The sequence below is a fragment of the Enterococcus camelliae genome (assembly GCF_042685105.1).
Classification (GTDB): domain Bacteria; phylum Bacillota; class Bacilli; order Lactobacillales; family Enterococcaceae; genus Enterococcus_G; species Enterococcus_G camelliae.
The window spans coordinates 1-40605 of sequence record NZ_JBHUMO010000046.1 but is presented as its reverse complement, the minus strand read 5'-3'; the positions used below and the strand labels follow the sequence as shown (position 1 = coordinate 40605).

Below are 40605 nucleotides of genomic sequence, written 5' to 3'. Positions count from 1 at the left end.
TCTGAAGTAGCCTTGGCAGTAGATGCGCAAAAAGTGCTTGCTGAAAAAGGGCACGATGTCTCTGTGGTATCAATCCCAAGTTTTGATTTATTCGAAGCACAATCGGATGAGTACAAAGAATCGGTATTACCAAAAGCTGTTAAAAAACGAGTAGCGATTGAGGCGGGTGCTTCATTCGGTTGGCAAAAATATACCAAATGTAAAGGGAAAATTATTTCAATTGATCATTTTGGCGCTTCGGCACCTGGAAATATTGTATTAGAAGAGTTTGGCTTTACAGTTGATAATATTGTTCTCATGTATGAAAAATTTTAATATGTTTCATCCAAAAATTGTATTTTTTCCTAATTAGGAATACTGAGCTTAATATTGTAAAAAAATGATGACAATTCAATGCTGAAATTAGCATCCAGATATTATTATTTTTAAATAAATTAATGGCACTTTTTTTATTAAAATATTTCGACTTCAAGAAGTGAGTTTTTCAGTCTAACTTCTTGAGGTCGATATTTTTATGGCTAGATATAATTGCGAATTTAATCTAGAAAATTGTAGAAGAATATCGTGAATGTTTAGAATATCATCCTCTTAATGTATTATAAATGATGACCCATTGGGTTTTCGAAAAAAAATTTACAGTTACAAATAATTCAGGATAATAATCATTCTCGTATTAATAATTTCTCTACTCTCATTTTTTCACATAGTTTGTACTATATTCTTTATGTATTTTTCCTTTTTTTGTTATGAAAACGAATACAATTTAAATAGATATTTTTGTAAACTATACATGTAAATAAATTGAAGGAGGAAGTAACAATGTTAATGGATAAAGAAAGAAATCAAATCGTTGAGTATGGGAAAAAATTAATAACGAGTGGTCTAACTACGGGAACTGGTGGAAATATTAGCATTTATAATCCGGATTTAGATTTAATGGCAATTAGTCCTAGTGGGATTGATTATTTTCAAACAAAACCTGAAGATGTAGTTGTAACAAAATTGACAGGTGAAATCGTTGATAGTGATAGAAAACCATCAAGTGAATTAGATATGCATAGAATTTATTATATGAGAAGACCAGAAATTCGTTCAGTTGTTCATACTCATTCCCCTTTTTCTACAACTTTGGCTACACTAGGTTGGGACTTGCCAGCGTCTAATTATTATATTGCTATTGGAGGAGGAAATACAATTCGTTGTGCGGAATATGCATCCTTTGGGACATGGAAATTGGCTGAGAATTCATTTAAAGCAATGGAAAATAGATTTGCATGTTTTCTTGCTAATCATGGATTATTGACTTGTTCATATGATTTAAAGAATGCTTTCTCTATTGCAGAAGAAACGGAAAGAATGGCTGAAATTTATTGGCGATGCAAGGCGGTTGGAAATCCAGTAATACTAGACGATGAAGAAGTTGACTTCATGCTAGAAAAATTTAAGACATACGGTCAAAAAAAATAAGGTGGCGGTATCTTTGAATATAGATGATTTGATAATCGAAGATTTAATTTGGACAAATACCCAATTTGTTAATGTGGAAGATTTATTTAATAAAAGTTCAATTTTTTTAAATGAAAAAAAATATGTAGTAAAAGAATATGGATTTGAATTAATAAAAAGAGAAAAAAAATACCCAACAGGTTTACATACTAAAACCATAGATGTTGCTATTCCGCATACAGATGCTCAATTTGTGAAAACACCATTTATATTTGTTATTCGAACCGATGGTGTTTGTGAATTTCAACAAATGGGGTCACTTCCTGATAATGAAGACAAGGTATTTCCAAAATTTATATTTATTTTAGGATTTAATAAAAATGAAATGCAATTGCAATTGCTTAGTACACTAATGAAACTATTCAATGATGAACAATTTATGAATAAAATTTTGGATGCTTCAAAAAAAGACTTATACAAATTGTTAAAAGAAAAAATTAAAGAGGAGACGATATTATGAAAACACTAAAAATTATATCTGTTTGTGGATCGGGAACTGTTACTAGCTCCATGATTGCAAATAAAGTGAAAGATTTATTGGAAGATAATGGGTATAAAGCACAAACTGTAGAAGTAAATCCTGGGGGTGTAGATGGACTTATGAGTTCTGGAAATTACGATATTATTGTACATACAAGTCCTCTTACTGGACAATACAATATTCCAACTATTAATGCTGTTGGTTTCTTAACAGGAATGGCCGAGGATGAATTTATTGATGAATTACTGGAAACTGTAAGAAAAATTTCTAATTAGAAAAGTAGAAAAGGAGGATTATTCTATGTTGAATCTGCTTTCAAAAATTATGGATGCTTTTGGAGCTGCAATTATAGTCCCTGTTTTTATATTCGTTATTGCAATATTTCTGAAAGTTAAACCTAAAAGAGCTTTTCAAGCAGCTTTGAATGCTGGAATTGGGTTAACAGGTTTTAATATGCTGATTGGAGCATATACACCAATTGTTACACCAGTTGTGAATAGGATGGTCAATCATACTGGTGTTAATTTAAGGATTTTAGATACTGGATGGCAAGCAACCAGTGTGGTGGCATATTCAACTCAAGTTGGGATGATTTTTTTAGGACTAGGGTTAATTTTGCAACTTATTTTGTTTTTGCTAAAATTTACAAATGTTTTTATGCCTTCTGATTTATGGAATAATTACTCATTCATGCTTTGGGGATCAATGCTTTATATTGTGACAAAAAACATGTTTTTATCTATTGCTCTTATGATTTTAGCAAATTTATATACTTTACTATTTACTGAAGTAGTTGCAAAAAGATGGAGCACATATTATGGATACCCAGGCACAACAATATCTGCACCACATGATGTTACCCAAGTACCATTTGCTATGGTCGTGGATTGGATTTTGAACAAACTTGGTGCGAACAGAGTTAAGTGGAATCCAGAAAATGTTCAAAAAAAATTAGGGTTTATGGGAGAACCTGTAACACTTGGTTTTATTTTGGGTCTACTTCTTGGTTTAGCAGGAAATTTTATGAGATTGAATAAAATGGCGGCTTGGGGTGAAATTGCAACAGTCGGTATTGCAACGGCAGCAATTATGGCTATTTTCCCTAAGATTGCTGGAATATTCGCTTCAGCTTTTACAAGTATTACAGATGCAACGAAGAAATCGGCAAAATCTTCAGGTAAGGATCGAGAATGGTACTTAGCAATTAATGATGCTGCCGGATACGGCGAACCAGCTACGCTATTGACAGGGTTACTACTTATTCCAATTATTTTAGTATTGGCGATTGTGTTACCAGGCAATGAAACCTTGCCTATGGTTGATTTGATAGCTATTCCTTATATTATTCAACCAATCATTGCCATTTCTAAAGGAAATGTGTTTAAATCATTAATTTCTGGAACAATATTACTTTCATTAAATCTATACGTTATTACCGCAGTTGCTCCAATATTTACTGAAGTAGCGAAAAGCGTAGGTGTATCTATTCCTGCTGGGGCTCTATTGATTGCAAGTTTTGTTGTGTTGGGGAACTATTTCCTTGGAGGATTATTCTTGATATTTTTATCACAAAATCCAATTTTTATTGGTATTTCCGTAATTGTATACCTTATTTTATTAGTGGTAATTAAAAGGTATAAAAACCAAATTGTTGACTATCTAGAAAAAACTGGAGAAATTGAATAGAAAATAAATATTAATTCAAAATACGTCAAAATCAAGTTTAATCTAAATATTTGTAAAAATAATTAAGGATACTTTCAAGATAGTGATAGTCATAAGATTATAAAGGGCAAGTATAAATGACCTATGATTACGTCCATATAATTGTGTAAAAGTGAAGCATCAAAAAAGCCATTGATCTCAGTTAGGAGTACAATGTTTTTTGCAGAAAACATACTCGAATAGGACTGATATCAATGACTCAAGTACATTTTACTTTTGAAAGCGAAGAAATTCAAGCAATTATAAACGAAAGCGGTGCGAATGATACCGCAAAAACACTTATGACTATCATGTTTAATCAGCTGATGGAAGAACAACGAAATCAATATATTCAGGCAAATGCCTATGAACGTTCAGAAGAACGGCAATCACAAAGAAATGGTTACTACGATCGTTCGTTTACAACTCGAATTGGTACGTTAGAACTTCATGTTCCACGAACCAGAGACGGTAAGTTTAGTCCTACTATCTTTGAAAGATATCAGCGAAGCGAAAAAGCTTTGATCGCTACCATGATTGAAATGGTCATTTCTGGTGTCTCCACTCGCAAAGTAACTAAAACAGTTGAACTGCTAACGGATGGTGCGACTGTTTCTAAATCATTCGTTTCAAATCTGATGAAACAGTTGGATCCATTTGTTTTTGAGTGGAGAAACCGGAGCCTAGAAGGCTCGGAATATCCATTTTTCATGTGTGATGCCCTGTATATGAAAGTAAGGGAAAATCATCGTATTGTCTCAAAAGGTGTATATATTGGTATCGGCATTGATTCTGATGGACGACGTACGATTCTTGGTTTTGATGTTCAAGACGGCGAATCGGAAGATAATTGGGATACTGTTTTTCAATCGTTCGTTCAACGAGGTTTGTTCGGTGTAAAACTGGTCATTTCTGATGCACACAAAGGGTTAGTTAAGGCTGTTCGCAAGAACTTTTTAGGTGCGAGCTGGCAAAGATGCCAAGCCCACTTTTTGAGAAATATTTTTGATAAGCTGCCAAAGAAAGTTTCTTCTGATGTAAAAGACGAGTTGAAGAGTATCTTTAAAGCCTCTGAACTTGAATTGACACGTGAAAGAAAAGAGCACTTCTTGGAAAAATATGGTTGTGATTCAAAATTAAGTGCTGCTTGCGACATTTTAGAAAACGGCTTTGAAGATGCTATTCAAATTTTGTCTTTTCCTGAAAATATCCGCCGAAGGATTCGTACAACCAATGTGTTGGAACGGTTGAACGAAGAGATTCGCCGGAGAGAACGAGTGATTCGGATTTTTCCAAATATCAATTCCATCACTCGGATAATTGGAACACTTTTGATGGAAAAAGACACTGAGTGGTTGGCTTCTCCACGAAAATATTTAGAATTTAATTCGAATAACATTTAGCACCATGAACCTGTGCGAGTCTCTTCTTTCTGAGGAGAGACATCAAGAGTCGCTGCGCTACTGCTCCTGACCTCTCTCCTCAGAAAGAAAGGCATGGCAGTTAGGTTCATAACGCAAAACATTGTGCTTTTGATGAGGTTGAACTTTTACACAAGATTGTGGACTTGACTTGACCTATGTAGAAAAAAGTTTTTTTACTTTAATTTGGCAAGTAAAACTAAATTAATAAATAAGGAGATTTTATAAATGAAAATAGTAGTCATTGGTGATGCTTTAGTATCTAGTCGAACTCTTATTGAAGCTGTTCAAGTAATGAATTTAGGGGAAGAAGAAAAAGAGATTATCGCATACGAATGGTATTCAGATTTAACTAAGGACGAATTTCAAGAACACATTCTAGATATTGAAAGAAATGGTCCTGATAACGTCATTATACCTAAAGGAATACTATTAGATTTAAAAGATGCTGATTATCTTTTTTGTCATTATGCGCCGGTATCTTCTGAAATGATTCAAGTAGCACCTAAGTTGAAAATGGTAGGAACTTGTCGCGGTGGTTTGGAAAATGTTAATATAAAAATATTAAGAGAAAAATCAATTCCTCTCATCCATGTTATTAGAAATGCAGACCCCGTTGCAGATTTTACTTTAGGATTAATGTTAGCTGAAACAAGAAACATTGCTAGAGCACATTGTGCGATTAAAAATGGAAAATGGGAGAAGTCATTTTCAAATGACTCATATAAGACAATTTTAACAAATCAAACGGTGGGAGTAGTTGGTGCAGGGTACATTGGAAAGCAACTAATTAAGCGATTAAATGGTCTTAATGTACCTGTATTAGTATTTGATCCATTTGTTAACCAAGACAATTTCCGTAGATTAGGATTAGTGGCATCTTTTGTGGATTCGTTAGAACAATTATTTAAAGAGTCAGATATTGTCTCATTACACATGCGAGTTACCCCAGATACAAAACATATTATTAATAAAGACCTGCTTAATCTCATGAAACCAAGCAGTTATTTGATTAATTCCGCTAGAGCAGATTTAATTGTAGAAAGCGATCTATTGGATATTCTTCAAAGAAAAGGTATAGCTGGAGCTGCACTGGATGTTAATTGGACTGAGCCCCTCATGAGTGATAGTCCGTGGTTGAGCTTAACTAATGTGACTTTAACACCACATATTGCTGGAGATACTATTGATGCAATTCCTAAGTCCCCCTTCCTTTTAAAAGATGTTGTCAATGAATATTTGAAAACCGGCTATAGCGATATGATAATTAAATAAATAGGGTATCAGCTTCTTTAAAAATGTGTAATTTATTATTTAAAGAAGCTGATGTTTTACCTGTTTCTATAATTCTGATAAAAAGAAAAAAGGTGATAGGTTTGGACGGAACAACAGTTGAGGAAATTTTTATGGAGATTGCTTATCATCCTGGAATAACTAAAAAAAGAATACAGGAAAAATATGCCTTAGATGATCGAAAAATTGAATATTATTTAAAAAAAGTGAACGAGTTATTACAAAACCTAAACTATCCGCCATTAACTAGAAGGAAAAATCACTTATGGATGTCATTAAATGAAGAAGAAGTTCTGAATCTAATTTCTGAAATCCGTTATAATAAAACGGACGTGATTAATAAAAATCACAGGTTACTTTTGATTCCTTTAATCATATTCTCTAACAGACATATGACCTTTCAAAAGTTAGCTAACAAGCTAAAAGTTAGCAAAAATACGGCTATTAACGATATAAAAAGTTTAAGAAAAGATGTTGATTTTTTTGAATATTCATTTACTAGAAAAGAAGGGTTTATGATTATTGGGAATGAATATGAGATTCGAACAAATATTATGCGTTATTTGTATAAATTGATGAATTATAATTGGACAAGTGAATTAATGAGTCCCATTGTTGGAATTGAGTTGAATACATTATACGTGTACAAAGAATTTATCGTGAAGCTTGAAAAAGAGTTACAAACTCAATTTTCAAGCTATCAAATTGAGTTGCTTAGTCTGTTTATTTCTTGTCTCTTTAAAAGAATTGATAATGGGTTTTATTTAAAATCAGGAACTAAATATAGCAAAATTCAAATTGAATTAGAAGATGATGAGTCTTTTAAAAAAATGTTGGATGCTATATATAAATTCAAACTCTCACCAAAATTATCGACTGAAGATTATAAGTTTTTGGCTATACAGTTTTTAAGTGCAAATGTAATCAAAAGTGAATGGCATACTAACTCAGCACTAGCAAATATGGTGGAAACGGTTATCGACTTATTTGAAGTAAAGTACATTATTCATTTTTCAAAAGAAGAAAGAATAAGGTTAAAAGACATGCTTTACCAACATATACTTCCTGCAATCTATCGTTTGAAATATGGCACTCCATATGAGGACTACGATATTGAGCGAGTGGTAAAAAAATATAGTGATATTTTTCCAATAGTCAAACAATCACTAAAACCTATAGAAGAGCATTTTCAAATCTTTTTTACTGAGATAGAAACAATTTATGTTGGGCTAATTTTTCAGAGCTTTTTGACAAACATTGATTTATCTATAGAGATAAGAAGACCCAAAGCAATGGTTATATGTGAAAATGGTATCTCAGTATCTAATTTGCTTTATGAATCATTGTCTAAAATGTTTCCAATGATTCATTTTATTGGGAATATTTCTGTACGAGAATTTTATGACAATCCTTTGATTTATAGAGATATAAGTGTGATATTTTCAACTTCTATAATTAATACTTCAAAAACCTTATTTATTATTCCACCTTTATTAAGTGAGACAGATAAAAAAGTGCTTCAAACGAAGGTGCAGAATACATTGTTTGATATTATTTCAGAGAGTGAAGTTAACATAGATGATTTAGTAAAAGTAATGAAAAAAAATGGTGATGTCTATGATGAAGTGTCTTTAAGAAGAGACATACGGCTATTATTAAGTGAAACTATTAAAGAGGAGAAGATCAATATTTTACCAAAGTCGAACTTTAATACGCTACTAACAGAGGAAAGAATAAAATTTACAAGGCGAAAATTCGATTTTGATGAAGCAATACGAGCAGTTTCAGAACCACTTTTATATGATAAGTGCATTACGAAAGATTATACTGAAAAAATTATTCATTCGTATAATGAAGACTATCCTTATTTTGTTATAGCCCCAGGTGTGGCAATACCTCACGCAAGCTTTAATGATGGGGTAAAAAGAATCGGATTAAGTATGCTGATGTTAGAATATCCCGTTCCTTTCTCTAGTCAATTGGAGGTATCATGTATATTAATGGTCGCTCCCATTGACAATCATTCACATAGAAATGCAATTCAAGCATTTTATAATCTTGTTAAAAATACGAAAGAGAGAGAAGAGCTTTTGAGTTTAAAAAATAGTAAAAGTATAAAAAAATTTTTGATGAAAAAAATATAACACATTATCGAATAGGCACATATTAAATCCTTGATATTTTTAGAATTAGATACAGAATTGTTTGAGTTGTTTATTCTAAGAAAGATGTTCATCTATTGCTAAGTCAATCATGCAAATATACAGAAAGGTATTAGGTTTCTTTCAAAAGTATTGGACAGCTAAAAAACGTCACCCAGATTGAAAGAGTATGGATTTCCATTGTAATAGAAACTAGAAAATCAATTATTTCTAGTCTATTACAATGGAATTTTTTTAATAAGGATAGCTCTTGATAATTGATATTCTCTATTATCCGTTTTTCATGTAGTTTTAAATGAATAAATAATCTATTTTTTGTATATTTTATAAATTTGTAAATAACTAATAAATTTAAAATGAAAGCGAAAATAACAGAAGGAAATAAACGGTATGTCAAATCAAACTAATAAAAATAGAAAGCGAATACAATTATTGGATTATAAGTGTTTTCTATATATACTGTTTCAGTGATTAAAAAAAAGATTGCGTAAAATAGTGCAACGATTTGTCTGTTCTTTTTACTATAAAAGGAACTATACTTATACTAGATAAGATAAAAAGAGGGGATAATCATGAGAATTTATTCAATAATCGTTGACCTTTTTTCGGCATCTGATTATTTACCAGTGAGCTATTTTGTGAATAAGTACAAAGTTTCCAAAAGAACCATTCAAAATGATTTATCTTATCTTATAAAAATTTCTTCAAAGAAAGGATTTGAGCTGTACTCTTTTTATGGTAAGGGATATCTATTAGAAATTATTGATGATCGAAAATTTCATTGTTTTTGTGACAAATTGTTAAATGAAGGTCAACTAAATTCCAAAAAACTTTTTGCTGATATTTTGTTCTTGTTATTAGAGCAAACTGGATATATTTCTACTCAAAAGGTTAGTGAATTCATCAATGTAAGTAAAAGCACAGTAGTGAAAGAATTAAAGTCAATAGCAGCTAGTCTGCAAGAATACCAGCTGTTACTCTTAAAAAAAAGTCACTATGGGATAAAAATTAGTGGTGAAGCTACACAATATAAACTTTTCTTATACTCTTTCTTTGAAAAAGAAGACGCAACAATATGCTCTAGAATTGATCAACAACTTTTTTTCTTAAAAGCTGAAAAGACTGTCGTGATGACTTTTTTAAAAGACGAAAATTTGCATCTAAATTATGCTGATTTACAAACGCTTTTTAATTATCTAAAGGTAGAAATTTTCTATCAAAAAAATATTAGTAAAGGAAAATCAACAGATGATTGCCAAATAATAGAGGATAGTCGAATCAGACCGATCATTGAAAAAATTCAAGCTAAGTTGGAATTAGAACAATCGAGATTCCTTATGAATGGGTTGCAACCACTTTTTTTTAAATATATAAAAAACAATCAGTCAGAAAATACGGCTCATCTGAAAGAGGATATTTATTGGAGTCTTCAACAAATCGATAAAGAAAACAGTTTATGTTTGTCTGAGGATAGTGCATTTATTGATCGCTTGTACCAACATACGCTCATGTTGATGATGAGAATGGGAAAACAAATGAGTTACAAAAATCCATTCCTTATCGAATTTTGTATAAAATATCCCAATGCGCTGAATATTGCATTAAAGTTTTCCAATCTTATGAAGCAAAAATATGACTTTTCAGTCACCAATGATGAATTAGCCTTTTTAGCAATTCACTTTTCAGCTTATTTGGAAAAGATGAATATTGAAAAAATTGCATCTTTCGAAAGAGTCGCCATGGTTTGTTCTTCTGGTGGAGGGGCTTCTTATCTGATGTGTGTGCAGATAAAAAAAATTTTTACGCAAGCCGTTGTTCAATCTTTTTCCATCTTTGAAACAGAAGCTATTGATGAATTTAAGCCTGATATTATTTTTACGATTATGCCTCTTTCAAAGAGCTATGCTGTTCCGGTGATTTACATTACTGAATTACTTTCGAATGAAGATTTGTATCGAATTAAAAAAATGTTACTTTTAGGAGATTTTACGGGCAAAGAAATTATTGAAACCCATCAACCATTTAAATTGAGTGAGTTATTTCAGCTTGACTTGTTTCATGTTAAACAAGGAGATAGCTATATCAACGTCATAAAAGACATGGCTACAGAGCTCGTAGCAAAGGGTTACGCCAACCCTGAGTTTGTTGAGAATGTTCTGAATAGAGAAAAATATATGAGTACTGTGTATAACGAAGGGGTAGCGATACCACATCCACTTGAACTATCGGGTAAGAAAAATGCCATTTCATTGACCATTATTGATCCTGTAATGAAAGAAAATGGTAAGGAAATCAAACTAATTTTTATGATTTGCTTAACGAAAGAAAGTGTCAATTATTACAGTGAAATTAGCCAGCTGCTTTTTCAATTAATGAATGATCCTGAAAAATTAGCTGCATTATATTCAGCAAATATTTTAGAAGAAGGACTAAATATACTAAAAACGATAGGGAGGACGGATTTGTGAACAAGCAATTACTACAAAAACTATCCAATGCGGATGCTGTAGCTTCTCAAGAGATGGAAGTTCGAAATATTATTCGAACAGAATTACGTGAGTATGAAAATAGTTTTCAATATGATGGTCTAGGGAGCTTGATTGTAACCAAAAAAAGTGACGTGGAAGATGCTCCAACCATTATGTTTGCTGCCCATATGGATGAGGTTGGTTTTCTAGTACGCAATATTTCTGATATCGGTATGCTTGCGTTGACCCCTATAGGTGGGGTACTGGATAAAAGCAAAGAAAATCAAATGGTTCGCATTACGACAGCGAGTGGAAGGAAGATCGAAGGACTATTAAATGTTTCAAGGGATGCATCGGGGAAAATTCAATCAACCTATGTCGATGTTGGTGTAAATAGCCGAGAAGAAGTCGCGAAATTGGGGATTGATATTGGAGATATGGTCTGCTTTTCATCAAATTTTCGTAACTTGAACGACTCTTCTGTCTTTGCAGGCAAAGCATTGGATGATCGCGTGGGTGTGTATGCATTAATTGTGGCGCTCAAGAAGTTGCAATCTTTGAATCTACCTGTTCATGTGACGATGGCATTCACTAGTTCAGAAGAGGTTGGTACAAGGGGTGGAAAATTGGTTGCTGATCTTATTCATCCGGATCTATTTTTTGCAGTTGATGTAGCCAATCATCCTGAGCTCATTCGGGATTATACCAATCAACGTTTGATTGGCAAAGGTCCAATGCTCGTTCACTATGATAAAACAATGGTTCCCAATAAGAAGCTAATCCATTGGTTAAAACAAATTTTTGAAGAAAATAATTTTTCTTATCAAAAGGATATGTTTGGTGGTGGGGGGACAGATGCTGGATTCGCTCATTTAACAAATGGGGGAATACTAGCTGCCGTTCTGGGTATTCCGTTACGCTATTGCCATAGTCCCTATTCATTTGTTCAAGAGGATGACTTAGCAGAAGTAGTAAAGATGATTGTTGCAATAGCGAAAAATGCTTCTGAGGAACAAATTGCTACCATAAAAACTTTTTAAAGGAGAGCCAAATGGAAAAAGAAATCATGGAATTAATTTCAGCTGCAGGTGATAGTCGTGCGAAAGCTTTTGAAGCATTAAAACAGGTACGTCTAAAAAATTACGAGGAGGCCAAAAAATTAATTGAAGAGTCCCGCGCATCTGATCTTGGAGCACATAATATTCAAACCCAATTAATTCAACAAGAATTAAATGGTGAAAACAAAGTCGAAATGAATTTGCTAATGGTGCATGCCCAGGATCATTATATGACTTCACAGTTAGTTAGAGATTTAATTGAAGAATTAATTAAAGTATTTGAAGAAAGAGATGGAGGAAACGACGAATGAATATTATTTTATGCTGTGCTGGAGGATTTTCAACCACAATGTTAATGAATAGCATTCAAGATACGATTAAAAAGAGTGCAAAGTTAAATATTGATAATTTTCAGTTTAAAGCTATTCCAGTGGATCAGTTACCAAATGAGATTGATACTTGTGATGCAATTATTGTTGGGCCGCAAATAGCTCATAAAGTAGATTATATTAAATCTGTTATTGATAATCGCCCGATAGCTTATGTAGTAGTTGATAAAGAAACTTATGGAGCAATGGATGGCGCCACGGTATTTAAACAAGTTTTAATTGCGAAAAGAAAACTAGAAATGGGAAAATGATAAAGGAGGATTCAATGAATGTTTGATAAATTTGAATCATTTATGAACAAATATTTGACACCAATTGCAAATAAAATGGACAAACAAATTCATCTTAGTGCAATCAAAAAATCAATGGTAGCTATGACCCCCTTATTGATAATCGGTAGTTTCTGTTTAATTCCTGATGCATTGCCAAATATGATTGGAAAAGACAACTTCTTATCTATTTGGATTACGAAGTATTCTAGTGTGATTACAATCCCATATACGGTCGGTATGGGAATGATGAGTTTGTATGTAACGGTTATTATTGCTTACCATCTTGCTGTTTCAAAGAAATTTGATGTGCCAGGTTGTATTACCATGGGTCTTATCGGATTTTTATTGCTAGCAGTCGATTTTAATGATGACGGCGCCCTGCTTACAACATATTTTGGTACCAAAGGATTATTTGTTTCGATGTTTGGTTCAATTTTAGCAGTTGAACTGTATGGATGGTGTAAAAAGAGAAAATTCACTATAAAAATGCCGGAAACTGTACCTGATTTTGTTTCTAGTTCCTTTGAAATGATTCCTATTTCAATCATTGTTGTAGGTGCATTTGTCGCTATTCGGGTCATTTGTACGGATGTTTTTGGAGTGCTTCCTCCGATGATCTTTACGCAAATTTTATCTCCATTGGTTGGTTCCATGGATAATCCATTTGCTTATATGTTCTTGAAGTTTTTACAGACGATGTTGTTTTTCTTTGGTATTCATCCAAGTGTATTAAGTCCTGTAACCAGTCCAATATCTACTCAATTTTTGGCTGAAAATATTGAAAACTTTAAAGCTGGTCTACCTGTTACTCACTTTTTCACGGGCGGTATGGACTCAGCGTTTGGTAATTTCACAGGGACGGGAATCACATTCGGGTTAGTATTTTGGTGTATGTTTTCAAAAGCAGTTGCGCAAAGAAAAATTGGTCGCATTGCATTGATTCCTGCATTGTTTGGTATCAATGAACCAATTTTATTTGGTGCACCAATTGTCTTAAATCCATTGTTCTTCATCCCATTTGTAATTGGAGGACCAATTTTAGGCTCTTTAGGTGGTTGGGCTATGAGTTTGGATTTATTGAACAAGTCAGTTTTTACACCACCTTATGTTGGAGTATTCTTAGAAGGTTATCTAGCAACATTCGATTGGCGATCAATTATTGTCAATGCGATTCAATTGGTTGGCTCCATTATCCTATGGTATCCGTTCTTTAAAATCTATGAAAAAAGAGAGTTAATGAAAGAAAAAGAAGTTAAAACGGTATTTACTGATGATGAACAAGCCATCCTTGATGATTTAGGTTTGGATTTTTGATTCCATCATTATAGGATGAACGAGTCACTTAAAACATAGCTAAGTATGAAGAGGGGGAGGAACAGTGCAAACTGTGCTCACCCTCTTTTAGGAGAGATGAAAGCATGAATGACAAAATAGAAAAAATCCAGACTCAATTAAAAAAAGATGGAAAAGACGGCCTATTAATTGAAACAAAAGCAATGAAAAAATATCTTCAAACGCTAACTGGATCGGGATGTAAATTATTTGTGACTCAAACAGAGGTCTTTTTATTAGTAGATGGTCGCTATTATGAGCAAGCAAAGCAAAAAAAAGATAACATGCTAGTTGTTTTAGTCAATCGAGAAGCAATTTACCCCAATGCTTATGAATGGATAATCGACTTTATGAAGTCGCATAAAATGAGTGAGTTAGCTATTGAAAGTTCCATTGATCTCAAGACGTTTTTGTATTTAAAGCAGCAAGTCAAAATATCTTTTTATGATGATTTATTGCTTTATCTACGGTCAAAAAAAGATGCGCATGAAATTCAAAAAATCGAATCGGCTATTCATTTGTCTGAACAAATTTATTATCAAGTTATTAGTGAAATAAAGGTTGGTATGACTGACTATGAAATTTCTGCGAAGTTACAATATTACGCCATCTCAGCTGGAGCAGCAGGTATGTCTTTTGATACCATTATTGGGATAGGGGAAAAAAGTGCTTATCCTCATGTGCGACCAAGTGGTAGTTATGTTCAAAAAAATGAGCCAATTATGATTGATTTTGGCATTATTTATGATGATTATCAATCAGATATGACGAGGATTGTCTGTGTTGGAGAACCAAAGAAGCAAATTCGAGAAATTCACCAAGTTGTTGTACAGGCTAATGAAGCTGGTATAGCAAGTATGAAGGCTGGTGTTTTAGCCAAGGAGGCGGATTTAGCAGCTAGAAAAGTGATTGAAGAAGCGGGATATGGACCATATTTTACTCATGGTTTAGGGCATGGAATTGGCTTAGATAATTCAAATGAACTGCCTAAAATCAACCAGGTATGCGAGATGGCATTAGAAGATGGAATGGTTATGAGTTGTGAGCCTGGTATCTATATCCCGTCAGTTGGTGGAATTCGAATAGAGGATGTTGTGTTGATTGACCACGGTAAACCGAGAATATTAACTTCTGTGGATAAAGAAATCAAAATTTTGGAGGAAAAGTGATGCACAATTTCGACGAAATAGTAAACAGAAAGCATACGTATTCTACGCAATGGGATTATATTGCTGACCGTTTTGGGAAAAGTGATTTACTTCCATTTTCCATTTCAGATACAGATTTTAAAATGCCTGCTGAAGTCCAAATCGCAATTGCCAAGTTTAATGAACTAGGAATTTATGGTTATACACGCTGGAATCATGATCAATTTAAAAGTGCTATTGCTAACCATTACTTGCACCGCTTTGGGATAACGGTTGATCAAGAGACAATTATTTATAGTCCATCTGTGATGTACAGTGTTTCTATTTTATTACGGGAGTTGGCTTTGAAAAAAAAAGCAATATTAACATTTACACCGATGTATGATTCATTCTTTCAAGTTATCGAAGAGAACAGTTTGAAACTAGTCCAAACAGAATTAGTAAATGATGGAACAGGTACTTTTGAAATTGATTTTCAAGATTTTGAAAAAAAAGTTAAGGAAGTAGACGTATTTTTACTTTGTTCTCCTCATAATCCGACTGGCAGGTTATGGACGAATGAAGAATTGAGTCGAATCGTTCATTTATGTAAAAAAGAAAATGTGGCGATTGTTTCAGATGAGATACATATGGACATTAATTTGACGAAAAGAAAGCATATCCCGATTTTGGCCTTTCTTCCTGAGTATAAAAATATGTATTTGGTTACTAGTGCAAGTAAAACGTTTAATACACCAGGATTGGGAGGATCATATGGGTTTATTCCTAATCAAATAATTCGAGAACGGTTTTTGACGGTGCAAAAAAAGCGAGATTTTCTAAACTCCGCTAGCACACTGGGTATCATTGCCACAATGGCTGCTTACAACGAATGTGAAAAATATATTGACGAAATGTGTCAATATGTTCGTTTGAATTTGATTACTGTTGAACAGTTTATTAAAGAACATATTCCTGAAATTGAGTACCATCTGTCAGATGCAACCTATCTAGCATGGATTGACTGCCGTCGAATGAGCTATACAATGGATGAGTTGCAAGATGCATTAATTAATGTGGGAAAAGTTGGAATCATGGATGGAAAAATCTATGGAGGCAATCGGTATTTAAGAATGAATTGCGGTTGTCCGCTTGAAAAAGTCAAACAAGGATTACAAGGAATGGACAAAGCTTTTGAGTATCTTCGAATGAAAAAGGAGACGAATGTGTGATAGTAAAATGGCTAGATTGTAAATTACCTATAGGTGCGAGAAGTTCTGTAAAAGTAGAGCGAAGAGTATTTGCTGTAGCTATTGATTTTTTCATTTGTGGAGTCCTCAGTGCATTGCCAGCAACATTGATCTTTCAATATATTTCGGGTGAAAAAATTTTTTTGACAGATATGTACTTTGTTGAGGCATCTGGTTATGGCTTGCCTTTAGCCATCTTTTTTTGCTGTTTGTCCATTATAGTCGGGTTTCTTTATTACGTTATCATACCGTGGAAAATTTTTTTAGGACAAACGATAGGAAAGAAAATAATGAGATTACACATAGTTACTTGGTCGGATGGTCAACCTAGTTTTTTAGCATATGTGCAAAGACAATGTATTTGCTTATTTTTCGTAGAAGGGTCAGCCACCGCAATTTCTATGTATGTTAAACAGTTAGTGACTTTAGTCAGTCGTTTCTATGTTGATAGAATATTTTCGATTTTTTGGTTTGTTTTGACATGCGCATCGATTTTAAGTGTTATCGGAACGAAACGTGCGCTTGCTTTACATGATTATTTGGTCAAGACAAAGGTGGAGTGAGGGATTGAAGACTACTGAATAATTATGTGTTTTTACAGATTTATATAAAAAAATGAGAGCGCAGATGTGAAGTGACTCCCCAAAATTAGATTTTTAGGTTAATTTTTGGGGAGTCACTTCACTGTTTTTCTAGCTATTTTTTAGCAAGTATACTTTTGCTTCTTAATCATGACAATCATTTGTTTAAAAGTAAGCGCCCAATAGAATATTACCTGTACGCCAAATAGCCCAACCCCTATACTGGGAGCTGGGAAGTTTGGCATTTTTATTCTCCGCAAATTCTTTGAACATTCTCTTGCCAAGGCAGTAGAGAATCAATGGCTTCATTCGAAAACACCGGGAGGTTAGGAATTTTTTCGAATAAAAATTCTAGATATTTCATTGGCTGAAGCCCATTTAGTTCGGAGGTTTTGTAAACGCTGAGAATGATCCCTGATGTTCGCACACCTTCTAAACTTGTAGAATGCAACCAATTTTTACGCCCAATTACCAGCTCCTTAATATTTCGCTCCGCACGATTATTGGTAAGCTCCAAGCGTCCATCTTCAAAGATATACAAAAAGCCACTACGAATCTTATGTGCATACTGAACAGCTTTATCCAATTTTGATTTGGGAACAGGGGTCAGTTCATCTAACCAACTATAAAAATTGTCTACTAGCGGACGTAATTCCTCTTGTCTTTTAACTAAGCGTTCTTGATGAGATATCTTTTCCCATTTTTTCTCCAAGGCGAACCATTTTTTGAACTGATTTACCGCTTTTACTGCAGGCATTTCGCTAGTTTTCGCTCCTTTTGGGATAGCTTCCAGGAACTTACGTCGAGCATGGGCGAAGCAGTAGACGAGTTTCGTTTGCGTTAAGGCGTTGTATCCAGTGTAGCCATCACAGTGGAGATAACCAGTAAAGTCTTTCAAGAAGTCTTTTGGTACTTCTCCAGAACGACTTTCGTCGTGATGATAGTAGACTATGGGATGGAGACTTTCTTTTCCTGTACAAAATTGCCAGTAATAGGTATCACTCTTGGCGCTTTCAATTACTCGATACGTTGTTTCGTCGCCATGAAGGATGTCTTCTTGATTTAAATAGACTTGAAATCTTTTCGCAACCATATCCAGCGCATTGTGCACCGCTTTAATGTGCCAGTTACTAATATTATCACGCGAAATAGCTAAGCCTAAATCTTTTTGCCAATAATTTTCTTGGCGATAAGCAGGAATTTTTTGTCCAAATTTCATACGAATCGTTTCAGCAACGACACTATTGGAACCCAGACTATTAGAAATTAAAGGTTTGGGGACTGACGCTTTTTTAAAAGAAGAACGTCCCATTTTTTCACAAGCTTTACTACAATACGTGTGTTGATAATGAACAAGGCAATCGAGTATGGCAGGGTGAAAACGAACTTCTTCCCGGACTTTCGTCCGGCCAATATCTTTCATCTGTTGTCCACAATGCGTACAAGCTTGTTCTTCTATGGTTAACACATGATCTTCTTCAACCGTAGGTAACTGACTAATTTTGCTTGCTTTTGTTCCAACGATGCGCCGGTGACCTTGGACAACAATACTCCGTTGTTCCTCATCCTCAATTGAAGGTTTGGGAACAGTTTCTTCTTCAAACAAGTTAAGCTGGCCATTTGTTTCTTCATCGAACGTTTCTTTGGAACGGCCAAACAGCTTACGGGTTAAATAATTCAGTTTTTCGTTAAGCAACTGAATCTCTGTGGTTAAATTTTGAATCGTTTGCTGTTGAAATTCATTAAGTTGTTGTTGCTTTTGATTTCTTTCATTTGCACTTTGTAATAGCTGGAGAAGAAGTTGCTGATCTAGTTGAAGTGCATTCTTTTTTTGACTAGTCATTTTCAACAATCCTCCCTCATGAAAAGTTCGCTTTATCTTACCATATTCAGAGTATGCAGAATAGAGGAAGAACACTTTTTTGTTCTTCCCTCTGTTTTTAAAAAGTTCCTTTGGAACCTGATAAGATGGCTTTGGGTTGATCAATGCTCAATCTCTCTAATAGCCAGCGTACTTGTTGAGCAGTTAAACTTCTGACTTCCTCTTTTTTTCGAGGCCACTTGAGCGTACCGTTTTCAAGGCGCTTGTAGCACAACAAGAACCCATCACCATCCCAATAAAGAATTTTAAAGCGATCACTGCGTTGCCCACAAAACAGGAAAGCTGCGTCCTGATAAATATCTAAATCATATGTGTGTTGAATTAGGCTGGCTAACCCATCAATTCCTTTTCGTAAATCCGTTTTACCACAGACAATGAAAACATGATGGACAGTTTGAAAGTTAAGAAGCACCTGACAAACCTTCTTTCAATACGGCTTGCAGAATATAATTGTTCACTCCATTATAAATGAATACCTCAGAGCCGTTTTTTTGTTTCAAACGGACAGCAAGTTTATTCGTAGGGTTACCTACAATTTGTTTTGCAGATATCTCTTTCGGAATTTGGATAGGGACAATATCTTGATGATTCATAAAAGACCTCCAGATTTCTTGATGGCTCAAGTATATCGGAAGGCCTTCTTTAAGGTAAGGTACTATTCTATTGGGCGCTTACGTTTAAAAGCTATTTAAGAACTATAAACCAATCCATCAACTAGTAATAAAAAAGGATACATTGAGGGTAGTGATAATAAGCCATCAAGGTGGAATAGCCAAAAAGAATAGCAATAAATATTGCAAACGCTTTACCATAAAAGTATAATATAAATATATAATATATATATACTTAATGTATATTAATGGAGGCGATTCGTTGAAATTAGGTATAGGTGATGTGTTTCCACATGAAACGGCGGAAGAATGGGGACGTAAGTTTGTTGAGATTGGAGCGACTGCTGCTTCATTTCCACTAAGGTACTCAGATTCCGTGAGCAAAATTGATGAATATGTTCAAGTTGCAAAAGATTGTTCAATCCAGATTGCAGAGGTAGGTATCTGGCAGTCTCCTTTTCAAAAAAATCAGCTAGCATCGGTGTTTGAGCTTGCTTGTAGACAACTGGAATTAGCGGATTATGTTCATGCTCGTTGCTGTGTCAATATTTCCGGAGCATTTGGTGAAGTTTGGGATGGTTGTTATGCGGCAAACTATGCTGAAGAAAGTTATGACCAGATCGTCTCGTTTATTCAGAAATTATTGGCAAAAATTCCGCTAAAGAATACCTATTTTGTGATAGAATCTATGCCTTGGATGATTCCTGATTCACCAGAACAGTATAAAAAACTCGTGAAGGATGTCAATCATCCACGCTTTGGTGTGCATTTAGATATTTGCAATTGGATGAATCAACCCTATTGGTACGTGCATAATCGTGAGTTAATCAAAAAATCTTTTGATTTGTTGGCACCTTTCACGAAAAGCATTCATCTGAAGGATATCATGCTTGAACCAGGATCCGTTGTTCGGTTTAGAGAGACGATGCCAGGTACTGGTCAATTTGATATCGCCTATCTTCTTGAAAACATTCGTCAGTTGCCGGTTGATACACCGGTTTTATTGGAACATCTCTCTTCATTCGAAGAATATACAACGGCTTTAAAACGAGTCATTGAAATAGGAAAGTAGGTCGAGTATGGAAAAAATCAATGCAGTGACGTTTGGTTTTATGAGTCAAAGAAATGAGTGGACAACAGCAGCTGCTAGGGAATCCTTACGCTTAATGAAGAAAAATACCAATGCCAGTCATGTTATTTTGGCCATCGTTGCGGAACAAGATACCCCACAATCAACAACTATTCACTGGGAGTCTGATCAAGTACTGTCTGATTCTGAAATCATAACAATGGCACAATACGCACGTGATCTTGGATTGAAGGTTATTTTGAAGCCCATTGTCAATGTAGCAGATGGAACATGGCGAGCGCATATTAACTTTTTTGATCATGATGTTCCTTGTGAGCCAAAGTGGTCAGAATGGTTCGCTTCTTATACTTCCTTTATCTTGCATTATGCTGTGATAGCTGAGGCAATTGATGCGGAATTGTTTGTGATTGGCTGTGAATTGGTGAATAGTGATCGAAGAGAAGCAGAATGGCGACAAGTCATTGCGGACGTCCGGAAAAAATATCAAGGAGCCATCACGTACAATGCGGACAAATACCAAGAAGATCATGTGCAATGGTGGGATGCAGTCGATGTTATCTCTTCATCTGGGTATTACCCTATTGATTCTTGGGAAAGTGAACTTGATAGGATTGAAGCAGTTGTTGATGCATATCAAAAACCTTTTTTCTTTTGTGAAGTTGGTTGTCCAAGTAGAGAAGGAAGTCAATGGCTACCAAATGATTGGGGATTGCAGGGGCCTGTTTCGCAAGAGGCGCAAGCGAATTGGTATCAGTCAATGTTTGATGCTTGTAAGAAGAGAAAGTGGCTGGATGGGTATGGCTTATGGGATTGGAAAGCAACGTTATATCCAGAATCTGAAGCAGCGGGTAATGATGACTACGCACTATATGGAAAGGTTGTTTCAAAAAAAGTCTCTGATTTTTTTAAATAAAGTATATACATTTTAAAACATAAATGATACTATGTATTTGTAATCGTTTTCTAAATAAATGTTGGAGGAATGGAAATGAAAAAAAAGATTTTAGGAATGATTGGCTTGTTTGCATTAACAGGGGCACTTGCAGCATGTGGTAAAGGGAACAGCTCAAATTCTTCAGATGGAACTGAGACCATTACATTTATTAATCACAAAACAGATTGGGAAACAAATGGTAAATGGGATGAGTATATGAAAGAATTTAATAAAAAGTATCCCAAAATTAAGGTTGAAATTCAGACCATTACCGATTATGCAGGCCAAATGAAAACCCGCATGAACAGCAAAGAGTATGGGGATGTCTTGATGATTCCAGGGGATATCAAGCCCAATGACTATGCCAATTTCTTTGAACCATTAGGGAAAAAAGCAGAGTTATCTGAAAAGTATTTAGGATTGAATGATCGTTCGTACGAAGGGGTTCAATATGGCATTCCAAGTCAATTAAATGCAACGGGCATGTTAGTCAATATGAAAGTCTTTAAAGATGCTGGCATTGATACATTTCCGAAAACAGCCGAAGATTTCATCGCTGCATTGAAAAAAATTAAAGAAAAAAATAAAGATACGATTCCATTGTACACCAATTATGCGGCTGGTTGGACCCTATCAAACTGGGATTTTGTCCGCTCTGGTGTAGCAGGTGATCCTGACTTTACGAATGAGTTGACAACAGATAAAGCACCATTTTCCGATGGGAAAGTGATGAATTCGATTTATAAATTATTGTATGATGTGAGCAAAGATGGATTAATTGAAGCCGATCCAACAACTTCTGATTGGGAACAATCCAAAGTGGATATGGCCAATGGGAAGATTGGCGTAATGGTGTTAGGAAGCTGGGCTGTACCACAAGTTCAAGAAATTTCTGAAAAAACATCGGATGATATTACATTCCAAGCATTTCCAATGACTGCCCCAGATGGCAAACAATACATGACAGTTGCTGGTGATTACAACTACGGTATTAATATCAACAGTAAACACAAAAAAGCTGCTAGAAAATTAATCGACTGGTTAGTGAATGAGTCTGATTACGCAAAAGACAATGGTGGACTCCCAACAGTTAAAGGAGCGGAATACCCAACTGCTTTACAAGCAAGTAAGGACTCTGGCGTGGAATTGATGGAAGAAAATCCAGCACCTGAAGGTAAAGAATCATTGTTTAGCGATATCAATGATCAATCACAGTTGGGAATTGGATCGACCGATAACGAAAAAAGAAGAATCATTGATGCGGCAATTGGAAATTCCAAAGAATCATTTGATACAATTATGAATGATTTTAATAAACGTTGGTCGGATGCAATGAAAGTGGTAAGCGAAAAATAATGAATAGCTGAGCCTGAATCATCAGATATGATTTTTCAGGCTTGGTCTGTTAAATGGAGGAAGATTCATGTTTAAGAAAAAGTTGAGCCGAGATGCTGAGAAACGTTTAATCATCTTTTCTTTCACAATTTTACCGGTGATATTATTATTAGTTTTTTCCTATTATCCTTTGGTTAAAATGCTTCAATACAGTGTATCCGATTGGAATGGCTATAGTCCTAATAAGACGTTTGTCGGCTTGGATAATTATAAAACTGTATTAACAACACCTACATATTTCACCGTTTTTAAAACAAGTTTGTATTATTTTATTGCAACCTTTTTTCAATTAGGGATTGCACTTTTGTTTGCAACGATTTTATCTTTTAAAGTGAAATTTGCTAATTTTTGGAAGGGAATTTTATTTTTCCCCTATTTACTAAATGGCGTGGCGATTGGTTTTATTTTCCTTTATTTCTATAAAGGTGGCGGAACGCTGGATACTGTTTTAAGAGGATTGGGTCTAGAAAATCAAATTCGTTTGTGGCTGGGTGATCGCTCTATCAATAATATTTCGTTGGCGTTTACTTCCGTTTGGCGGTATACAGGGTTTAACTTCTTAATCTTTTTGGGAGCAATTCAATCGGTTAACCCAGAAATCTATGAAGCTGCTGAAATGGATGGAGCCAATCGCTGGGATGAATTTCGCTATATTATTTTACCGAGCATCCGTAATATTATTTTCTTAAATATTATCTTGGGCGTGAGTGGTTCATTAAGTGTCTTTGATATTCCTTATATCATGACAGGTGGGTCAAATGGAACCACGACATTCGTTATTCAAACGATTGATACGGCCTTTAAATACAACAAAGTCGGTTTAGCTTCAGCGATGGCGATTATCTTATTGCTTATCGTGATTGTTGTAACGGTGTTGCAACGGCTATTAACCACAGAAAGGAAGAACTAAGATGAAAAAAAATCAACTAACAATTGGAAAAATTCTGCAATATCTCGTATTAATTGTCGGTGCAATTGTAGCGATTCTTCCTATATTGGTGGTGTTTTTGGGCTCCTTTAAATCGAATACGGAATTTTTAAATAGTGGTGTGCTTGAGTTGCCAAAATCCTTTGATCTCACGAATTACAAAACAGCATTTATTAATGGGCAAATGTTGTTAGGATTTCGTAACACACTCTTTATCTTCGTTGTCAGTATGGTCGGTAAATTGACGTTAGGTTCTATGTTTGCCTACGTGATGAGTCGGTTTGATTTTCGATTTAAAAAAACCATTCTAACCTTATTTATGTTGGCCATGCTTATTCCCGGTATTACAAGTCAAGTAGCGACCTTCCAAATTATCAACTCGATGGGCTTGTTTAACACGATTTGGTCGGTGATTATTTTGAATTTAGGGACGGATGTTATTTCAGTATATGTCTTCTTACAGTATCTGAATGAGATTCCTATTTCCCTTGATGAATCAGCTTATTTAGATGGGGCAAGCTACTTTGGTATTTTTTGGAGAATCATTCTACCGAACTTGAAAGCACCGATTGTTACGATGCTTATTATTAGTGGAGTGGGCGTGTATAATGATTTTTATAATCCATTCTTATACATGCCAGATCGCAATCTAAAAGTTATTTCAACAGCGTTATTTGCATTTAAGGGTCCTTATGGTACGAACTGGCCAGTGATTCTTGCTGGGGTTGTGATTGTAATTTTACCAATTTTGATTGTCTTTCTTTCGTTACAGAAGTATATCTATAATGGTGTAGCTGGTTCTGTAAAATAAATTTAGGAGGAAGTTGATTTGAAGAGTCGTCCAAAAGTGATTTGGTTTATCGAAACAATTTATTTCATTGTGAAGGTTTCCTGTTTGTTTTGGAGACTTTTGCTAAAAAAAGGAGTGATTTATGGATGGGGGAAAACCATTGGACAATTAATGGAGTATCTTCAAGGACCTGATCCTTATCATGATTCTTTTCGAAAAACCAAGCGGAAAGAGAAACAATCCGTCCCTTACGATCTTTTCTTATCTGGCTTAACGACTTTCGCCTTTAGCCTATTTATCCTAAGTTGGTTGACTGTTTTGCAAAAGCCGTCCGCTTTTTCAATTTTTTTGGTTGCAGTTGGTAGTTTTTTATGGATTTGCTGTTTACTTTTTTATCCGCTCTATCTGAACAGTTCAGAAAAAAATGGTGCACAGCGGGTTTATCAAACACTACGGCAACTAATTTTTGAACGCTTCAACTATACCCTTAGCGGATTCATTCTCCTCTTTCTATTTATTGTCATAACCGTAACGAAAAATTTATTGGGATTGGTTATTTTCCCTGGACTTTATTTGTTCCTCTATCAGATTTATCTACAAAAGTTGACAAATAAGGAGATAGAAGATGATCTATGTAAATGAGCAAAACAAAGAATTCCATCTAACGAACGGTCAAATTAGTTATGTTTTTCGCGTGATGGAGGAAACCAATATTCTTGAGCAACTATACTATGGTTCAGCTATACAGCATTATGAATCATTTGACTTTATGATTGAACGCGAAATTCGGCCATCGAATAACTGGAAATGGGGCAGTCATTTAACGTCGTTTGAGCATATTAAGCAAGAATTTCCAGTATTTGGAAGTTCTGATTTTAGAGAGCCAGCGATTGATATTGAGTATCCTGCCGGTGATCATATCAGTCATTTTGAATTTCAGCACTATACGATTCGTGCTGGGAAAACAGTAGATGGTGGCTTGCCTGGTTCATTTGGCGGTGAGCAGGAAGTGGAGACGTTAGCTATTGTGCTAAAGGATTTGTATTCCGAATTGTACGTGACGTTACATTATCATCTCTATTTAAATCTGCCAATTGTTACTAGACAACAAGTGATTGACAATCGAGGGAATGAGACTGTTGTGATTAATCGGATTCATAGCTTGAGCCTAGATATACCTGATAGTGGCTATGACTGGATTCACTTGGATGGTGCGTGGGCGCGTGAGACAATCATGGCAAGGGATAAAATCCATTCTGGTATTCAAAATGTTTCTAGTACTCGAGGAGCCAGTAGTCATGTCCATAATCCCTTTTTAGCAATTTGCGAAGAGACAACTACAAATAGTCAAGGAAATGCTTACGGGTTTAGTTTGATTTATAGTGGCAACTTTTTGGCCCAAATTGAAAAAGATACCTATAATGTATTACGCATTCAGTTAGGAATTAATCCGCATCAATTTCGATGGAAATTAGACGCCGGGACACAGTTTCAAACTCCAGAGGCGATTATAGTATTTAGCCAAGCTGGTCTAAATTCGATGAGTCAGTCTTTCCATCAGTTCTTTTCGACACACGTCATTCGAAGTCCTTGGAAAAAGAAGGAAAAACCAATTTTAATCAACAATTGGGAAGCAACGTATTTTGACTTTACCGAGGAGCGCCTGCTTGAAATTGCGCAAGCATCCAAACGAATGGGTATTGAAATGTTTGTTTTAGATGATGGGTGGTTTGGCAGTCGGAACAATGACAATGGTTCACTAGGAAACTGGCAGCCAGATTACAAAAAATTGCCCAATGGGATTCAAGGAATATCCCAAAAGATTCATGATCTTGGCTTGAAGTTTGGGCTATGGTTTGAACCGGAGATGGTTTCGAAAGATACCGCTATTTACCTTGACCATCCGGAATGGGTGATTGGCAATGCAGAAAAGAACCGCTCGCATGGGCGTAATCAATTCGTATTGGATTTTGGCAATCCTGAGGTTGTGGAGGCTATTTTCGAGCAGGTCAATCGTGTTTTAGCTACCGCCGAAATTGAATACATTAAGGTGGATATGAATCGTTATTTGTCAGAGGTATACTCAGCTATACTCCCAGCTGATCAACAAGGAGAAGTAGCGCATCGTTATATTTTAGGTGTTTATCGTTTCTTTGAAAAGATTATTGCAAACTATCCGGATTTGTTGATTGAGTCTTGTGCGGGCGGGGGTGCGCGATTTGATCCAGGCATGTTGTATTACTCTCCTCAAATTTGGACAAGTGATGACACAGATGCAGTGGAACGGTTAAAAATTCAAACCGGTGCATCATTGGTGTATCCACTGACAGCCATCAGTAGTCACGTTTCCGCTGTTCCGAACCACCAAGTAGGACGAGTGACGTCTTTAGAGATGAGAAAAAATGTTGCTTTGTTTGGTACATTTGGTTACGAGTTGAATCCCTTAGCCCTTTCAAATGAAGAGCAGGCCCAAATTGCGAAACAAATTGCTCAGTACAAACGCTATCAGCAACTCATTAACCTGGGAACTTTCTATCGATTGGAAACAGAATCGGCAAATTTTGTCAGTTGGCTGGTAATCAATGAAGAAAAAACGGAAGCATTGGTCGGCTTTTATCAAATTTTAGCTGAGCCAAATTCACCGTACCGTCGTATCAAACTGGCTGGACTCGATGAAACGAAAGACTATCAAGTTTATGAAAATGACCAATTAAAGGAAGCCAAACGGAATGGCAGTGATTTGCAATCTTATGGTATTCGTCTAGGAGGGAATTTTATAGGGAGAGAACAAGAATACTGGAGTCGGGAACTACCGGGTGATTTTCATTCGAAACTTTATTTTCTGAAAGCAATTGAAATGGCGAGTAAGTGATATACTTTTTCTAGTAAATTGAGTAAAATAAAGGCAGAAGTATCGTGAGAGGGTTTTTTTTATGCAGAAATATATATATATTTCAAATGACATTAGAAATAAAATTGTAAAAGGTGTGTATCATGCCAATGATCAGATTCCTTTTGAAAAAACACTTTGCCTAGAATACGGTGTTAGTAAAATGACTGTTAAGAAGGCTTTGGACATTTTGGTTGCGGAAGGGCTAATCATCAAGAGAAGAGGGGCAGGTACATTCGTTAAAGACCTGTCTATAGATGAGATTGAGCGTATTGCGGTAAAAAACCAATTTCGAGGCACGACAGCATTAAATCCTGACAAAAAAGTGAGAAGCGAAGTGTTGCTATTTTCTGTCGTTCACGCACCAGAGATTGTTGCCAAGAAAATAAACTTAGAACCAGAAAGTTTTGTCTATGATATTTATCGCATCAGATACATTGATGAGAAACCAAGTGTCATGGAGCAGATGTACATGCCAATCGACTTAATTCCTGGTCTTAAAAAGAAGACGTTAGAAAATTCGATTTATGAATATATTGAATCCGAATTGAAATTAACCATTCAGAGTGCCCATCGAAAAGTCTCGGTCAGAAAAGCAACGGATGAAGAAGCGACCTATTTAAATCTTGAGCCAGGGGATCCTGTCGCGGTGGCAGAACAGGTTGCCTATTTAGATACTGGAGCAGCATTTGAATTTTCAACTTCTGTCCATCGCTACGACGAGTTTTCTGTGGAGTTAATTTTGACGCGAGATTAATTGAATAATTGTGAAAAGTAGTTCGGTTAGTCGGATAAAGACTAAGGAGACTACTTTTTATATGAACTTTATTTTAAAAAAGTATAGACTTATTAAAAAGTAAGCGGTATGATAAAAATGGAAACAATACAGAAAGGAAGATTTTTCATGAAAATTCTGGCGCTTGATTTCGGAGGTACAGCAATCAAATATGGCTTATGGGAAGATCGTGACCTTAGTCATTTAGGAAGTTTCGCCACTCCAACAAACTGGGATGCAATGAAACAAACGCTAAAAGAATTGGCAAAGTCTTTTTCAGATTTAGAGGGCGTGGCAATTAGTGCCCCAGGCTCAGTCGATGTAAAAGCGGGCATTATTGGTGGAATCAGCGCGATACCTTATATTCATCATTTTCCAATTGGGAAAGAACTTGAGGAGTTGTTTGGCGTTCCCGTGACAATTGAAAACGATGCCAATTGTGCTGCTTTGGCAGAGATGCAGTATGGGGTTGCCCAGCATAAACGGAGTACAGCCTTCTTTATTATTGGTTCAGGCATTGGAGGAGCTATTGCCATCAATGGTGAGTTAGTAAAGGGTGCTCATCTGTTTGGTGGTGAGTTTGGTTATATGTTAATGGATGAAAAGAGAACCTTGAGTCAATTAACTAGTCCCGTTCAATGGGCTGAAAAGTATAATCGGGAACATCCTAGTGAACAACCATTAAGTGGGAAAAGTATTTTTGATTTAGCTGATAAAGGGAATGCTGAGGCACTTCATTATGTGGGTGAGTGGTACCAAACACTGGCTCGAGGGATGGCAAATGTTTGTCTCGTGATTGATCCAGAACAAATTGCTATTGGAGGGGGCATTTCCCAACGAAAAGAAATCCTAGCACCAATTAAAGAAGAATTGAACAAAATTTTGAAGCAAAATGGCGCCAGTGAATTAACCGTGGAAGTTGTCTTCTGCGAATTTGAGCAACAGGCCAATCTAATTGGTGCAGTGGCAAACTTTGAGCGAATGAAAGGGTAGGAGTTGATTAGAGATGTATGCAGAGGATGCTCAAAAAGAATGGGGCAATTATCAAGGAAGTGGACAGAAACCAAGTGATTTTGCGACTTTCTGGGAAAAAGGAAAATTGGAAGTCGATCAATTAGCCAACACCTATGAATTGGTTCCTCATGAAATCTATTCAGAGATTGTTGAAGCTTTTGATATGTATTTTACAGGAGTTGGCGGGGCAAAAATTCATGCCCAAGTGGTGCAACCCAAAAAATTTAGTGGCACGTTGCCAGTCATGTTTTTATTCCATGGGTATCATGGTAGTGCCGGTGATTGGTCAGATAAAGTAGGTCAAGCTGCGGAAGGCTATCTGGTAGTTGCTTTAGATGTACGGGGACAGGGTGGTCAATCTGAGGATGTACAAAAAACGGTTGGGGGCACATTAAAAGGGCATATTATCAGAGGTGTGGAAGAAGGGCCAGCTAATTTGTTTTTCCGTTCCGTTTTCTTAGATATTTATCAAATTACGCAACTGGTTAAAAAAATGACCATTGCAAATGAGGACCAAATGTATACCTACGGCGCATCTCAGGGGGGTGCACAAGCAATCGTCTGTGCAGCAATGGAACCAACTATAAAAAAAGCGTTCGTACTGTATCCATTTCTAAGTGATTACCGTGAAGCATTCCGATTAAATGTGAATCAGTCCGCTTATGAAGAATTGGCGTATTGGTTCCGATTTAGAGACCCAGAGCACAAAAACGAAGAAGCCTTTTTCTCTGCGCTTGATTACATTGATATTCAGTATTTAGCTCCTGAGATTAAAGCGGAGGTTGTCTGGGGTATGGGCTTGGAAGATCAAGTTTGTCACCCAAAAACCCAATTTGCTGTTTATAACCAAATAACGTCTCCAAAAAAATTATTCATTTACCCCGAATATGGGCATGAATATATTCCTGGATTCGGAGATAGAATGAGAAAAGAATTGTTTATGGAGGAGGAGTAAAGATGGAAAAAGTTTTCCCAAAAAACTTTTGGTGGGGAGCTGCAACATCAGGCCCTCAGAGTGAAGGACGTTTTAATAAAAAACATGCGAATATGTTTGACTACTGGTACGATATTGAACCAGAAGCGTTTTACAATCAAGTTGGACCAGATACAGCATCTAATTTTTACAATAGTTTTCGTGAAGATATCAAATTAATGAAAGAAATTGGGTTGAACAGTGTTCGGACCTCCATTCAGTGGTCGCGATTAATTGAGGATTTGGATACGAATACTTTGAATGAAGATGGCGTGCGTTTTTACAATGAGGTCATTGATGAGTTCATTAAGAATGACATTCGAATTGTTATGAATTTGCATCATTTTGATTTACCGGTGGAATTGTACCATAAGTACGGTGGGTGGGAATCCAAAAAAGTGGTCGATTTATTCGTTGGTTTTGCCGAAAAATGTTTTGAATTGTTTGGTGATCGGGTGAAGGAATGGGTGACGCACAATGAGCCGATGGTGGTGGTAGATGGTGAGTATCTGTATCAATTTCATTACCCTAAGTTAGTAGATGGTAAGAAAGCAGCGCAGGTCGCTTACAATTTGAATTTGGCTTCAGCGAAAGTAATTGAAAAATTTAAAGAAATGGGAATGCATGAAAAAGGTGACAAAATCGGTACGGTGTTAAATCTGACCCCGACCTACCCTGCTTCTAGTAGTCAAGAAGATCTTCATGCAGCCGAAATAGCAGAATTATGGAACAATAAGCTATTTTTAGAACCAGCTATTCATGGACATTTTCCAGAAAAATTGGTAGCAATCTTAACGCAGGATGGTGTCATTTGGGAATCTACTGCAGAAGAGTTGCAAATCATTGCTGAGAATACGATTGATTTTCTGGGTGTCAATTTTTATCATCCAAATCGAGTGAAGGCACCCGATATTGCCCCAAATTCGGTTGGCGATTGGATGCCAACTCGATATTATGATCATTATGAAATGCCTGGAAGAAGAATGAATATTGATAAAGGCTGGGAAATTTATCCTAAGGCAGTTTATGATATTGCTTTAAATATCAAAGAAAATTATAAAAACATTCCTTGGTTTGTTTCGGAGAATGGGATGGGTGTTTCTAGGGAAGAACGCTTTATGAATTCTGATGGCATCATTGAAGACGATTATCGCATTGATTTTATTAGAGAGCATCTAGAGTGGCTCCATCGAGGGATTGAAGAAGGTTCGAATTGCTTTGGTTACCATCTATGGACACCAATCGATTGTTGGTCTTGGGGAAATGCGTATCGAAACCGTTATGGATTCATTTCAAATAATATTCATACGCAAATCAAAACGATTAAAAAATCGGGCAGATGGATAAAAGAAGTGATTGAAAAAAATAGTTTATACAGTTAGACAAGAGACAAACCATAAAGTCAAGCTGCAGTTATTCATTCAATACAAACAGCTGAAAGCTCGTAATTATCTGAGTCATACTAAAAAACAATTAGAAGATGTATCTACTTTTGATCAATCTTCTGATTGTTTTTTTGTTTAAAATAAATATATATATTGACTATATAAAAATATATATTTATAATTTATATTGAAAACGATTGCAATTTGAAGATTTGGGAGGGATTTTGTGAAGAAGAGTTGGAAAAAGATTGGGATGATGGTTTTTAGTGTGGGGTTTATAGGAATGATGACTAGTAATAAAGTGCAAGCAGATTCGCTGCAAATGGTTGATCAGCAAGCAACAACGGAAACAAGAGAATTATTTGGTTACCTCAAAAAAATACAGGCAAGCGATTCTGTTTTATTTGGCCACCAACATGCACTGGATGAAGGGGTCACGCTAACTGGTGAAGGTACACGAGTGGGCTCCACTGAGTCTGAGGTTAAAAATGCCGTTGGAGATTACCCGGCTGTTTTTGGTTGGGATACGGGGAGTTTAGATGGCAATGAACGTCCCGGCGTTTCAGGTGATGTTTCTCAGAGTATTGCGAATACAGCCACTTCAATGAAAGTTGCTCATCGCTTAGGAGGCATCATTGTATTGAGTATGCATCCACGTAATTTTGTCACTGGTGGTTACTATGGTGATTTATCCGGCGATGTTGTTCAAAATATTTTGCCAGGTGGCAGTAAGAATACTGAATTTAATCAATGGCTCGATCAAATTGCCAGCTTAGCAGAACAGTTAAAAGATGAGCAAGGAAAGAGCATTCCTTTTATTTTCCGACCTTTTCATGAACAAACCGGTTCATGGTTTTGGTGGGGGGAAAGTACCACTACGCCTGCGCAATATCAGGCGATTTATCGCTACACTGTCAATTATTTAAAAAATCAAAAGCAAGTTCACAACATTCTTTATGCCTATTCACCAAATAAAACCAATCCAGGTGATCAGGAACGATACATGCGGACATATCCTGGGGATGAGTATGTGGATATTTTTGGAATTGACAGCTATGATCAAAAGGACAATGCGGGTTCAGAAGAATTTTTAAATGCTTTAAAAACAGATTTAAGTATGATTGTCTCGATAGCAGAGGAAAAAGGGAAAATTGCCGCTTTAACAGAATTCGGTTACAGTGCTCAGGGAATCAATAAGACTGGCAATACATTGGATTGGTATACCAGAGTTTTCAATGCCATTCAGTCAGATTCACAAGCAGCGAAAATTTCCTATATGTTGACTTGGGCAAATTTTGGTGAACCAACAAACATGTATGTCCCTTATAAAGACCTATATGGCAATTTAGGTGGCGATCATGAATTGTTACCGGATTTTCAAGCGTTTTACGATGACCCTCATTCGTTATTTGTTTCAGAAAGTGTCAATCAAATCTATCAGCCTGAGAATGATGGGGTGGTATCCACGCCTCAGCCTATCTTCACAATTTTAAGCCCTACAAACAAAATAACCTTGAGAACGTCGCAATTGCCAATCTATGCGATGGTTGAAAATGATGACCATGCCAAAGTAACCTATGAAATTGCCGGCAAAACACCGGAAAAAGAGTTAGAACGAACAGATACTATTTATGGAGAAGTCTTGGAGTTGGGGAACCTTTTCAAAGATGGTGAACTATCCATCATTTTTAGATATTATTCAAACAATGCGTTAATAACCACTGAAACGACGACGCTCTACGTGAAGACAAGTGAAGAGCAGCAACCATTGCTCGTTGATGATTTTGAAGGATACCTAGGTGTTGATGAATTATTAAATCAAAAATATGCTTCAAATGGGGACCCTATCACCCTTTCATTGGATCCTCAAAATAAACATACGGGTGAGTATGGCTTGAAATATGCGTTTTCGATTGGTACCAATGGGTATGCTGGAAGACAAATTAGTCTAAACAAAGATTGGAGAGACGCGAAAAAGCTCACATTTTGGATGAATAATCCACAGCCTTTACCAAAGAATGAACTGACGATTCAAATTCGAATTGGAGATACTAGTTTCGAAAAACAACTTTCATTAACAACTACCTATCAAGGAATCGTTGAAATTCCTTTCGATGAATTCAAACCAGCAGCATGGGAATCAAATCAAACGGCGACTGTGACCCCTGATCGTTTAGCGACGATTTCTCAATTTGCTATCTACATGGGTGGTGAAAAAGGAAGTGGTGTCCTCTATTTTGATGATTTTCAAGCGGTAGTTGATGAAGGAGAGACGGAAACCGAGACAGGCACAGAAACCGAGACAGGCACGGAAACTGAGACAGGTACGGAGACCGAGACGGGAACAGAAACCGAGACGGGCACGGAAACTGAGACAGGCACGGAGACCGAGACGGGAACAGAAACCGAGACAGGTACAGAAACAGGAACGAAAGCAGAGCCGAAGCCAGATAAAAAATTAGAAGCAACCATCGATTCCAAAGAAAAACCAAGGAATGAAGCAAGCGAATCAACTGATGCTAAGAAATTGCCAAAGACGGGTACTTCGCAATCAGTCCTTTTATCCTTCATTGGATTGGGAATTGTTTCAGCAACAATTGGAATGGTAAAAATTCGGAGAAAAAGTAAAGAGATTTAAGAATATAAGAAGAGGTGCTTGCAAGTGAAACAATATGGAGCAATCGAAGCGGGTGGAACCAAGTTTAATTGTGCTGTTTCGGATGAACAATTAAATATTATTGATGCCATTGCTATTCCCACCACCACAACAGCAGAAACGTTGGAACAAGTCTTCCAATTTTTTGATAAATTTGAATCAATTGTATCAATGGGTGTAGGTTCATTTGGTCCGATTGGGATTGATCAGTCAAAGAAAAACTACGGGTATATTTTGGCAACACCTAAAGCTGGTTGGGAAAATTTTGATTTATTAGGAACGTTAAAAAAACACTTTGATTGTCCGATTGCTTGGACAACGGATGTGAATGCAGCAGCATATGGAGAATTAAAACTAGGCGCTGCTAAAGGGAAAAATAGTTGCATTTATTTGACTATTGGGACAGGAATTGGTGGCGGAATCATTGTCAATCAGAAAATTTATGAAGGATTTACCCACCCTGAAATGGGCCATATTCGAATCAAACGCCAACCACAAGATCTATTTGTAGGAACTTGCCCTTATCACGAAGATTGCTTAGAGGGGTTAGCGGCAGGCCCATCACTAGAAGGGCGAACGGGTATTTCAGGAAAAGATATCGGCGAAGAGAATCCTGTTTGGGAGTTACAAGCAGATTATATTGCACAGGCTTTGATGAATTATACTTTGATTTTAGCACCTGAGGTAATTATTTTAGGTGGAGGCGTTATGAATCAGAAAAATTTATTAACGAAGATTCGCGAAGCATTCTTGCATCAATTATCTGGTTACATTGAGTTTGAGTCAGTTGATTCTTATATTGTAGAGTGGGGGCTACCTAATCAAAGTGGTATTTTGGGGTGTTTATCTCTAGCGAAAGATTTAGAAGAAGACCAGCTTTGAGAGATAGTACATTCTGTTAATTAAAAAAGGTTTCTTTTCTCGACGATAGGATAGCCGAATATTCAAAGATGCTAATAAAGGATAATAGTGGGTACATGGATATTTTTTATAATGAATGAACAAAAAAATAATGATAGGTAATACGTATAAGGAGAGTTTAATGAAACTAGATTTGACTGGTACTTGGAGGATGACAAAGCGTGGGGAAAATCAAAATATCCCATGTCGCATTCCTGGGACAATGTATAGCGCTTTGCTTCACGAAAAGCTAATTCCTCATCCGTTTTATAAAGACAATGCTAAGCTATTGAAAAAGCTTAGCTACAATGATTATGATTTTACTTATGATTTTCAAGTGACGCAAGAATTACTTGATCATGACTACATTGTTTTAAATTGTGAAGGAATTGATACTATAGGAACGATTGTTGTGAATAATCAAATAATCGGAAATGTCGAAAATATGCATCGAACCTATAGATTTGACTTGAAAAATTTTCTGATTGTAGGAAAGAATACGATAACTATTAAAATTGATAGTCCTGTGCTTTATGCAGAACGCAAACAGAAAGAGTTTTTTTTATGGGGGCTTTCGGATGAGATGGTAATGAATGGACATGCTCATATTAGAAAAGCTCATTCGATGTTTGGGTGGGATTGGGGACCGCAACTCCCAGATATGGGAATTTGGCGTCCCATTTATATTGAAGCTTATGATGACTCTAGAATCAAAGAGGTCTATATAACCCAAGTTCATCATGAGAAGATGGTAGATATTTCCATTGAGACAACTTTTCTAAATACACCAAAATCAAGCAGAGAAATGCAGCTTGAAACGATTATTTCTCTTTCAGATGAAGTTATTTGTGAGGAAAAAAGATTTGTAGAGAATGAGTCAACAAATGTCCGGTTAACGATTCATAATCCACGACTATGGTGGCCGAATGAATATGGCGAACAGCCACTTTACACTGTTACGCAAAAACTACGACATTCAAGTGGGAAAATATTCGATGAATTAACCAAAAAAATTGGCTTGAGAGAAATTAACGTTGTTACACCACTGAATGCTAGTAATCAAGCTGATTTTTATTTCGTTGTAAATGGGCGCCCACTATTTGCTAAAGGAGCCAACTATATTCCAGAAGACAGCTTGCTAGGCGAAAGAAAAAAAGAGACAATGGAAAACATTATTTTGTCTTGTGTTGATGCTCACTATAATATGCTCCGCGTCTGGGGTGGTGGTTATTATCCAGATGATGCTTTTTTTGATCTTTGTGATCAATATGGCATACTGGTTTGGCAGGATTTTATGTTTGCTTGTACGGTATATCGATATGATGGAAAGTTCAGACAAACGATTACTGAAGAGGTCAAAGACAACATTAGAAGAATTAGGCATCATGCTTCACTAGCTCTTTGGTGTGGTAATAATGAGATGGAGGCAGTATTGACACAGTGGACTAGTCCTGAAACATCTGAGAACTATTATCAATGGGTTCAGGATTACCATAGTATTTTTTACAATTTATTTCCGGATTTGGTTAATGAGTACGATCCAAATACGACATATTGGCCCTGTTCACCTTCTTCGGGTGTCGCGTTGCATAATCCAGACAATGCGAAAAGTGGCGATTTGCATAACTGGAAAGTTTGGCATGGTCTAGCACCATTTTCTGAATACCAAAAGGAGAGTCAGTTTGTTTCAGAATTTGGACTCTTGTCACTTCCCAATTTACCCACTATCAAAAAATATACAAGCGAGGATCAGAGATATTTTCGCTCATCTGATATTGATTTTCATATAAAGGCGGATGGAGGAATTAATAAATCAATGAACTATTTACTTGATGAATTTAGAAATCCGTCAAATTTTGAAAACTTGGTTGATGTTTTACAGTACACTCAAGGATTTGGAATGAAGATTGGCATTGATTATTGGCGAAGTCATCCAGATAGTTGTCATGGTGCACTTTATTGGCAGGTTAACGACTGTTGGCCGGGTTCCTCTTGGTCCACCATAGATTACTATGGCTATAAAAAGGCCTCACATTATTTTATAAAACGTGCATTTCAACCATTAGCTATTACCCAAATCGCTGACTTATCAGAAGAGTTCAAGGTAACGGTTATCAATGAAACCTCGAAAGAAATTCATGGTAAATTAACTACTACTGTTAGCACAATTAAGAATGATCAGAGTGAAAATTTTCTTTTTGATTGTGTGGTAAAACCTTATACAACGGTGTCGGTTGAGGTGAATCTAGACACATTGTTAAAACAGTATAGTAAATGTCAGCTTGCAGTATTTAGTGAATTTGAGCCGCTCATCGGTAACCAAGTATCTTCTGATGTTACTTTTTTAAGTCCTCATCGACTGATTGATTTAGAGAAACCTTGTTTTACGCTTGATATCGAAGAATCAGATGAAAATTATTCTATTTGTATTGAGGCCGATTCTCTTTGCAAATATGTCAAACTAACTTTAAATGAACGCAGTGATTGCTTTGATGATAATTATTTTGACTTACCTATAGGGAAACAGAAAAAAATTGGTTTATCCAAAGTTCATTCTCAACTAATGGGGATTGAAACAAAAGAACAGTTGCTGAACGCATTAAGCGTTTCTTCGCTTGTTGATACATATTAAATGAAGAGGAGGAAATAGATGAATCCAATCGTTAAAGGATATTATGCAGATCCAGAAGCACGTATTTATGATGGGAAATGTTGGGTTTTTTGTACACTTTCTTATCCACCTTATACACCTTTGAAAAATACTGATCTTTTTTCTTATGAAGATCAATGCTGGTTTGATGCTTTTGTAAGTGAGGATTTTGTAACTTGGAAGAAAGTAGATAAGGTTTTAACATTGACTGATCTTTCTTGGGGAACGCATGCTTTATGGGCTCCTTCACAGTTTAAGTATAAAAATAAGTATTATCTAACTTTTTCTAGCAATGACATTCAAGAAGACAATCAATTGGGTGGATTAGGTATTGCTGAAGCTTTGACTCCTGAAGGGCCATATAGAGATGTGCTAGGTCGTCCTTTAGTTGGAAACTTTATTAACGGCGCTCAACCGATTGATGTTCATGCGTATATAGAAGAAAATGCTGTTTATCTTTTCTATGGCGGATGGGGAAATTGTAATCTGGTTAAAATGAATGATACGTTAGATGGATTTGTACCGGATAACTTGGGGAAGATATTTAAAAATGTGACTCCAAAAGGCTACGTGGAAGCCCCCTTTATGATGAAAAAAGACAACAAATATTATTTTATGTGGTCTGAAGGAGATTGGACAACCGCTGACTACAGAGTTGTCTACGCCATAGCTGATAATCTAGCGGGGCCATTCAAACCAATGGGAACGGTTCTCAAGCAAGATGGTAAATTAGCAACCGGTTCTGGACATCACTCAGTAGTGGAAGATCCTAAAACGGGAAACTATTATATTTTTTATCATCGACGATCAATTGGTGAAGAAAATCCATTTAAACGAGAACTTTGCATGGATCAACTCGTATTTAATGATGATGGAACGATTGCGCCTGTCACGATGTCGTAAACTAAGAAATTTTTTCTTAATAAGGAATAATTCTGACAATGTAATGAACTTAAGAATCTAGCAATCAAGGCAAGCTAGTTTTGAAGTTCATTGTGATTTTAGAAATGGTTTGTTTTTCCTTCGTTTCTTTAAAGTAGGCAAGCTTTTCCGTATGAAGTTGTGGGATGTCTTGAAAAAATAATAGATGAACTATGAGAGTAGTATGGTATGGAGGATGGCATTTGCTATCAATGAAGCAACGAAAGGAAAAAAAGAAAGTCGATAATTTTGAGTGTACCAAAAATTTTGTGAATAAATAGAATAATAAAGCCAAGCGGAGTATTCACATGTGCAAAACGTGAATACTCCGCTATTTCTAATTTGAATTTGTGGATAAAAAGAACCTCCATTTATGTTAAAGTTGAATTGCTAAAAACAAACAAAACAAAAAAAGGAGGCTCATTCATTTTATCATGAAATTGACCGAATTGTACCAAGCGAAGAGAGAAATTATTTTTTTTGAACAATTATCACATGGTTTATCTAAACTAGTAAAAAATTTTATCCGCTGAATTGAGAAAAATGAATGTTTTCGAAGCAGTAGCCATGTAAAATGGGTCCACTCAATTCATTTCAATCTTTCTTTTTTGAGCTAATGTATTATACTGAAATAGATTGATTCACCGGTTATCTAGAAAGAGTTAAAATTTTGGAGGTTAAAATGAGTATTTATAAAGTTGGTTTTTCTGATGATACATGGAACTTTCAGCAAGCCTATGAGGCGATGAATGATGGCGACACGATTGAATTTGAAGAAGGCATTATTTTTCCTTTCGATGAGTCTTTTATTATAAAAAAATCCATTACGTTGATGGGTCACTGTACCAAAAATGAAGATGGTACAAGAGATTTTAGTAATACGTTAGATGGTTGTATTGTCATTGAGAATAGCCAAGTGACTATTGTAGATCTTTGGTTTGAGCCATCTAAAAATACAAGTGCAATCTGGGCAAGAAAAAAAGCAATGGTTACTATCAAAAATTGTCATTTTAATTTTATTGGTGAAAGTGACAAGTATGGTGTATTGCTTGATAGTGAATCTAATGGCACTATACAAAATATTAGTATTAATCATGAGGAAAAATCAGCATTTTCTTTAGGTGTGAAAGGAAATGCTCATTTACAGATGAGTGACTGTTACCTACCAAAAATTGCTGTCATTCATTCAGAAGCAACGATTCAAGATACTAACATATATGGGAAAAAGAATAGCAACACGGTTTTCATTGACACTTCAAAAGTACAGTTTGAAAATGTAGGTATGGAAGCAATGAGTGACCAGGAGTATCCATGTGTCTGGGCAAAAGAATCTGAATTAATAATGAAAAATAGTTCGATTGAACAACCAGGTTTTGTTGGCTCACTTACTCTAAATAGCCGTTCAAGTTTGCAATCATTTGCGACGACAGTTGAATCCATTTCGATGAGTAAAAGTAGTTCATTATTGGAGAACAGTACAATCCAATCGTTACTTTCTGTCACAAATCTTAGTTATGTTACCATTCAAGGAAGTTTGTATTGTTTGGGACAAAATAATACAAAGGTTGATATTTTTCTTAGCTTAAATAGTACACTTGTTGGGAAAGCCGTTGAATTGCATCGTTCTTTCAACCCAAATATTCGTATACAATCAAACTCATATTTAATGTCTCCTGAACAGTAATTTTTCCTTGATATAACAACATTTCCCTCTAATTTTTGATATAATAGGTGCATGATTTTTTTCAGATTACTGGCATAAATCGT

Annotated in this window: 35 protein-coding genes; 32 read left to right on the top strand and 3 right to left on the bottom strand. The window is 35.8% G+C overall.

Features of this window, described 5'->3' with window-relative positions; all coding sequences use genetic code 11:
• The 16 genes from ACFSR0_RS08230 to ACFSR0_RS08155 form a co-directional block, all read left to right on the top strand.
• Window positions 1–315: transketolase-like TK C-terminal-containing protein (locus ACFSR0_RS08230; RefSeq protein ID WP_379981744.1), on the top strand; the 315-nt coding region annotated here is incomplete at its 5' end.
• Window positions 316–819: 504 nt separating this feature from the next.
• The gene (locus ACFSR0_RS08225) at window positions 820–1467 is read left to right on the top strand and encodes an L-fuculose-phosphate aldolase (protein ID WP_379981742.1); all 648 of its coding nucleotides are present in this window, start codon (window positions 820–822) and stop codon (window positions 1465–1467) included.
• 13 nt (window positions 1468–1480) lie between these two features.
• On the top strand, window positions 1481–1966 hold the full coding sequence (locus ACFSR0_RS08220) for a PTS sugar transporter subunit IIA (protein WP_379981740.1): 486 nt from the start codon (window positions 1481–1483) through the stop codon (window positions 1964–1966).
• A complete protein-coding gene (locus ACFSR0_RS08215) occupies window positions 1963–2262 on the top strand; it encodes a PTS sugar transporter subunit IIB (RefSeq protein ID WP_379981738.1) in 300 nt (99 codons plus the stop codon). Before ACFSR0_RS08220 ends, ACFSR0_RS08215 begins: the two co-directional genes overlap by 4 nt.
• A 25-nt stretch (window positions 2263–2287) precedes the next feature.
• A complete protein-coding gene (locus tag ACFSR0_RS08210) occupies window positions 2288–3673 on the top strand; it encodes a PTS galactitol transporter subunit IIC (RefSeq protein ID WP_379981736.1) in 1386 nt (461 codons plus the stop codon).
• Window positions 3674–3906: 233 nt separating this feature from the next.
• Entirely contained in the window at window positions 3907–5094 is a 1188-nt protein-coding gene (locus tag ACFSR0_RS08205; RefSeq protein ID WP_379981734.1) for an IS256-like element IS16 family transposase, read from the top strand.
• A gap of 246 nt (window positions 5095–5340) precedes the next feature.
• On the top strand, window positions 5341–6387 hold the full coding sequence (locus tag ACFSR0_RS08200) for a 2-hydroxyacid dehydrogenase (protein WP_379981732.1): 1047 nt from the start codon (window positions 5341–5343) through the stop codon (window positions 6385–6387).
• A 101-nt stretch (window positions 6388–6488) separates the two neighbouring features.
• Complete coding sequence (locus ACFSR0_RS08195) at window positions 6489–8549, top strand: BglG family transcription antiterminator (protein WP_379981730.1); 2061 nt, start codon at window positions 6489–6491, stop codon at window positions 8547–8549.
• Between the two features lie 590 nt (window positions 8550–9139).
• A complete protein-coding gene (locus ACFSR0_RS08190; RefSeq protein WP_379981728.1) occupies window positions 9140–11035 on the top strand; it encodes a BglG family transcription antiterminator in 1896 nt (631 codons plus the stop codon).
• On the top strand, window positions 11032–12075 hold the full coding sequence (ypdE, locus tag ACFSR0_RS08185) for an aminopeptidase (protein ID WP_379981726.1): 1044 nt from the start codon (window positions 11032–11034) through the stop codon (window positions 12073–12075). The genes ACFSR0_RS08190 and ypdE overlap by 4 nt, the downstream gene beginning before the upstream one ends.
• An 11-nt stretch (window positions 12076–12086) precedes the next feature.
• Window positions 12087–12404 (top strand): PTS lactose/cellobiose transporter subunit IIA, encoded by a 318-nt coding sequence (locus ACFSR0_RS08180; protein WP_379981724.1) that lies wholly within the window; start codon window positions 12087–12089, stop codon window positions 12402–12404.
• The gene (locus ACFSR0_RS08175; protein WP_379981722.1) at window positions 12401–12733 is read left to right on the top strand and encodes a PTS sugar transporter subunit IIB; all 333 of its coding nucleotides are present in this window, start codon (window positions 12401–12403) and stop codon (window positions 12731–12733) included. Before ACFSR0_RS08180 ends, ACFSR0_RS08175 begins: the two co-directional genes overlap by 4 nt.
• An 18-nt stretch (window positions 12734–12751) precedes the next feature.
• Window positions 12752–14068 (top strand): PTS sugar transporter subunit IIC, encoded by a 1317-nt coding sequence (locus tag ACFSR0_RS08170; RefSeq protein ID WP_379981720.1) that lies wholly within the window; start codon window positions 12752–12754, stop codon window positions 14066–14068.
• A 104-nt stretch (window positions 14069–14172) separates the two neighbouring features.
• Window positions 14173–15255 carry a M24 family metallopeptidase gene (locus tag ACFSR0_RS08165; RefSeq protein WP_379981718.1) on the top strand — a complete coding sequence of 361 codons (1083 nt, stop codon included), beginning with the start codon at window positions 14173–14175 and terminating at the stop codon, window positions 15253–15255.
• Window positions 15255–16445, top strand: a complete 1191-nt coding sequence (locus ACFSR0_RS08160; protein ID WP_379981716.1) for a MalY/PatB family protein — start codon at window positions 15255–15257, stop codon at window positions 16443–16445. Before ACFSR0_RS08165 ends, ACFSR0_RS08160 begins: the two co-directional genes overlap by 1 nt.
• Entirely contained in the window at window positions 16442–17026 is a 585-nt protein-coding gene (locus ACFSR0_RS08155) for an RDD family protein (RefSeq protein ID WP_379981714.1), read from the top strand. Before ACFSR0_RS08160 ends, ACFSR0_RS08155 begins: the two co-directional genes overlap by 4 nt.
• 265 nt (window positions 17027–17291) lie before the next feature.
• Here the strand turns inward: ACFSR0_RS08155 and tnpC are convergent, their stop codons facing one another.
• From tnpC to ACFSR0_RS08140, 3 genes are all read right to left on the bottom strand, one after another.
• On the bottom strand, window positions 17292–18887 hold the full coding sequence (tnpC, locus tag ACFSR0_RS08150) for an IS66 family transposase (protein WP_379981712.1): 1596 nt from the start codon (window positions 18885–18887) through the stop codon (window positions 17292–17294).
• Between the two features lie 97 nt (window positions 18888–18984).
• Window positions 18985–19338 (bottom strand): IS66 family insertion sequence element accessory protein TnpB, encoded by a 354-nt coding sequence (gene tnpB / locus ACFSR0_RS08145; protein ID WP_379981710.1) that lies wholly within the window; start codon window positions 19336–19338, stop codon window positions 18985–18987.
• On the bottom strand, window positions 19328–19519 hold the full coding sequence (locus ACFSR0_RS08140) for a hypothetical protein (RefSeq protein WP_251885800.1): 192 nt from the start codon (window positions 19517–19519) through the stop codon (window positions 19328–19330). The genes tnpB and ACFSR0_RS08140 overlap by 11 nt, the downstream gene beginning before the upstream one ends.
• A gap of 280 nt (window positions 19520–19799) precedes the next feature.
• Between ACFSR0_RS08140 and ACFSR0_RS08135 the strand changes: the two genes are divergently transcribed.
• From ACFSR0_RS08135 to ACFSR0_RS08060, 16 genes are all read left to right on the top strand, one after another.
• Window positions 19800–20609 carry a sugar phosphate isomerase/epimerase family protein gene (locus tag ACFSR0_RS08135; RefSeq protein WP_379981707.1) on the top strand — a complete coding sequence of 270 codons (810 nt, stop codon included), beginning with the start codon at window positions 19800–19802 and terminating at the stop codon, window positions 20607–20609.
• 7 nt (window positions 20610–20616) lie between these two features.
• Window positions 20617–21540, top strand: a complete 924-nt coding sequence (locus tag ACFSR0_RS08130) for a glycoside hydrolase family 113 (protein ID WP_379981705.1) — start codon at window positions 20617–20619, stop codon at window positions 21538–21540.
• A 75-nt stretch (window positions 21541–21615) separates the two neighbouring features.
• Window positions 21616–22917 (top strand): ABC transporter substrate-binding protein, encoded by a 1302-nt coding sequence (locus tag ACFSR0_RS08125; protein WP_379981703.1) that lies wholly within the window; start codon window positions 21616–21618, stop codon window positions 22915–22917.
• Window positions 22918–22984: 67 nt separating this feature from the next.
• Window positions 22985–23866, top strand: a complete 882-nt coding sequence (locus tag ACFSR0_RS08120; RefSeq protein WP_379981701.1) for a carbohydrate ABC transporter permease — start codon at window positions 22985–22987, stop codon at window positions 23864–23866.
• A 1-nt stretch (window position 23867) separates the two neighbouring features.
• On the top strand, window positions 23868–24695 hold the full coding sequence (locus ACFSR0_RS08115; protein ID WP_379981699.1) for a carbohydrate ABC transporter permease: 828 nt from the start codon (window positions 23868–23870) through the stop codon (window positions 24693–24695).
• Between the two features lie 18 nt (window positions 24696–24713).
• Window positions 24714–25316 (top strand): hypothetical protein, encoded by a 603-nt coding sequence (locus tag ACFSR0_RS08110; RefSeq protein ID WP_379981697.1) that lies wholly within the window; start codon window positions 24714–24716, stop codon window positions 25314–25316.
• Window positions 25300–27546 carry an alpha-galactosidase gene (locus ACFSR0_RS08105; protein WP_379981695.1) on the top strand — a complete coding sequence of 749 codons (2247 nt, stop codon included), beginning with the start codon at window positions 25300–25302 and terminating at the stop codon, window positions 27544–27546. The genes ACFSR0_RS08110 and ACFSR0_RS08105 overlap by 17 nt, the downstream gene beginning before the upstream one ends.
• Before the next feature lie 61 nt (window positions 27547–27607).
• Window positions 27608–28321 (top strand): GntR family transcriptional regulator, encoded by a 714-nt coding sequence (locus ACFSR0_RS08100; protein WP_379981693.1) that lies wholly within the window; start codon window positions 27608–27610, stop codon window positions 28319–28321.
• A gap of 147 nt (window positions 28322–28468) precedes the next feature.
• Entirely contained in the window at window positions 28469–29332 is an 864-nt protein-coding gene (locus ACFSR0_RS08095) for an ROK family protein (protein ID WP_379981691.1), read from the top strand.
• A 13-nt stretch (window positions 29333–29345) separates the two neighbouring features.
• A complete protein-coding gene (locus tag ACFSR0_RS08090) occupies window positions 29346–30308 on the top strand; it encodes an acetylxylan esterase (RefSeq protein ID WP_379981689.1) in 963 nt (320 codons plus the stop codon).
• Between the two features lie 2 nt (window positions 30309–30310).
• Complete coding sequence (locus ACFSR0_RS08085; RefSeq protein WP_379981687.1) at window positions 30311–31708, top strand: glycoside hydrolase family 1 protein; 1398 nt, start codon at window positions 30311–30313, stop codon at window positions 31706–31708.
• Window positions 31709–31937: 229 nt separating this feature from the next.
• Window positions 31938–34349, top strand: a complete 2412-nt coding sequence (locus ACFSR0_RS08080) for a glycosyl hydrolase (RefSeq protein ID WP_379981685.1) — start codon at window positions 31938–31940, stop codon at window positions 34347–34349.
• 24 nt (window positions 34350–34373) lie between these two features.
• Window positions 34374–35249 (top strand): ROK family protein, encoded by an 876-nt coding sequence (locus ACFSR0_RS08075; RefSeq protein ID WP_379981683.1) that lies wholly within the window; start codon window positions 34374–34376, stop codon window positions 35247–35249.
• A 160-nt stretch (window positions 35250–35409) separates the two neighbouring features.
• On the top strand, window positions 35410–37899 hold the full coding sequence (locus ACFSR0_RS08070; protein WP_379981681.1) for a beta-mannosidase: 2490 nt from the start codon (window positions 35410–35412) through the stop codon (window positions 37897–37899).
• Between the two features lie 18 nt (window positions 37900–37917).
• Window positions 37918–38820: a glycoside hydrolase family 43 protein gene (locus tag ACFSR0_RS08065; RefSeq protein ID WP_379981679.1), complete on the top strand. Its 903-nt coding sequence runs from the start codon at window positions 37918–37920 to the stop codon at window positions 38818–38820.
• Window positions 38821–39520: 700 nt separating this feature from the next.
• A complete protein-coding gene (locus ACFSR0_RS08060; RefSeq protein ID WP_379981677.1) occupies window positions 39521–40522 on the top strand; it encodes a right-handed parallel beta-helix repeat-containing protein in 1002 nt (333 codons plus the stop codon).
• Window positions 40523–40605: the final 83 nt, after the last annotated feature.

Coding starts and splice junctions, on each gene's coding strand:
- ACFSR0_RS08120 (WP_379981701.1), top strand. CDS start 22,985: ATGTTTAAGAAAAAGTTGAGCCGAGATGCTGAGAAACGTTTAATCATC.
- ACFSR0_RS08160 (WP_379981716.1), top strand. CDS start 15,255: ATGCACAATTTCGACGAAATAGTAAACAGAAAGCATACGTATTCTACG.
- ACFSR0_RS08065 (WP_379981679.1), top strand. CDS start 37,918: ATGAATCCAATCGTTAAAGGATATTATGCAGATCCAGAAGCACGTATT.
- ACFSR0_RS08200 (WP_379981732.1), top strand. CDS start 5,341: ATGAAAATAGTAGTCATTGGTGATGCTTTAGTATCTAGTCGAACTCTT.
- ACFSR0_RS08170 (WP_379981720.1), top strand. CDS start 12,752: ATGTTTGATAAATTTGAATCATTTATGAACAAATATTTGACACCAATT.
- ACFSR0_RS08205 (WP_379981734.1), top strand. CDS start 3,907: ATGACTCAAGTACATTTTACTTTTGAAAGCGAAGAAATTCAAGCAATT.
- ACFSR0_RS08165 (WP_379981718.1), top strand. CDS start 14,173: ATGAATGACAAAATAGAAAAAATCCAGACTCAATTAAAAAAAGATGGA.
- ACFSR0_RS08130 (WP_379981705.1), top strand. CDS start 20,617: ATGGAAAAAATCAATGCAGTGACGTTTGGTTTTATGAGTCAAAGAAAT.
- ACFSR0_RS08125 (WP_379981703.1), top strand. CDS start 21,616: ATGAAAAAAAAGATTTTAGGAATGATTGGCTTGTTTGCATTAACAGGG.
- ACFSR0_RS08105 (WP_379981695.1), top strand. CDS start 25,300: ATGATCTATGTAAATGAGCAAAACAAAGAATTCCATCTAACGAACGGT.
- ACFSR0_RS08090 (WP_379981689.1), top strand. CDS start 29,346: ATGTATGCAGAGGATGCTCAAAAAGAATGGGGCAATTATCAAGGAAGT.
- ACFSR0_RS08180 (WP_379981724.1), top strand. CDS start 12,087: ATGGAAAAAGAAATCATGGAATTAATTTCAGCTGCAGGTGATAGTCGT.
- ACFSR0_RS08190 (WP_379981728.1), top strand. CDS start 9,140: ATGAGAATTTATTCAATAATCGTTGACCTTTTTTCGGCATCTGATTAT.
- ACFSR0_RS08100 (WP_379981693.1), top strand. CDS start 27,608: ATGCAGAAATATATATATATTTCAAATGACATTAGAAATAAAATTGTA.
- ACFSR0_RS08215 (WP_379981738.1), top strand. CDS start 1,963: ATGAAAACACTAAAAATTATATCTGTTTGTGGATCGGGAACTGTTACT.
- ACFSR0_RS08210 (WP_379981736.1), top strand. CDS start 2,288: ATGTTGAATCTGCTTTCAAAAATTATGGATGCTTTTGGAGCTGCAATT.
- ACFSR0_RS08085 (WP_379981687.1), top strand. CDS start 30,311: ATGGAAAAAGTTTTCCCAAAAAACTTTTGGTGGGGAGCTGCAACATCA.
- ACFSR0_RS08225 (WP_379981742.1), top strand. CDS start 820: ATGTTAATGGATAAAGAAAGAAATCAAATCGTTGAGTATGGGAAAAAA.
- ACFSR0_RS08115 (WP_379981699.1), top strand. CDS start 23,868: ATGAAAAAAAATCAACTAACAATTGGAAAAATTCTGCAATATCTCGTA.
- ACFSR0_RS08060 (WP_379981677.1), top strand. CDS start 39,521: ATGAGTATTTATAAAGTTGGTTTTTCTGATGATACATGGAACTTTCAG.
- tnpC (WP_379981712.1), bottom strand. CDS start 18,887: ATGACTAGTCAAAAAAAGAATGCACTTCAACTAGATCAGCAACTTCTT.
- ACFSR0_RS08175 (WP_379981722.1), top strand. CDS start 12,401: ATGAATATTATTTTATGCTGTGCTGGAGGATTTTCAACCACAATGTTA.
- ACFSR0_RS08140 (WP_251885800.1), bottom strand. CDS start 19,519: ATGAATCATCAAGATATTGTCCCTATCCAAATTCCGAAAGAGATATCT.
- ACFSR0_RS08095 (WP_379981691.1), top strand. CDS start 28,469: ATGAAAATTCTGGCGCTTGATTTCGGAGGTACAGCAATCAAATATGGC.
- ACFSR0_RS08070 (WP_379981681.1), top strand. CDS start 35,410: ATGAAACTAGATTTGACTGGTACTTGGAGGATGACAAAGCGTGGGGAA.